Genomic DNA, 57,671 nt, shown 5'->3' on the forward strand with positions numbered 1-57,671 from the left:
TCAGTAATATTTTATGCCAAATGAAGGGTGGTCAATTTGGACTGGAATTTGGTGGTCAGTTTGATCCGAAATTAGTGGTCAATTTACTCCGAAAAACACTGGTCTATTTGACCGTTTTTTCCAGATATATCATGTTTTATTTGAAAAACGATATTCCTCACATTCTGAAAAAATTGTTCAGAAGCTATGATTATTGTAGATATGATTAACCTCTGAAAATCGGCAATAAAGTAAACTCAAGTTCTAATATTTACTAAAAAAAATTTAGTTAACAGTAAAGAGCTAAAAAATGAATTAATCTAATGATTTTACACTTTTTGTGACTAAATAAATCAATAAAATATGAATTCTTAAAAATTAAACCATTTATAATCAATCACAAATCTTTGAACCAGTAATAAGTCATATTAATTCAATATAGTAATATCAAAAAAAGTACTATTTTTGTGGGAAATAGTAAATGTTGTCTAGTAGAAGATTTATTACTAAATTAGACATACCAATTTATGAAATATTAAAATTCACTCAAATGAAAAAAATAATTCTACTCCTTACTTGTACTTTCGGTATTTCAGTTTTTTCCCAAATCAAGGTACTAAAAAACGAAACTTTAGTAGAGATTGGAAAAGATAACTCTGTAGGTTTATTTAAAAAAGACGATAAATTCACTATTAACTATCAGGATCTTAATACCAGTAATCTTAATACATTCAGATCATTTTCATTTTTAGATGTAAATGGTGATGTACAAGGCTTATATAAATTAATTACTGATGGCTTTATAGACCAACCAACAGGCAATATAACATTGGAGTTACCAAATGACATCATTGAGCTGCATTATGAAAAAAACTATGGCCAACCTACCGTTCAATTTATTCAGTTTATCAACAAGAATAGAAAATATGTAGGAAAATCCCAGTTTTTAAATAAAAAACAAATTGATAAGATTTTTGGGGTTGGAACCAACAGATCTGCTTTATACAAAGCTACTGCAAAAGCGAATCTCACTCCTGTTAATCCGATGCCTACTCCGGAAACAGCAAAACCAGCTGCTACAAAAGGTAAGAAATCAAGAAAATAATCAATAATACTTAACTCATTCTACTCGAATGAGTTTTTTATTTTTATTTTTGTAAAAAAGATTCTCATCAGATTATGTCTCTTCAAATAACTAATTTAACGAAAAAGTTTGCAGAACAAACTGCACTCAACAATATTAACATTTCAATTGATAAAAATGAAATCATCGGTCTTCTGGGTCCAAACGGAGCCGGAAAATCTACCCTGATGAAATCTATTGTCGGTGCACTTACCATTGATGAGGGTGAAATTATTTTCAACGGAAAAAATATCTCCGAAAACGAAATTGAAAGCAAGAAAAAAATTGGTTTTTTACCTGAAAACAATCCTTTATATCTGGAAATGTATGTAAAGGAATACTTACAATTTGTAGCCAATATTCATAAAATACCAACATCCAGAGTAGATGAAGTCATTGAACTGGTTGGAATCACTCCTGAAAAGTCTAAAAAAATCGGACAACTGTCTAAAGGCTACAAACAAAGAGTTGGTCTTGCTCAGGCAATCATTCACCAACCTGATTTATTGATTCTGGATGAGCCAACCAATGGTCTTGATCCTAACCAAATCATTGAAATCAGAAATGTCGTGAAAGAAATTGGTCAGCAAAAAACAGTTTTACTTTCTACTCATATCATGCAGGAAGTTGAAGCCCTTTGTTCACGTGTAATTCTTATTCATAAAGGAAATATTCTTCAGGATTGCCCTATTGAAGAATTTAAAGGCAAATTTGAAAGCTTAGAAGAAGCTTTTGCAAGTTATACCGCATAAAAAATAAAAAAATGCTCCAAGATTCTGGAGCATTTTTATTTTCACTACAAAAGTCACAAAAGATATATTTCAATATTTTTAGTATTCCAAAGTTCACAACATGAAAATCTTTGATTTTCAAAATTTATGTGCTCTTTTCATAATTTTAGTTTTAACTTAAAGAAACTAAAATGTTAAAGTCTTTTGTTCTGTTCCTTTTGTGGTTAAGATTTTAAATTAAGAATTATTCTCCGTTTTTTCTTCACTTTCATGTACAGCAACCGTTTCTGCATTCTTCTTCTGAACCTGTTCCAAAAGCTGAAGTCCTAAAAGTCCACTAATTCCCCCATTTGCTGAATCACCACTACCTCCGATCAAAACTTCAGGCATTATTCTTACATTCTGATTCGCAATATTTTCCATGATTTTCAATTGAGTAAAATTGTTTCCACCCATTGCTTCCACAGATAACTTATACGATTCGGCATTAGATTTACCAATTGCAAGAATTTTTTCTGCCTCTGCGTTACCCGTTAATGAAATTTGTTCAGCACTTGCTTTTGCCAGTAGTTCAATTTTTTCAGCTTCAGCCTTTGCAAGAAGTCTTGTTTTTTCGGCTTCACCGGTTGCTAAAAGTTTCAATCTATCCCCTTCTGCATTCGCCTGTAATCTCACGGAATTAGCATCTCCGGTTGCTTTTTTCACAGATGCATCAGCAATTCTTTCGGCAATCAAAACCCCTTGATCTGCTTTTACAATTTCCTTCTGCATATCAGCAACAGCGGTTTCTTTTTCCAAAGCCTGACGTGTTTCCTGAGCCAGCATTTCGGTTTCGTAGGTAATTTTTTGTTCTTCAGCCAATTTTCTGTCTGTTAAGGTTTTCATTAAACTTTCCGGAGGAACAATCGCTCCAATCAATGTATCAACCGCATTTACATTATATTGTTCTAAAACGCTGCTGATATGATCTTTTGCCGATTGCTGTCTCTCTTTACGGGTTCCTAAGAAAGCAATCACATCGCTATCTTGAGCTGAATTTCTGAAATAATTTCCAATAGTCGGCTCTAGAACCTGACTTACCAGATTGATCATATTTCCGAAACGGGCAATCACTTTTGGAGCTTCATACGTTGGAATGTGAATGATTTGTGAAACATCAAGATTGAAAGGGAAACCATCTTTACTTCTTACCGTGATCGTTGAAAGGTTTTTATCGAGTTGGTGAGATTCGCTTCTTTCATACGCCCAGTTCAAAACCAAATTGGTGGTAGGAACCAGCTCAACTTTCATAATATAAGGATTGATCGGGTATTTCCCAGGACCGATCGGTTCTGCCCAAACTCCTTTATGTCCTTTTTCAACAATATTTCCATGTTTAAAATCCACACCGCTCAGATCTTTTCCTTCTTCTCCTACATAACTGATAATCACACCGACATGCCCGATCGGAATTTCAGTCATTCTCACCATTTCAACTTTTGTAAACCAAGGATTTAAAAAATATGAACCTGCCAAAATCACCTGTTCCTGAAGACCTTTATATCCTCCACTATTTAAAAAAGTATCAACATCCTGAAATTTATTATGATCATTGATAATTTTACCAGCAATCTGCCCTTCTTCCAGAGGACTTCCTTCCATCGTTGTAATAATTCCCACCGCATTATCCGGAATTTGAGTCATATCCGTTAATTCAATTTCAAATAATAAAGTATTAATCCTGTAAGAACCAGGTGCAATAATCGCCGTTTGACGGCCTTTTCTTCCTCCATTTCTTAAGAAAGCTTCTGCATCCTGAAAAGAATCACAGTCAACTTTTCTCCCTAAAATCCTTCCGGTTTCCAGCTCAACACCATCTTTTGCCAGTAATAATCCTATTTTTCCTGTTGGAATTACGATGAAAGCCTGAAAATCAATAGAATATTGCCAGATCCATTTTCCGAAATACACACCGGGAGCCAAAGTTTGAGCCTGAAAACCGGCTTCTCCATTGGTCGCGATGATTCTTCCTTCCGGAAGTTCCTGTTTACCGACCAACACGAATTTTTTGGTCACCAAACCTATTTTGTCTTGGGGAACAATGATTAATCCAAAGAAAATTCTTAGAATAAATTTGTAAAAAATTGCGCACAACAGTGCAATTACAGCCGGAACCATCCAGCCATGAAAAGCTAATTCCATAGTTTTTGTTTTTTGTTTTTGATTAAATTTGAAAACAGGGATTGTGCTCTATTTTTTCGGAATATGAAAAAACAGAGTATGAATTATATGATAATTCTTTTAAAGAGGTTAAGAAATGACAGGAGGAGAAGTATTAAAAATCGTGAAGATGATTTCTGATACTTTTAATAGAAAAAACTTAAAGTTAATTAGTTTCATTTCAATGGTAAAGGAAAGAGATCCTTTGATGGTACAAATGTACACAAGAAAAATATTCAGTTGTTTCAAATCATTAAAATATTTTTCCACCGGAATGATAATCAACTGAAAATCAATTTAATTATTTTTCAAAGCAGATAATATACAATTACAGAATTCTCTTTAAATACTCCTTAAAATTGTAAAAAGTATCATTAATTGGCTTTAAATTTGCTGCAATTCAACATCACCAATAACATTAAAAAAATGATAAAAAAACTTTTATTCGGAGTATTCTGTATTGCTCAATTTTCATTAGTTTCAGCAAATGATGTAAAGCAAAATCCAGATCTTAAAAAAACTAACGGAACAGAATTTTTTCAGAGTGTTCCGAAAACCGTCATCATCAAGACTAAAAAATTTAAAGTAAGAATTGACAAGCAGCCCAATGGAAATTACCTCTATCAATCTTGGGGAGCCAATACTAAAATTACTGCTAAACCAAGCATGATTATTGGGGAAGGAAATTTAATTCCGGACGGATCAGGAGGAAATTACTACTTTGAATTCAACAATAACGGCACGATTTATCAAGTTTGGAGAAATTACCTTACCGCTTCTGCTAAAAAGGCTCCTTATACATTAGTTGTCATCAATAATCAAGGTGAAACCATTGTAAAACAAGACGGATATGTCGTAAAAAATTAAAAATAGAAAATTCCTGATTTATAGTCAGGAATTTTTGTTTTTAAATCTATTTTTGTTTCTATTATTTTGGTAAATTACCATTAAATAATCGAGAAACAATGGCGTTTACCATTAAATCAAATCTAATAGACATCGTTGGTAAAGAAATTTATCCCGCAGAAATTACCATTAAAGAAAATAAAATCAGTTCAATACAAAGGATTTCGGAGACGCTGAACACCTATATTTTACCCGGTTTTATAGATGCTCACGTTCATATTGAAAGCAGTATGCTTGTTCCTACAGAGTTTGCACGAATTGCAGTAAAACATGGAACAGTGGGGACAATTTCCGATCCGCATGAGATTGCTAATGTTTTGGGAATTTCCGGTGTTGAATATATGATTGATAATGCTAAACAGGTTCCTTTTCACTTCTATTTTGGAGCTCCCTCATGCGTTCCTGCGACCAGCTTTGAAACTTCAGGAGCAGTGATAGATTCCGATCATATTGATCAATTATTGAATAAAAAAGAAATTGTTTATTTAGCGGAAATGATGAATTTTCCGGGAGTAATTTACAATGATGAGGAAGTTCTGAAAAAACTGGAATCTGCCAAAAGGCATCACAAGCCAATTGACGGTCATGCTCCAGGTTTAATGGGTGAAGATATGAAAAGCTATTTCAATGCAGGGATATCAACAGATCATGAGTGTTTTGGCTACACAGAGGCCCTTGAAAAACTTCAACATGGGGTAAAAGTGATGATTCGCGAAGGAAGTGCTGCCAAAAATTTTGATACATTAATTCCTTTATTAAAAGATTTCCCGGATCAGATTATGTTTTGCTGTGATGATAAGCATCCTGATAATTTACTTGAATCTCATATTGATGATCATGTAAAACGTGCTTTAAAGCTGGATCATGATTTATACGATGTTTTGCGTGCTTCTTCTTATAATGTTATAAAACACTACAATTTACCTATCGGATTATTACAAATTGGTGACAATGCCGATTTCATTGAAATTGATAGTCTTGAAGATTTTACAATTTTAAAAACCTATATCGACGGGAATTTGGTTGCGGAAAAAGGAGAATCTTTTATTCCTTCTTTTACAGCTCCGATTGTAAATAATTTTCACTGCAGTTTAAAAAGCCCCTCTGATTTTAAAATTAAAAGCAAAGGTGAAAAAATTCGTGTGATTGAAACGCTGGACGGACAATTAATCACCAACGAAATTCATTCAGAATCATTAAATATAAACGGTTTTGCAGAATCAAATCCCGATCAGGACATTCTGAAAATAGCAATTATCAACCGTTATCATGACTCTCCTGTTGCCACAGCTTTTATTAAAAATATGGGTATCAAAACAGGAGCCATCGCCTCGTGTGTTGCTCACGACTGTCACAATATCGTCGTAGTAGGAACAAATGACAATGATATGTGCAAAGCCGTAAATGCTATTATTAAAGCTAAAGGCGGGATTTCCCTTGCCACAGAAACTGAAGAACTTGTTTTAGAACTACCCATTGCAGGCATTATGACTGGTCTTCCGGCTGAGAAAGTTGCTGAATTATATATTAAACTGGATCAACGTGCAAAAGAATTGGGAAGTCAGTTGAGAGCACCTTATATGAGCCTATCTTTTATGGCTCTTCTGGTAATTCCTGAATTAAAATTAAGTGATAAAGGACTATTTAATGGTAAAATTTTTGAGTTTACGGATGTGTTTATTATATAAGATTTACTTTTATTTTTAACTCACAATAGATAAAAGATATTCTGTGGCTAAGCTTTTATTCGTTTTAAATAATACGTTTCTCATTTTTTAATTCAGAATAAAACTGACTTTCATTAAAACTATCTTTTGCCGCATGATACCCAATATTGAAAATCTCTTCAAGACGGTCTTTTTTTCGTTCAAAAGTTCCAAAACTAGATAATTTTTGAGATAAAATCAGCCAGTCACAATAATCGAATTTCACTTTCTCGATTCTATAGGAAAGAAGATCGTAGGAACGTGAAACAATGTCTTTAATCGTCTTTAAATCATTGATATTAATATTATGAGGCGGAGAAACAAAAACTCCGATCAGTTTATCGCAATCGTCACGAATAATATCAGCAGGGAAATTATTGAGAACTCCCCCATCACAAAACATTTCATCATTCAAAATATAAGGGGTGGTAATTCCCGGAATAGAACAGGAGGCAATAATGGCATCGGTTACCAAAAAATCGTTGTCGAAAATCTTTTCGGTTCCGGAAACCAATTCTGTAGCGACAATACGAACTTCTTTATCCAAATCTCCGATTTTCATATCCTGAAAAATAGGTTTCAGATAATTGTTAAAAATAACCGAAGAAACCAATCCCGGTTGATTGAACGTGAAATGTTTCCAATTAAAAAAATAAACCGATTGAAAAAAATCAAGAATTTCTTCCGGTGTTTTTCCTACAGCATAAAGGCAACCCACAATAGAACCTGCACTACAGCAGGACAAAATATCTATATCAATATTTTTTTCGTGCAAAAATTTTAAAACTCCTGCATGAGCAATACCTTTAGTGCCTCCTCCCGATAAAACTAATCCTGTTTTTTCAAAGTTCATTAAATAAATGTAACAAAAGACTGTGAGATAACGAGATAAATTTTTCTAAATATGGAGATTTTAAAATTATTTTAACATAAATAAAGTTATTATTAAATTTCAAATCTTGATTTTAAAAACCGGAAGCCATTATGGTAGAAAAGATCTTCCATAAAAGTATCAATATTCAGTTCATCTGCCCATTGTTCGGAGTCTTTTAAATCTTTCAGGAAATACTTTATGTTCATACTGATATAACTTCGGATTTCAGACATGTTTTCAACAGTAGGCATGTTGATAAACGGATTGATTAATCCATCAAAATCGGTTCCGATTGTGATCTGTTTTTGAGCTTTGGAAATTGGAATTCCATAATCACGACAAACCTGAAAATAGTGTTTGATATGATTTAAAATATGGTCGTAAAAATATTCATTTCGTTGAGGGATACTACTTTCTGTGCTTTCTTCAAGCTCACTCATAAAAAGACAATCGTCGTCATCGATAGCTTTTCCGATTTCACTATCTTTAATTCCTAAAGAATTCCATTCGGCTTTTGAAAAAAACTCTTTGTCTACGATCCTATCCATTCCGGTGATTCCTGTCGGATTATCGTCGAATTTATCAACATAGCCTAAAATCCTTCTGTCCATCGAGATTCCAATGACTCCACCATTGCTCACGATCCATGCAATTTCTTCATCAAATAAATTAATTGTCGAAGCATTAAAAGCCGGAAACCCCGGTCTTCGTGGATTATTTTTTGAATGCAATGATTTTGTAATTTCAACATACAAAGCTCCGGAAAGTGGCTTTTTAAGCTGAATATAACCCGCCCAATCTTTGAAGGAAACACCTGTAAATCCGGCATGGGTACAAACCAAAGGCTGTACATTTTGAAATTTTCCTGAATCAATTTCTGACATTAAATCTTTTCTTGATTTGTAACTCATATGTTTTACATCAACACCAATTTTCCGATCAAAAATCCCTTGAATAACAGTTCTCCCATCATTTTCCAATCCATTTCCTGATGGAAAAAACGGCTTAGAATCTGCGACTTGCATTCCAAACGCCTGATTGCAGAGACTTGACTGTTGAAGATGCGTGATATTAATAGAAATAATCTGAACTTTTTTTAAAACTTTATCGAGATTGCTTAGAATATCAGCGGGATTATATTTGTTATTTGCATCGCAGAAATTCGGGCTATCAACTAAGGAATGACAACCTTCGATAGTGAAAAAGACATTCACTTTATTTTTAGGTAAAGGCTTTTTAAAACTGTCTTTCGTTAAAATATTAAAGGAAGAAGATTGAATATATTCGTTCAACGTTCTTTTCATTAAAAAGTCTGAAAACGGTTTGTTTTTATTTTGAACGATATCTGTTAAAAGTGTTTCTGAGAGTTTAAATTGAGACGATTTTTTCAAAAATTTTCTGAGAGGAATCACCGTATCGGCGACATTTCTTTCTACACTGTAGAGAACCGCTCCCAAAATCACTTCGTCACTAAATTCTGCAAGCTGAGCCTGGTGCGTTTGTGTTTCAATTATATTCGGTAAATCCGAGCATATTTTCGGCAAAGCAGCAACATCGTTTTTGTAAATGAAAGAATCGATGTTGGATTTGTCATTAAATAACTGTTTCAAAACAGGATGACAGTGGAAATCAAAGTATTTCATGACTTTAGTATTTGTTACATTAAAGTTAGTGAGTTAATTTCTAATATATTATTACCCTTTTGTATTATTTTTAGCATAAAAAAACCACAGATTATTCTGTGGTTTTCAATAGGTAAAGATTGTCTATTAATTATTAATGTACTTTTCAAAAATTCTTGAGAAATCTTTTTGAGTATACTTATCGAAACTATTGGTGTTCCAAGCAAAAATATATTCATTAATCGCTCTTAATTCCTGGCTTTTCGAAACATTTTCCTGTTTTCCCGAAGCTACACTTGTGATCGCTTTTTGAATGCTGTCATTAGAAAAATTCAACAAAGAATGATTGTGGTGAACTTCCTGCTGAATTGCTAAAAGAGCTTTATACAGATCTTTTAACTGATCAATCTGACCTTTTGCAACACTGATCATCATTGGAACATTCCCGATATTGAATGAAATTTCAACATCCAAATCAATCGTTCCCGCAGTTTGCAAAGCAATATTAGAGAAAGGAAACTGATAGTATTCGTATCTCTTCAACACTCTTTTTTTATCCAAAGCACTTGCTCCGTCAATATGGATCAAAGCTCTGTTGGTAAAACAATATTCGTCTCTTTTAGATTTAATTAAAAAAAATATTTTCTCCTGATCTTCGGCTAAAATATAATCGTCCGAATCTACTTTATCATAATCCTGAGATGGGATAATCTTACCAATATCTCCCAATCCTAAAGCTTCTGCAGCTAGTTTCTTAAACATAATTTATTTTTGATTTGTATTTTATTAACGGAATAAAATTAAGAAAATAAGCGAGATAAAAACCCTCTAAGAAAAGAAAAACCACAGATTTTGTCTGTGGTTTTTGATATTATAAACATTGTCAGAGATTTACACCTCTGTCAAAGTAAAAATTAAATGTGAATCACTTCTCCGTAAGCAGCAGCAGCAGCTTCCATGATAGCTTCAGAAACTGTTGGGTGCGGGTGAATTGACTTAATGATCTCGTGACCTGTAGTTTCTAATTTTCTAGCAACAACAGCTTCAGCAACCATATCAGTAACTCCTTCTCCGATCATGTGACATCCTAACCACTCACCATATTTAGCATCGAAAATAACTTTGATGAAACCATCTGTATTTCCGTTTGCAGTAGCTTTACCACTTGCAGAAAGAGGGAATTTACCCACTTTGATTTCGTACCCTTTCTCTTTAGCCTGTTTTTCTGTAAGACCTACAGAAGCAACTTCAGGGTGGCAATATGTACATCCAGGAATATTACCATAGTCAATTTTCTCAACATGCATTCCTTTGATTTTTTCAACGCAAGTAATTCCTTCCGCAGAAGCAACGTGAGCCAAAGCCTGAGTCGGGATGATATCTCCGATTGCGTAATATCCAGGAACTGAAGTTTCGTACCATTCGTTTACCAAAACTCTTCCTTTATCTGTCTGGATTCCCACTTCTTCAAGACCGATATTCTCGATGTTTGCAGCAATACCTACAGCAGATAATAAGATATCAGCTTCAAGAACGATGTTTCCTTTAGCAGTTTTTACAGTAGCTTTCACTCCTTCTCCGCTTGTGTCAACACTTTCTACAGAAGCATTCGTCATAATTTCGATACCTGTCTTTTTCAAAGATTTCTCTAAGTGTTTAGAGATTTCCTCATCTTCTACAGGAACGATATTTGGCATAAATTCAACAACAGTTACTTTAGTACCCATTGTGTTATAGAAGTCAGCAAATTCTACTCCGATAGCTCCAGAACCTACGACGATCATAGATTTTGGCTGCTCAGGAAGAGATAATGCCTGTCTGTATCCGATTACTTTTTTACCGTCTTGTGGCAAGTTTGGTAATTCTCTAGAACGAGCTCCTGTAGCGATAATGATATGAGTCCCTGTATATTCAGTTACTTTTCCGTCTTTATCAGTAACAGAAACTTTTTTACCTTTTTGTACTTTTGCAGTTCCTAAAATAACGTCGATTTTATTCTTTTTCATCAAGAATTCAATCCCTTTGCTCATTTTAGAGGCAACACCACGGCTTCTCTGAATTACGTTCGGAAACTCAAAGCTAGCTTCCACTTTATTCAAACCATAATCTTCAGCGTGATTAATATAATGAAAAACCTGAGCCGACTTCAATAAAGCTTTAGTTGGAATACATCCCCAGTTAAGGCAAATTCCTCCTAAATTTTCTTTCTCGATAATTGCAGTTTTGAAACCTAACTGTGCCGCTCTAATTGCAGTAACATATCCACCAGGACCACTTCCGATGACAATAATATCGTAATTCATTAGTTTAAAATTTTTATGCGAATTTAAGGAAAAATATTGGATGAAGCACGTTTCTGAAAATTCATAAAGCAATGCATAACAAATGCTATTTTCATTTAATTTTCAACAAAAAAGAGAACACAAAAAGCATTCTCTTTTCAATAAATTTTATTTTAATTTAAAAATTTCATAAAACAGAAACTATAGAATTACCCTATATCGATTTTAATATTTCTAAAAAATTGATTGTATTAGAGCTTTTTAAGCAATCTTTTCTGACTTTGGTATTTCTCATTCAATGCTTTCAGCTGATCTCTTTTCATCTGTTTCGTTGCTAACGGATGATTTAAAATCGCCTTTTTCTCAGCATTATATCTTCTATCCAGTTCCTGTCTTTTATGATCCATGAGCTCCTTTTTTGACGGATGCGGTGGCAACTCCTGAGCAGTAACATTCATTGATAAGCCAAATAACAACAATGTGGATATGAATAACTTTTTCATGACATTTACTTTTATTGAATGAATTTAATCGAATAATAATCAATCAGTTCATTCAGGTTTAAGGTAAATGTTGCACATATCATACCATATTTTTAACAGAATTTATTGAACCTCAATATTTTCTTTCAACGGCAGATTCTTCGAAGAATTCCCTACAAAAATCCTATAAGTACCTTTTTCCACGATCCAGTTCATTTTTTCATCTAAAAACTGTAATTCTTTCACAGGAACTTCAATTGAAATCTGTTTTGATTCTCCGGGTTTTAAATATACTTTCTTCAGTCCTTTCAGTTCAATTATTGGCCTTGAAACTGAAGCCAGCAAATCTTTTACATACAATTGAACGACTTCACTTCCCGCTTTTGAACCTGTATTTTTTACGCTTACTTTCGCAATAATCGTATCGTTTTCAGAATATGTTGTCTGATTTAATTGTAAATCCGAAATTTCAAAAGTCGTGTAGCTCAGTCCAAAACCAAACGGATACAACGGTTCCCCACTCAAATCATGATAATCATTTCCTCTTCCCGTCGGATGATGATTGTAAGTCAACGGCAATTGCCCTTCTTCAATCGGGAAAGTAATGGGTAATTTACCGGAAGGATTTTCGGCTCCGAAAAGAACTTTTGCAACAGCATTTCCTCCTTCTTCTCCGGGATACCAAACGTCTAAAATGGCTCCTACTTTATCTTTCCAATCAGTTGTTTTTATCGCAGAACCACCTACCAAAACAACCGTCGTTGGTTTATTTAATTTTGAAACTTCCTGAATGAATTTTTCCTGATTTCCGGGAAGACTCAGTGAAGAACGGTCCTGAAACTCCCCTTCATGAATTCCGGCTGTAACAATGATGTAATCTGCATTTTGAGCAAGTTGTAAAGCATCGTTAAAATCTTTTTGATAATCATTCAAACCATAATTCCAGATCAGTTCAAGATTCGCTTCGCCTCTGTTTTCATGGAATTCTACTACAATATCATACTTTTGACCTTTATTAAAATCTATATCAACTGTTTTTATGGAATAACTCAACTTTTCCCAATTGTCGATCAATAATTTTCCGTTTAAAAACAATCTGAAACCATCATTTCCACGCAATCCCAATTGATATTTTCCTGAATTTGGAGCTTCCAGTTTCCCTGCCCAGCGAACACTGTAATTGTCTGGCTGTAGTTTTTCAGGATTTGGAGAATACAACGTCCATTTGAAATTCAATTGCTCGTCTTGTTTTTCAAAGGCTGGATTTCCTTTTAAATCAGAATTGGAAAAATAATTTCCTTTTAGCCCTTTTTGATTTTCAGAAGATAAAAATTCCGTTGGAACCGTCACAAAATTTTTCAAATTCCAGTCAATTCCTTTTGAGTAGCTGATTTCAATATTTTTATTTTTAACGAAATTTTTAATTCCATCTAAAATACTCACTTTCTTATTTCCCGGTCCTGAATAACCACCCAATCTTGCATCAACAGCATCAGTTCCGATAACTAAAATCTTTTTATAATTTTCAGAAATCGGAAGTGTTTTTTTATCATTTTGAAGCAAAACAAAAGACTCAACAGCTGTTTTTTCTGCCAAAGGTTTATGATTGTTTTTTTTTAATTCTTCAATAGCTGCGTTGGAAACGTAAGGATTTTCAAACAAACCCAATTCAAATTTAGCTCTCAATACTCTCGCTACTGCATCATCAATTCTTTCCTTCGAAATTCTCCCATCCAAAAACGGAGGAATAAATAACTTATAATGTTGATATTCTGTCTGGAAAATCACATCAAGACCAGCATTAATTGCCTGTGCAGAAGCATCATCATAATCTTTTGCCGTAAAATGCAGAACATTTGCTCCACCAACCGCACTTGCATCACTGATGACGAATCCTTTGAAATTCCATTCATTTTTCAATTTTTCGGTCAATAGCCAATGATTTGCTGTTGAAGGTCTTCCGTCCAACAAATTATAAGAAGTCATCACTGAACGGCTTTTTCCCTGATGAAAAGCTTTTTGAAAAGGAATCAAATGCGTTTCCTCCAAGTATCTTTTGCTCCAATGAATCGGATATGAATCTCTACCACCTTCTCCAACATTTGCCAGAAAATGCTTCGGAGTCGTAATAATTCCCTGATTTTCAAAAGAACTAACGAAGTTTACACCCATTAAGGAAGTCAAAAACGGATCTTCGCCGTACGTTTCCTCTGTTCTTCCCCATCGAACATCGCTCGCCAAATTCACAACCGGAGTCAAAATCTGACGAATTCCTCTCAATTTAGATTCTTTAGCAATCGCTGTTGAAACTTCTTTCATCAACTCCGGATTGAAGGTTGCCGACAAACCAATTGCCTGAGGAAAAGCAGTCGCTCCTTCACGCATCAATCCGTGTAAAGCCTCATCAAAAGGGATAATGGGAATTCCCAATCGGGATTCTTCTACAAAATATTTCTGAATCGCATTAATCTTTTTTGCTAATCTTTCTGCATCTTCATTCGCATTGTATTTCAACAATTGTCCGGCAACTCCACCTCCCTGATTTCCTGCACTTACTTGTAAACCGAAAATTCCATGTGAATATTGACCTTTCGGAACATTGTCCAAATCTCCGGGAATCATGAAGCATTGCCAGAATTTTTCTTCTGGAGTCATGCGTTTCAGCAAATCCTGAACTCGAGCTTCAATGGGATGTTTTGGGTCTTTGTATAAAGGTTTTTGAGCGGTAATAAATGTTGTGCTCAATAATGAAATTACTGTAATTTTAAATCTGAGTTTAAAAAGCATTGTAAATAGTTTGGTTTAAAATCAGTTCTTTTGTCTTGAAACAAAAGAACCAAAAATTCAAGACTGGATTCTTCAGCTAAAATTTTGAAAAACTTCCTAAAATTTCCAAAACTCGGGCGGAAACATTGATTTTATATAAAAAGAATAATTTTTGCCGCCACTCAAACAGTGGAAATTTTTTAACGGAATTTTTTCAAAATTTCTTAACGCTTCAAAATCCTAAGTCATTTTAGTGACACATTCAAATTATTGTATAATTTGAATAACAGTTGAATATTTTAATTGAGTTCTTTCTTTTGGTAAATTGAGCTCAATTGAATTTCCTGTTTTTTTCCATTGAATTTTATTTTTTAAACCTAAAATTTTCAAAGATTTTGGTTTAAAATTTTCAGGAATGACAAAGCTTAATGTTGATGGAGCCTCATAATTTGTTTTGTCATTCAAATGAAAAACATTCACCGTTTTTCCATCTTTACTTTGGGTATAATAAAAATTTCCGTCATGATAAGGAGCAATACTTCTTGTCGCAAAAACCGCAGACTGGTTTTTATCCATCCAACCCGAAATCTCTTTTAATCTTTCATAGACGATAGCATCATAATCTCCGTTTGGACCCGGAGCAATATTCATCAGGTAATTTCCGCCTCTTGAAATGATTTTCACCAATGTTTCGATGATTTTCTGAGACGATTTATAATTATCGTTCGGAACATATGAGAACGAATCTCCCATTGTGATGCAGCTTTCCCAAGGAATCGACAATGCCTTTTCCGGAACCGCTTGTTCGGGAGTCACATAATTTTCCCATTTTCCAGGAACAGTGCGATCTACAATGATAATTCCCGGTTGGTTTTTTCGAGCCATTGTCCCGATTTTATCCATGTCGATATCCTGTTCGACCTTAATAGTTCTTTGCCATTCAACATTGGGATCTATGGTATGAAACGGACGAACCCAACCTCCATCTAACCAAAGAATATCTACTTTACCATAATTTGAAGTGATTTCATTTAATTGATTAAAGGTAAAATTCTTGAAATTGTTCCATTTTTCAGGGTATTTTTTCGGATCATAGTTCACATTTCGATCTTTTGGCGGAAAATATGACCACCAATAATCATCTGAATGCCAATCGGGTTTTGAAAAGTAAGCTCCGATTTTAAAACCGTCCTTTCTGAATGTATTAAAAACTTCCTTTACCACATCTGCTTTTGGATTCTTGGAAAAAGGTGTTTTGGCTGAAGTAATTTTATAATCAGATTGTTGTGTATCAAACATAGCAAAACCATCGTGATGCTTTGTAGTAAACACCACATATTTCATTCCTGCCTTTTTAGCTGCATCTGCCCATTTTTGTGGATTGAACTGAGTCGGATTGAAAGTTGTCTGAAGATTTTCGTAGTTTTTTACATATTCGTAGTACGATTTTCCATGTTCAGATTTTCTTTGTGTCCAGGATTCATCTTCCGGACAAAGACTCCAGCTTTCAACAATTCCCCATTGGCTGTAGGTTCCCCAATGCATAAAAAGTCCGAATTTTAAATCCTGCCAGTTTTCTAGATTTTTAATAACAAGTGGATCTGCAGGTTTTTGATAACCATCTGAAACATTATGAGCCTGTGAAAAAAAAGTGGATGATATGAGTAATGATGAGAAAAATAAGGTTTTAGTTTTTGGTGTAATTAACATCGAAGTTTTGTTTGCGCTAATTTAATCATCATTTATTAAAACCACAAAAATCAATAAATATTTACATACAGGCTAAGATTTAGTTTAAAATAAATTCTGAAATATTTAAAAATTCACAAAAATGGTTTATCATCATTTAAACTAAGTCTTTCAGTACATCATCTACTTTCGAATATGTAAATTCAAAACCACTCTTCATCAATTTTTCAGGATATACATTTCTGCTTTTTAGTAATAATTCTGTTTCAGTTTTTAAAAATAATGAAGCTATTTCCAATTGCCAAACAGGTGCATCGAACCCAAATGAAATCCTCATTTCTTTTCTTAGTTTTCTCATCAATTCTTCGTTGGATATTGGGTTTGGAGCCGTAATATTAATTTCTCCTGAAATATTTTCGTTATTGATGATAAATTCAACTGCTTTGCAAAAATCATCAATGTGAATCCAGCTTACGTTTTGATTTCCTCTTCCCTGTTTCCCTCCTAAACCGAATTTGGTAATCATTTTTAATTTTGGAAATGCTCCCCCATTATTTCCTAATACAATCGAAGTTCGCAGCGCTACTTTTCGTACATTTTCTGTTGTTATTTTAAAAAATTCCTTTTCCCAGCTTTTGCAAATATTCATTGAAAAGTCATCGCCAATAATTCCATTTTCTTCTGTATTTAAATGGGTTTCTGAATGAACATAAATTGTTGCAGAACTCGCATTCAACCAAACTTTAGGTTTATTATTACATTCATCAACAGCTTGTTGAAGCACTTTTGTACTTTGAATTCTTGAAAAATAAATTTCCTGTTTGTTTTTCTCCGTAAATCTACAATCCACAGATTTCCCAGCAAGATTGATTACAACATCGGTATCTTCCAATAAATTTTTCCAATCACATAACGTTTTTCCATCCCATCGAATTTCGTTTTTACGTTTCGGACTTCTGGTCAAAACATATACTTCATGTCCTTTTTCAGTAAAATAGTTTTCTAGATTTTTTCCGAGGAAGCCGGTTCCTGCTGCGATGATTATTTTCATGGTATTTTGGTTGATTGTTGTTTGTTGCTAGTTTTTCGTAAGATGCTTCGACAAGCTCAGCATGACATCTCTAATACTAATCGTTCTTAATTGCTTAACAAAAGTATTTTAGTTCAAAACTTTTTACTTGGCTCTTTTTACTTCTTACTTTTCATTCAAATACTTCTTCGTTTTTACTTCAATTTCAGAACCTTCTGCAAGCATTACAGAAAGTGGTTTCTGATGATTCAAACATTCAAAATCTTTTCCGTAGATATGTTTAAAATCAATTTCAAGCTGATGATTTTTAACCCAATAATATTCCCATTTTGGATGACATACTTTGTATTCTGAGGTTTCATTTTTCTTTTTTGTAAAACCATAATAATGTTCAGTGATGAATTCAAATTCAGAATTAGCTTCCATTTTTAAAGGTTTATTTTGAGCTCTAATCTCGATGGAATGCCACGTTTTATCTTTCCAAGAGTATTTTATTAACAATTCTTCGTTTTTTTGACAAATCGTATTTTTCATCGGCATTGTCTTGTAATTTTCTTTGTAAACAGAATTTGCTACAAAGCTCAATGCAGGTTTCGGAACGATTTCTTTGATGAAAACCACTCCTCTCTTCCATTCGTTCCCTTCTTTCTTCTTTACATAAAATCTCAAATTTACTTCTTCAAAATTTCGGTGAAAAGGAATAGGAAGTCCTAATAATTTGGTATTTAAAAACATAAATCCGACAAGACTTACATAGCATTTTCCTTGATAAAAATCGAGCTCAGTACCTTTTGGAAGATATTTTTCTAAGATTTCAGGATTGATTTCGTAGTTGATAATGGCTAATTTTCGGCATTCTGCTTTTAGGAAGTTCATAACTTTTGGTTGTTGGTTGATAGTCTTTGTGGTTGAAATGCTTCTTGAACATTCGTTCGTAAATTTTCAATTTATGCTCAGCATGACATTGCGAATATTAATTGTTTTATGATATACTTTTAATATTTTCTGCAGTCGTTTTGATTAATTCATTTCGTTCCATCAGGAAGTTTTTGAGATAATTGGTAAGGAATATTTTGTTGAAAACTTTCCCGATTATTCCAAATGGGGATTCGTACTCGAAAATATCCGTCATGATTGTGTTTTCACCTTCTTGTCTGAAAAAATGTTGGTGTTTTAATGATTTGAAAGTCCCTTTCAACATAATATCTGTGAATTGGTAAGGTTTTTCCATATTGATGATTTTTGAAGTATGGGTTTGATAAACACCTAAATGTTTAGCTCTCCAGGTCACCGTTTCATCATTTTCAATTAACCCTGAAATTCGTCCGGCGATGGCTTTTTCTTTGGTTTTGGAAGTTGACTTTTGGTGCAGATCAATATCTCTTGCTAAATCGAAAACGGTTTGAATATCAGCTTTAATGATGGTTTTTAAATAAATTTCAGGCATATAAATAATGTAATACAATTAAAATCAAAACTCTGTAAGTTACCCAGCTTAATGTTGGGATAAAATTGAGTTGCAGAATCCTGCATCTTCTCAAATGCTCCAAAAACATAATAAATACGACTATTCCAAAGTAAATGATTGAGAAAACAGGGCTTAAATTTAAAAATAATGCAGGAATTAAAAGTAAAGTTCCAATGAGAGAAACTGTCATCATATTTCCTAGATAATCCCAGATTTTGTCTTTTAAATAGTTTTTTAGAAATATCGTCTGCCAAACAATTTGTCCGACACAAATTATAAATTCTCTCCAAAAATTCTGAGTTAAGCCTAAACCTAATTTTGCTGAAAACAGACTTAGAATATATCCTGAAAAAATTACAACAAAAGCAATATAAGCAAGTCTGTATTTTAAGTTAAAATCAGGAACACAGGCCTCTTCTGTCTGACTTTTCATTGAAGGAATAATCTGTTTCCTGTTATAAGAAACGAAAGAATACAACTTTTTGAAAAACCAGTACAAAGGCTTTATTCTGGCTATTTTTTCCAATGCAGGAAATGAGTTTCCTATGATTAGCAACAAACTATCTAAGCCATAAATCACTTTATTTTTTTCATGATCAACTAAAGCAATTTCGTTTTTTGCACGATTAAAATCAATCAGGTTTTTATTCTTAACACTTAGTTCTGTAAAAGCTTCTCTTCCGCTTTCATCCAACATTCCGACTTTTATAAAACCTTTTGAATAGATGTTGCACATCGGGCATTCGTTGTCGTAGATGAGGGTGTGGTTTTTAAGAGTTTTCATTGTTTGTGCTGTTAAAAGATTTGTAAATTTTATAATTATCATAGATGTATACACCCGCCATAACAGGGCTGTAGAAAAATGCGGCCAAAATAATCACTCCAAAAACATCAGATATTGCTTTATTATGTTCAAAAACAAAAACCATTATCCATGAAAACCAAACAGGCAAAATAAAAATTCCATATACTACGTAACGATATGATTTCTCTGTTTTTTGAAATGCCTTTATTATAAAGCTTATCAATTGTGGAATTCCAACAATAAAATAGAAAAAAAGAAATCCACCAACTGTAAAAAAAAGAATTGATACAGCAATTCCTAGGATTAAAAAGTAAACTTGAACATTATAATCAATTTTTGCAAATTCTTTCATTGTTATCAATTTTTAAAGGTTTAAAAAATCCCCTCTTGTTCGTTTGTTCTGTATTTTGAATGTGAAATACATCCAGATTTTAAATAGTAATGTTTTCATTTTTAATGATTTTATCTTTGTTCATCGCATGTTTACGTCCTTTTAAGAAAAGTAACAGGTTCAGAAGCATCATTACTCCAAGATAAATTGAGAATCCTCCTATCTTTTTACTTAATGCGACAACCAATCTTTCCACGGTTTCAATCTGGAAAAATTCAATGATACAAAGTGCAAAACCAATATTCAGAAGATAAAAACCGATTTTGAACAGTGAATTTGTTGCCATGGCGATATCTTCTTTTTGATGAAAAATATCGATCATGAAAGTTTTAGAATTTTTAAACAAAAACTGAGAAACAAAAATCGTCAACATAATTACTATGGGTAAGTAGATCATATATGCAGAAAAATTGTAAGTTACTGTTGTTAAAACTGTTGCATTCATAGTATATTATTTTATAGTTAAATTTTTTCTTAAAAAATAAAGAGCGAAAATGTTCATAAAATGTAAACCACAAAGGATTAATGTGATATACCCTATTCTGATTGCTGTGACCGTCAGAACTTGTTCCAATGAGTTTACTTTATCCCAAGTTGCCAAATTGAGTGCGATATACCCTAAATTGATCAGATAATAACATCCCAAAAGTATTCTGTTGATTGTTAGACAAAGATTGGCATCATGAATAAGGTAATCCAAATAATACTTTCCGGCATTATAACATCTTCTTCCCACATCGATCGTGATGTATGAGCTTATCGTTAGAAAAAGTGTGTATGAAATTATATTGAACATTTTATAAATATTATATTTTCAATAATTTTTGAAAGTTTATTTGAAATAAAAAAGGATTTTAAGGTCCTTTCTATTTTAATAAATTAGTGATCTTTCCGACCAACCAGTGATCGTCACTTTTTATTGCCAGATCCATAATATTGTTAATTTTTCCTGTCACTGAACTGAAATCATTCATCAGCTTGATAAACTCCTGGGCTTCAGGAGAATCTTTATCTTCAATATTTTTAAGTTCTTCTAAAAAAGCAATTACAGGTTCGATTTCTCTTTTTCTGCGCTCTTTTGTGATTTGCTTAAACAAATACCAGACATCTTTTTCTGCTACAAAATATTCCTTTCTATCCCCTTTTATGAGTTCTTTTTTTACAATTCCCCAATCTATTAATCCACGAAGATTCATATTTGCATTGCCTCTTGAAATTTCAAGCTGCTCCATCACCTCATCCGTAGAGAGTGCTCTGTCACTCGCCAAAAGCAACGCATGAACCTGTGCCATCGTACGATTGATTCCCCAATTGGTTGCAAACGTACCCCAAGTCTGAATGTATTTTTCTTTAGCTTCTGAAAGTTGCATCTTGTTTTGTTTGATTTTCTTATTACAAATCTAATTAAATATTTTGAATTTTCAATAATTTTTGAAAATTATTTTTTTTAAAAAACAGACATCCTTTCGAATGCCTGTTAAATCATCTATTTTTGTTGTGTTTTATAACTTTCAACCAATCTTACAAACTCAGCTCTGTAGCCATCATCATCTTTACCTTTTCCTTTTTTGGCAAGATTTTCAATTTCCTTTACATTTTTATTTTTGATTAAACTTGAATTTCTTAACACCAACCCAAACCAGGCAACTGATGAGGTAAACTTGAAATCATCGCTTGAAGATGAGAAAGAATCGTTGGTATTTTTTATAACCTGAACTATTTCAGAACTCTTGTCACCATCCGGTTTTTTATATCTGAATTTTACGGTTGCCAATTCATCTCCAAAATTTTCAGAGCTTGTATTAACAGAATACTTCAGTTCAGTTTCCTTAGGAAGAAAATCAGAGTTTACATCCACCGGAATTACTTCATATAATGCAGTAACCGTATGGCCGCTTCCCAATTCTCCGGCATCAATTTTATCATTGGTAAAATCTTCGTTTTTTAGTTTTCGATTTTCGTAGCCTATCAAACGGTAAGATTTCACATATTTCGGATTAAATTCAATCTGAATTTTCACATCTTTGGCTATGGCATACATACTTCCTGCAAATTCTTTTCCGAGAAATTTATTCGCTTCCTGCATCGTGTCAATGTAAGCATAATTTCCATTGCCCTTGTTCGCTAAGGTTTCCATTCGGTTATCCTTAAAATTCCCCATTCCGAAACCTAAACAGGTAAGAAAAACACCCGATTTTCTTTTCTCTTCCACCAAAGTCTGTAAATCTCCCGTAGAAGAAGCTCCTACGTTAAAATCTCCGTCTGTAGCAATGATCACGCGATTATTCCCTCCTTTAATAAAGTTTTCCTGAGCAAGTTTATAAGCCAGTTCAATTCCCTCCCCTCCTGCCGTACTTCCGCCTGCCTGAAGTTGATCCAAAGCTCCGATAATTTTATTTTTTTCACCTGCTGAAGTTGGAGGAAGAACCATTCCTGCGCTTCCTGCATAGACTACAATCCCGACTTTATCTTCGGGTCTTAGCTGATCCAACAAAACTTTAAATGAAGATTTCAACAATGGCAATTTATTGGGTGCATCCATTGAACCCGAAACATCAATCAGAAAAACAAAATTGGATGCCGGAAGCTGATTCGCCGGAATATTTTTCCCTTGAAGACCAATTTTTAAAAGTTTATGTTTGGAATTCCAAGGAGAATCATTGTATTCTGTATTAATTGAAAATGGCTGATTATTTTTCGGCTGTGGATAATCATATTTAAAATAATTGATCATCTCCTCAATTCGCACTGCATTTTTATCTACATATTCCCCATTATTAATCATTCTTCGGATGTTGGAATACGCTGCATTATCAACATCTATGGAAAATGTAGAAACTGACTGATTTTTGGTCAATTCAAAAGGGTTTTCTACGAAAGCATCATATTCTTCATTATTTTGTTTTTCAATGAATTTTGCTTTTTTAATACTATCCTGAACTTTCTGAAGTTTTTTGAATGCTTTTTTTTCTTTTCTTGAGATCTTTTTTGTTGTGACAACAATTGCTCCATTAGATCCCTGACTTCCATAAAGTGCACTTGCCTGCAATCCCAATAGTGTAGTTAAAGATTCAATCTTATTGGGAGGAATGCTACTTAAAGCTTTCTGATCTGAAATTACGCCATTTATAACAATAATAGGAGTAGTTTGCCCCGTTAAAGTTCGTGAGCCTCTTATTTTAATATCATACTGATTATTATTTGAGTATCCTATAGAATTAATTGTCAATCCAGGTGCTTTCGCTGCCAAAGCTGCTGCAATATTGTTATATGGCTGACTTTCAAAATACCCTTTTTCATTCCCTGTAACATATATTTGTGCTGGACCTTTTACAACAATATTTTTGGAATTGTTCTTTTTAAGTTTTATTTCTGACGGAGAGACATGATAATTGTTTTTTTGATTAAAATCATAAGAATCAGTTGTATAAACACCATTATTTATTGCGACAACATTAGACGATGCTACTTCATCTCCTTTCTTTTTGATACCCAAAGCACCAGTTACTACAACTTCATTTATATCTTCTACTTTCAAAGTATCTGCTGATTGAACTTTTAAAGCAGGATAAGGAATTGGCTGATTATAATTTTGAAATTTGTGACCAGGCATCACACCCATTGAGGGAGGAGCACTTACTGTTACAATTTCTTGTTTATTCTGTCCCTTCAATTGATTTCCATCAATTTCCTTTTTAATATTCGATTGTATAGTGCTGTCAATAATTTGGATATTAGAATTTATTTTAGGGGAAGCCGTATTGTGAGCAATTGCAGGTTTTTTAATTTCTAAAACATCATTTTTATTAATAAAGTAAAACGCACCTAAACCAATAATCAAACTCGCTGCAATTCCGTAAGGAAACCAGATCGGAATGATTCTTTTTCTATTTTCTTTTTTATCTAATTTTTCTTCAACTTGAGCCCAAACTTTATCAAAACCCGGAAAAGTCGCAGGTTCTTCCACTTTAGAAGCCTCATTGAATTTTTTATCTATATCGTGATTATTTTCCATTGTTGTAAAGTTTTAAATGTTATGATTCACCAAAAGTTCCTGAAGTTTTTTCCTCGCAAAATTCAGCTGGGATTTTGAGGTTCCTTCACTGATTGAAAGCATTGCTGCAATTTCCTTGTGTGGATAACCTTCAATGGCAAAGAGGTTAAAAATTGCCCGGCAACCTTCCGGAAGAAAGTTGAGCAATTTGAGAATATCCTTTTCGAAGGAAAGGTTTTCTGCCTGTGCATCTGAAGACTCAATCAGATTTTCATCCAGAGAGATATGAAGAGCTTTCATACTTCTAAGTTTCTGCAAGCATTCATTCACCGTAATTTTTTTTGCCCAAGCCTCAAAAATATCAGGATTCTGCAACTGATCAAGTTTCGTAAAAATCTTGTAAAAAGTATCTGCCAGTACTTCTTCAATATCTTCATCATTTTTCAGGTAACGTCTGCAAACTGAATAAAGTTTGCCCGCCATATTTTCGTAGACTTTCCGCTGTGCATTGCGGTCACTCCGTTGACATGCTATTAGTAATTTGTGTTCCATAGGTTGGCTTTATACTCTAATAGATGCAGAATTTTTAAATAGGGTTGGAAACATGTAAAACTTTTTTTAAAAATATGAAATTTCTTTCCTAAGTAATTAATTTATAAATTCTTAAAATATAAAGATATTTATTGCTTATTTCTATAATTATTTCACTTAATTATGATTTTATATTTTTTTATTTATTATTTTCGAAAAAAAATAATAACATCAAACAATCATGAAAAGTATTCATTCTAACAAAATGCTGCAGAAGAATTTTACTAAACCTCTTCTTCAACCTCCCATTTTAGAGAAAATACTATTTTTCATGAAGTATTATACCGAAATAAATGCTTTCCTCACCACTCAGAATAGAAAAGGATGGATGTTTTTTTTACTATTACCAGTCTTATATTGTAGTCAGACTTATCAATGGCAATGGGGAAAACAGGCAGGTGGAATAACGGGTTCTGCTGATCCGGGCTTTCATTATGTATTTGATGAATCCATAAGAGATATTGTAGTGGACAACAATAATAACACCTATTATCTTGCAACAATGGGCCAACAAGGACAAAACCTGAATGGTACATCTGTAACCAATTACGGTCTGAGTGATCTTTTTCTATTCTCTACTGATTGTGCAGGAAATTTAAGATGGACAAGACCAATCGGAGGTTCAGGAGATGGAGAAAATGCATGGCATATTAAATTAGATAATAACGGTGGATTATATATTCTGGCTACAATTTATAACAATTCGTACATCGGAGACCCCAATGCAGTTCCAGTCCATTTTGATGATACCCATACTCTGCCTCTGTATACCTATTATGATCAAACCATAGATCCTGCCCACAAAGCAGCTTTTCTATTGAAATATAATACTTCGAACGGTACATTAGCATGGAGCAAGTCTTTACAAGGAGACGTTAATTATTTCTCCCGTATGTGCGATGTTCAGACAATGTATATGGATTCTTCCAAAAACATCCATGCTGTCATGGGCTTCAGAGCAGGAACCCATTTAAATGGTATGATTACAGTACCTTCAACCTACACATCAACCTATCAGTATTATGCTGTGAAGTTTAATTATGATAATGGTAATATGACACCAGCAACACCTTTGCTCCTTCCTATTACAGGAGATGCAATAAATATTGTAGGAAGAGAAGGAAAAGTTAATCTAGTCTACGATGAAAGTTTGAATCGTTATTATTTAGCGGGTAAAAGAATGGATCCGGGATTCAGTAATTTAGTTGATCTTTCCTACAATAATGTTCCATTTACGAAAGCAGCTTATGTACTGGCTTTTGACGGAAGTACCGGAGCAGAGGTATGGAGAAGGGAAATTAACAATGGTACAACAGCCACTGATGATGAAATTCATTCTATTATAAAAGATCCGGCTACTTCAGATATTTATATTTCAGGACGATATTTTAATGGAATAACCGTGCCTGCAACCTTTGGAAGTTATACTTTTCCGTTGAGAAGTTATGTTGAAGCGGTTCCGTTCGTCATGAAGATCAATGCTTCAGGTACCGTACAGTGGGCAAGAACTCCGGATGGAATGTCTGGTCTTCAGTTTGGCTATCGTTTTACTAAAGGGACAATCGCTATTAATGGAAGCGAAATAGCATTTGCCAAAGGAAGTTGGTCTGATATCTGGGGAAGCTATACAATGACTCGGTCTAACGGGGATCGTTCTGATCCTTTATTGGTTCGTCTTAATAAAGATACCGGAGCTGTAATAGGCGCCGGCGAAATACTTAGTCCTTATGGATTTATAGATGAATTTACGGCAATTGCTGCAGATCAGGATGGAAATTACATCGTAGGAGGTTTTTTTCATGATCAATTATTTATAGACGCCAATGATAATGTCAATACAATGGCTGTGAATGTAGTAGGAGGTAAATCTCAGTCTTTTTTCACAAAATATGCTAAATCAGCATGCAGTCAAATGTCGGTAGAGGAAACTGCAGCTCAGGCAGGAATTCAATTATATCCGAATCCTGTAAAAGATGTTCTTTATATCAAAAGTAAAGAACCATTAGTTTCTTACGAAATCTATGCAGCAACCGGGCAACTCATAAAACAAGATCATTTGAGTTCAACACAAGAACAAATACATCTCTCTTCTTTGCAGACAGGAATATATTATATAAAACTTAAAACCCAATCTGCTACTGTTACTGAGAAAATTGTAAAAAAATAATCTCTCATACCTTACCCTACTACAAAAGTGTTTTCTCCGGAAAGCACTTTTTTATAATAAGACACAACCAGTTTTGTTAGATCATGAATAAAATTTATAAATAAACAGCAATAAAATTCAGTATTAATTTAACTTTTCCCTTTGTAACAAATCTGTAATATGAACGACTATTCATAAATAGTAAAACCTTTTATTTAGTAATGAAAAATAAAAAATTTGTATCATTACTTTTTGTTTTGTCTGCAGGAAGTATGATGTTTGCTCAAGATGACTTAATCAATAAGTTAAAAAACAATCAATCTCAAAATGCTAATTTCCAGTTTACAACGTTGAAAGACGTAGGAGCGACTTCGGTAAAAAACCAGGGTTCTTCAGGAACTTGCTGGAGCTATTCAGGAAACTCTTTCCTTGAATCTGAGATGCAGAGAATGGGTAAAAAACCTGTGGATTTGGCAGAAATCTTCACTGCAAGAAACTCTTATCATGATAAAGCAAAACTATACGTTTTGAATAACGGAGCGATCAGTTGGGGTGACGGAGGAGAATTACACGACGTTGTTAACATGTACAAAAAATACGGAGCGGTTCCTCAAGATGTTTATACTGGTTTAAAATCCGGACAAGCATTGAACAATTTCTCTGAAATGCAAGGAAAATTGAAACCGGTTCTGGATAGTTTAGTTCAGGCGGCATCAAAAGGAAAATTGACAGATAACTGGATGTCTTCTGTTGATGCTATTTTAGATGAATATTTAGGAAAAGTTCCAACCAATTTTACATATGAAGGAAAAAACTACACTCCGCAAACATTTGCTAAAGAAATTGTAGGAATTAATCCTGAAGATTATGTAGAAATTTCTTCTTACAAAGATTATCCGTATTACCAGAAATTTGTAGTTCCAATTCCTGATAACTGGAGCCACGACTCTGACTGGAATGTTCCAATGAAAGATTTGACAGCAATTATTGATAACGCTGTAAGCAAAGGATATTCTGTAGGTTGGGCGACGGACGTTTCTGAACCGTATTTCTCTTATAAAAATGGGGTGGCTTATGTTCCGGATATGGATTTAGATCAAATCAATAAGGATAACAAAGGAACTTTATTTACAGAGCCGAAAAAAGATAAAGCAATCACAGAAGATATGCGTCAGAAAGCTTTAAATAATCTTTCTACAACGGATGATCACGGGATGCACATCGTAGGATTGGCAAAAGATCAGTCCGGAAAAGAATATTATATGGTGAAGAATTCATGGGGAGTTACCAATGATTTCTCAGGCTATCTTTATGTAACAAGACAGTATGTTGAATACAAATCTACTGCAATTCTTGTTCACAAAAATGCGCTTCCAAAGTCTATTAAAAAGCAATTGAAGCCCACAAAAAACATTGGTTTATAAGAATCACTTTTTGCCTTTTATTGGCATTTAGATATTTAAATCTGTTAAAGAAACCGTTTTCAAATTTTGAGAACGGTTTTATTTTTTACCATTAAGCATAAAAACCTTCAAATTAAATCAATTTTATATTTTTCATTAAATAGAGAAATATTATATTTGATGTTCACCAAAATTATTTAATATGAAAAATCTAAAAAAATTAACAAAAACAGATTTAAAAAAAATCAACGGAGGAAATGCTCCTGAATGCCCTCTTGACACAGTTGAATGCTATTATCCACCTAAAAACGGAATTCCAGGATATTGGAAATGTATTTCTATCACTTTTGGCTGTCCGAACTAAAATTTAAAACCGCTTCAAGATATTTCCTGAAGCGGTTTCGTTTAAAATAATTGATAGGTAAAATAATATATGAATAGGAATGTCAGTTCGCCACGTTCGTCAATTTCAAAATTTCAAAATTTCAAAATTCACTTATGAAGCAAAACTCACCATTGACTTTAAAATAAAACGGCCATACTTTCAGCCTTGAAATCCAGCAGATCCTCTGTCTTTCCTTCTTTTACTTTTTTCACCCATTCCGGGTCTTGTAAAATAGCACGACCAACTGCAACCAAATCGAAATCTCCTCTTTCTAATCTTCTTGTCAGTTCTGATAAATCGGCTTTTTCAGTTCCCTGTCCTGCAAATGCTCCCATAAAATCTCCTTCAAGACCAACAGAACCTACCGTAATGGTTGGCTGACCTGTGATTTTCTTCGCCCAGCCTGCAAAATTTAGATCAGAACCTTCAAATTCCGCTTCCCAGAAACGTCTTTGTGAACAATGGAAAATATCAACTCCGGCTTCTTTTAATGGCAATAGCCACTCTTCCATTTCTTCAGGAGTGTTCGCTAATTTCGTTGAATAATCCTGCTGTTTCCACTGAGAAAGACGAATAATAATTGTAAAATCCTCTCCTACTGCAGCTCTGATTGCTTTCACTACATCAACTGCAAATTTGCTTCTTTCTTTCAATGTTTTTCCACCGTATTCATCAGTTCTTGTATTGGTCACTTCCCAGAAAAACTGATCGATCAGATAGCCATGAGCTCCATGAATTTCAACAACATCAAATCCAAGATCTTTCGCAGATTTGGCAGAAGCTGCAAACTGAGCAATGGTATCCTGAATATCTTCCAGCGTCATTGCAGAAGCTTTTTCCATATCAACCAAAGGATAATCTTCAGACATTCTTGTATCTCCGACATGCCAAATCTGAGGTCCCATTTTCCCACCATTTTCGTGAACGGCATCAATTACATTTTTCCATCCGTTTAATGCCTCTGTTCCGTAGAAATCAGGAATATTTTGCATATTTTTTGACCCCGGTCTGTTGATCACAGTTCCTTCCGAAAGAATCAATCCAACTTCTGAAGCTGCTCTTCTTGCATAATAATCTGCAATTTGCTGAGTCGGAACGCCGTTATCAGATTGAGCTCTGGTCATCGGAGCCATTACAATTCTATTTTTTAGTTCTAAATTCTTGTATTGAAAAGGTTTAAATAATGATTCTGTACTCATTTTTAAATGTATATTTTATAATTGTTACACAAAGTAACTAATAATAGTTCAAATTTGTTCCTTTTGAATTTAAAAAAGTGGTAACTTTGTAGTAACTTACATTAGTAACGTAAAAGTAACGTATGAAGAAAAATGAATTAATGGCTTATAGCTGCCCTTTAGGAAAAGCAATGTCTGCCTTGGGAAGCAAATGGAAACCGATCATTGTATTGGTGATTAAAGACCGAAAATTACGTTTTGGAGAGCTTGCGGTGCGAATTAATGTAATTTCAAGAAAGGTACTAACCGACCAATTGCGTGAAATGGAAGCCGATGGATTGGTGATTCGTGAAGAGTTTAAAGAAATTCCTCCAAGAGTAGAATATTCGTTGACAGAAAAAGGATTGGCGCTGTTGCCGATTTTATACCAATTGGAAGAATGGGAAACAAAATATCATGTGTATGATCCAGAGAAGGAGAAAGATTGTAAGACTCTTTTGGAAGGGAAGAAAATAAAAAAGGCTGTCGTTTGATAATCTTTTACTTAAAATCTTCCAATTTTTCTTTTTCCAAAGACTCCATAAAGTAAATAAAGCTATCTTCCCAGTTTTTAATTTCTGGTGATAAAAAATTTTTATCTTTAACTGTTCTTAATGATAAAAAATAGACAAAGCCTTTAAAAAAATTTTCAATTTTCTCAGATTGCCTTCCAAAATCATAACAAAAATCAACCGCTTCTTTTCCATTTGTTGAAATATGTAGATAAGGAAGAAAGTTATGTACTAGCATATTTCGCTTTATTAAATAATCATCAAGTTCATCTTCTATTATAAAGTTGGGGTTTAGCTTTAATAAATGAAAAATTGCTCCCAAAGTTCTTTTGCCATTCTTTGATTTTGCTGTTTTTTCTAAAAATTCTAATGTCGTTACAGTTGAATAAAAATTATTAAATTCAATTAAATATTCTAATAATTTGCCTGTAATAAGTTCAACTCTTTGAGCAGAAATTAGAGCCATCCCAATTCTAGAAAAAACGAAATATTTCTCTGTCATTCTTGAAGAATCTTCTTTAAAATAATATTTCATATAAAACTATAAGGTTATTAGAAGAAATTAAATATACTAATAAAAAACCGCCTCCCAAAAGAAAGCGGTTTCAAAATTTATCTCAAATCTCAATTAAAATATCGCAGGATATTTCTGAGGATTTGTTTCATTAAACATGGCATAGATCTTTTCAACCATATCATCTGCAGATGGTTTAGAGAAATAATCTCCGTCACTTGCATACGCTGGTCTGTGATCATTTGCAGCGATTGTTAACGGATCAGAATCTAAGAATCTGAATGCCTTTTGCTTTTCTAAAATCTGTTGCAAAATAAATGCTGAAGTTCCACCTTCTACATCTTCATCAATTACAACCAATCTGTTTGTTTTCTTTACAGATTCAGCAATCTCGTTTGTTAAATCGAAAGGAATTAAAGACTGAACATCAATAACTTCCGCAGAAATTCCTAATCTCTCTAATTCTTCAGCAGCTTCCATTACAATTCTCCATGTAGAACCGTAAGTTACCAACGTAACATCCGCTCCTTCTTTTGTAACTTCGATTTTTCCGACAGGAACAGTGAATTCACCTAAATTATCAGGTTGTTTTTCTTTTAATCTGTATCCGTTCAGACATTCAACAATCACAGCTGGATCGTCGCTCTGAAGCATTGTATTGTAGAATCCAGCAGCTTTTGTCAAGTTTCTTGGTACTAATACCAAAATCCCTTTTGAAAGGTTCAAAATTCCCGCCATTGGAGAACCTGAATGCCAAACTCCTTCTAATCTGTGACCTCTTGTTCTGATGATTACAGGCGATTTCTGACCTCCTTTTGTTCTGTATTGAACGGTAGCCAAATCATCGCTCATTCCTTGTAAACAATATAAAATATAGTCTAAATACTGGATTTCAGCAATCGGTCTCAACCCTCTCATTGCCATTCCAATACCTTGTCCTAGAATCGTAGCTTCACGGATTCCCGTATCGGCAACACGAACTTCACCATATTTTTCCTGCATTCCTTCAAGACCTTGATTTACGTCACCGATATTTCCGGCATCTTCACCAAATACTAAAGTTTCAGGATATTTTTCGAAAATTTTATCGAAGTTATTTCTTACCACTACTCTTCCGTCTACATCTTCAGAAGCATCGGAATAGATAGGCTTGATTTCTTGTACGTTTTCAGCTTTCCATTGAGACTGAGAATATAAATGAGAAGAATAATTATCTTTCTCAACCTCAAAAATCTCGTTGTATTTCTGCATCAATTGGTTTCTTTCCGCAGAATTCGTTCCTCTAGTTGCCAATAAAGATCTTCTTACCAAATGGAAAACATCTTTCTTAGCTTTTGAAACTAATTTATTGAATTGATTGATATAATTTTCAATTTCAGCATTTTGTCCTTTTAGATTTTCAACTAAAGGCAACACTGAATTGATTAAACCTGTAATTACTTTCTGGTAGCTTTCCCAAGCTTGCTTTTGTCCTGCTTTTACAGTTTTTTTAGCTTCTTCATCAATTAAATCCAAGTCTTCTGCAGTTGCTAATACCTCTTCTTTACCTTCAATTTCGATTGAATAATTTAAAATCCATTCTCTGAATTTTACCAATCCGTCAAACTGAGATTCCCAAGCCAAACGCTCTTCATTTTTGTATCTTTCGTGAGATCCTGAAGTCGAGTGACCTTGAGGCTGCGTAACTTCAATTACGTGAACCACAACAGGCACAGATTCCATTCTTGCAAATTGTTCTGCTCTTGCATAAGCATCCAACAATGCTGCATAATCCCAAGCTTTTACCTGAATAATTTCGCAACCCTGAGCTTCTCCTTCTTTTCTTTGGAAACCGCTCAACATTTCTGCGATATCTGCTTTTGCTCTCTGATTTTTTGTAGGAACTGAAATTCCGTAACCATCATCCCAGATTGAAACAACCATAGGAACCTGAAGTGCACAAGCTGCATTCAAAGTTTCCCAGAAATGACCTTCTGCTGTAGAAGCATCCCCAATTGTTCCAAAAGCGATTTCGTTACCTTCTTTTGAGAACTTTTCAGAACCGTCGAATTTTACTGATTTATATATTTTTGAAGCCTGAGCCAATCCTAATAATCTTGGCATTTGTCCTGCTGTAGGAGAAATATCCGAAGAAATATTTTTCTGAGCTGTCAAATCTTTCCAGCTTCCGTCTTCATTTAAACTTCTTGTTGCAAAGTGCCCGTTCATTTGTCTTCCAGCCGATGCAGGTTCTCTTTCAACACTTGTATCTGCATACAATTGCGCAAAGAAACTTTCCACTGTCAATGCATCTACAGCCAATGCAAAAGTCTGATCTCTATAATATCCTGAACGGAAGTCTCCATTTTTGAAAACTTTCGCCATTGCAAGCTGAGGAAGCTCCTTACCATCCCCAAAAATACCAAATTTAGCTTTTCCTGTAAGAACTTCTCTTCTTCCCAAATAGGACATTTCACGAGAAACTCTCCCTAACTTGTAATCTTCAAGTATCTGATTTTTAAAATCTTGAAAGGAAATTTGCTGTGTTTCAATATAGGTTGTCTGCATAGCCAAAATATAAAATTTTTAATTCTGAAGTATTTTGCTAATATACACTTTTTAAATTAATTTTAATTTTTATTAATCTTTTTTAAAAATTTGATAATAAAAAAAATTGTGTTTATTTTAGAATAAATTTGTAAAGATGGAAAAAAAGTCAAGTCATATATTGAATGCATCGAGCAATCTTTTAGGGTTTTCATTACTGATTATAACCTCATTAAAAATCACTAAAATAAGTCACAGTACGTATTTAGACGAATTTGCCGGGGTAGCATGCTTATGTTTTGCATTCAGTTGCTTCTTTTCTTTTCTCTCGATTAGATCAACGAATAAAAAGCGGGGAAACAAGTTTGAAACTATTGCGGATTATTTATTTTTAACCGCTTTATTTTGCATTGTTTTAGCCGTTATTATTGTAACAATGAGAATTATTTAATTAAAATTTTCTCTCAATTACATAGTCTAGCATAAGGTGTAGTGCTTTTTTAGGCTCAGAATCAGGGAATTCGTTAAGAATGTCTTTTGCTTTCTGCTGAAAATCTTTCATCACAGAAATAGCATAATCAAGTCCTCCTGAGGTTTTTACGAAATTTATCAACTCTTTAACACGTTTTTGATCGTTATTATAACGTTTTATGGTATTAAAATAGTATTTTTTATCTTTTTCGTTAGCAATTTTTAAGGTATGAATTAAAGGAAGCGTCATTTTTTGCTCTTTAATATCAATGCCGACAGGTTTTCCGATAACATTTGAACTTAAATAATCAAAAAGATCATCTTTAATCTGGAAAGCCATTCCGGTATATGTTCCGAAGTCCATCATTTTTTTTGCCAACGCTTCATCAGCATTATTAGACAGTACTCCGATTTCGCAGCAGGCAGCAATTAAAGTAGCTGTTTTCTGACGAATAATTTCATAATAAACATCCTCCGTAATATCTAATTTTCTTGCTTTTTCCAGTTGAAGAAGCTCTCCTTCAGACATTTCACGGATCGTTCTGGAAATCACGGCAAGTAAATCGTAATCTTTATGGTCTGTAGAAAGTAATACGGCCTTTGATAACAAAAAATCTCCCACCAGAACCGCAATTTTATTCTTCCACAACGCATTGATCGAAAAGAAATTACGACGTTTAAAACTTTCATCCACCACATCATCATGAACCAAAGTCGCCGTATGGATCAGCTCAATCATAGAAGCACCACGATAGGTTTTCTCGTTGACATTTCCGATAAGTTTTGCACAAAGAAATACAAACATAGGACGCATTTGCTTCCCTTTTGTCGTAACGATAAAACGAGTGACTTTATCTAATAAAGGTACTTTGCTCTGCATCGATTCATAAAACTTCTGTTCGAAAAGTTTCATTTCCTCATTGATCGGTTGCTTGATTTCTTCTACGATGTTTGCCACAATCTGCGAATGATGGGTAAATAATTATTAATTCCTCACAAAGATAATTTTTTTCAGTTAATTTTAAGAGAAATTAATCTTTGAGTTTATCTTTCGGGATAAAATATAAGCTTTGTTTTGCCCCTCCCAACGGAGAATGAAACTTTTCCCCTGAAATATAAATACCGGAATCATCTACTGCAACTCCTTCAATCTGTCCTATGGAAAGAGCACTTCCCAAATAATAACGCTTTGGATCTTCTTTAAAAAATATCCCTGGTTCTGTTTCTTTGAAAATATTTAAAAAGACTTCTGTTTTCTTTGTATAGCCTACTAAATAAAGCTTTTTATCAAAATAAGCCGCATCTGTCACTACAAAATTGGTTTTGAAAGATTCTACTTTTTTAGCTTCTTGTTTTTCAGAAATTGTGGGATCTATAGTATAATGTGTTGTTGATTTTGATGCCCATTCCTTAGTAAAAAGATGAATTTTCCCTTCTAAATAAATCATTGCTTCAGCATCAAAATCGGTTTTTAGGTTTTTCGGGGTAAAATCAGTTTGCTCTGGATAGAAAAACGGAATCGAAGTCCCTTCTAAAGTTCTTTCTGAACTCTTATTTAGCTCGCTAACGTTTTCATAAGGAACTTTATAAATGGAAAGGTCTTTCCTTGCTCCCGTATTATTACCGAAATCACCCACGTAAAAATTCTCACCATCATTCGTCAAAGCTTCCCAATCTGTATTGGTTATATTGGTTTTGAGTATTCGGACAATTTCACCATTATCTTTATTGATTTCAAAAAGATCAGGAGTATTTCCGCTGTCATTAAACGTATAAAGTTTTCCGTTAAAAAAATTCAAACCAGATGTTTCCTGAATTCTTGAATCCAGATAGCTCACTCTATATTTTTTGATTTTCAGCAGATTGGATTGCTGAGAAAACACCAATGTGGAAATCGAGAGAGAGGTAATCAGGAAAAACTTTTTCATGGAGCAAAATTAACTTTTTTAAACAAACACAAAACTTCATTCTATAAAGCAAAAGACGAGCAAAAGCCCGTCCGTTTATTTTTTTGATTATGCCGATTTATCGTGAACCTTTTCTTTTTTTCTATTTTTTTTCTCCCAATATTCCCGTTGGTAATCCTTCACGGTTTTTCCTTTCCCATCATGTCGCCATCCCGGAGAATTAAATATATAATTAAATCGGTCTTTAATGGTAAGATTAGGTTGTTTCAGATCTTTTGCTATTTTTTGCCATTCGTACAATAAAGTCGTTATCGGATCATCGTCCGGCATTTTAGGGTAAATTCCAAACTTCACAGGAACTTTAGGATCTTCAGGCTCAAAAGTCCCGAAAATTTTATCCCAAAATATAAAAACCATCCCCATATTTCTATCAAGATATTTGATATTGCAACCATGATGAACTCTATGATGCGAAGGTGTCACCAAAATATATTCTAAAAATCCCATCTTTTTTACCGTTTGTGTATGCACCCAGGTTCCATAGACCTGTCCAACGGCATAACACACCATAATTGCCCAGGGATTAAATCCTAAAAACGCCAAAGGTGAGAAAAACAGATAGCGATACAAAGGCTGAAAAACCGGACTTCGGAAGCCTGTTGTTAAATTAAAATATTCAGAATTATGATGGGTGATATGTACTGCCCAAAAAGCTCTGGATTTGTGATCGACCAAATGATGGAAATAATAGGCCAAATCTGTTACCATAAAGCATAACAGCCAGTAATACCAAGTACTCATATCAAAATCGAACAGTCTGAAACTATAGAAAAAGAACATGACGCCCATCGCAAAAGCCTTCATCACAAGATCCAAACCGAAGTTCATCAATGCAAGATAGATGTTGGTCAATAAATCTTTCCGGCTGTATAAATGCGCCTGTGCAACACTGCTATAAATCATTTCTGCCAAAATAACAGCGGCATGAACAGGAACCGCCCAAGCATACACACTTTCCAGCCCATTTTCACTCATAAAATAATCCATCATTTGCTACTAGTTTAGTACAAATTTAGAATTTTAAGAGATCGTAAAGAATAATTTTGTTTTTTTTAATGAAATTTTAATCCGTCGTTTTATTGGCAAGCTGTCCGCAAGCCGCGTCAATATCTCCTCCACGACTTTTACGAATCATAACAGTAATTCCGGCATTTTCTAACTGACGAACATAATTTTCTTCCGCCTGTTTGTTACACTGGTCATATTTACCGTCACCAATCGGATTGTATTGAATAAGGTTAACCTTAGAAGGAACCTGTTTACAGTATTTAATTAAAGCTTTGATATCTTCGTCACCATCATTAATTCCTTTCCAAACACAGTATTCAAAAGTGATAACAGAACCTGTTTTTTTATACCAATATTGAAGCGCTTCCATAATATCCGTTAAAGGGAATTTATCTGAAAACGGCATGATTTCATTACGTTTGGATTCTATGGCGGAGTGAAGTGACAATGCTAATTTCACACGCAATTCATCATCAGCCAACATTTTGATCATCTTTGGAATTCCCGAAGTTGAAACGGTAATTCTTTTAGGAGACATTCCCAAACCTTCCGGCTGAGTAATTTTTCTGATGGCTTCAACCACATTTTTGTAATTCATCATCGGCTCACCCATTCCCATAAAAACAATGTTGGTAAGCGGTCTGTCGAAATACATTTTACTTTGGCTGTCAATAAGAGCAACCTGATCTACGATCTCGGCAACCTCAAGATTTCTCATTCTTTTCAGTCGCGCAGTCGCGCAAAATTCGCAGTTTAATGAACATCCAACTTGTGATGAAACGCAAGCTGTTGTTCTGGTTTCCGTAGGAATTAAAACGGATTCCACCATTAAACCGTCATGAAGTTTTACTCCATTTTTAATCGTTCCGTCAGAACTTTTTTGAAGCAAATCCACTGAAACCGGATTGATGGTATATTCTTCAGAGATTCTATCCCGAAGCTGTTTCGAAAGATTCGTCATCTCATCAATCGAATGGAGGTTTTTACTCCACAACCAATCATAAACCTGCTTCGCACGAAACGGCTTTTCTCCTAAAGACAGAAAGTAGTCTTTAAGCTGGTCTAATGATAAAGTTCTGATATCTTTCATGTAGGTAATAGGTTACAGATAGTAGGTAACAGGTGCTCACTGCGACCTGCTACCTTATACCTGATATCTTTATTAAAGAATTAACATTGCATCACCGTAAGAGTAGAATTTGTATTTCTCTTTTACAGCTTCTTCGTATGCGTGCATTATAAAATCTCTTCCTGCAAACGCTGCAATCATCATAATTAATGTAGATTTTGGCGTGTGGAAGTTCGTTATCATACAGTTAGCTACTCCGAAATCGTGTGGCGGATAAATGAATTTATTCGTCCAACCGTGGAATGCAGAAATTTTCTTGTTTGAAGAAACTGAAGTTTCAAGTGTTCTCATCGTTGTAGTTCCAACCGCACAAACTCTTCTGTGAGACTCAACAGCATTGTTAATGATCTGAGCATTTTTCTCATCGATGAAGATTTCTTCAGACTCCATTTTGTGCTTAGAAAGGTCTTCCACTTCAATCGGGTTGAATGTTCCTAAACCAACGTGAAGGGTAACTTCAGCAAAGTCGATTCCTTTGATCTCCAATCTCTTCATCAAATGTTTTGAGAAGTGAAGACCTGCAGTAGGTGCAGCAACTGCTCCTTCTATTTTTGCATAAATCGTTTGGTATCTTTCAGCATCTTCCGGTTCAACGTCTCTTTTGATATATTTTGGAAGCGGAGTTTCTCCTAATTCCTTCAATTTAGTTCTGAATTCTTCGTAAGAACCATCAAATAAGAATCTTAATGTTCTTCCTCTTGAAGTTGTATTATCAATAACTTCAGCTACCAAAGATTCATCTTCAGTGAAGAATAACTTGTTCCCGATTCTGATTTTTCTTGCCGGATCTACCAAAACATCCCAAACACGAGTTTCTTTATCTAGCTCTCTCAACAAGAAAACTTCAATTTTAGCTCCTGTTTTTTCTTTGTTTCCATACAAACGAGCAGGGAAAACTTTAGTATTATTAAAGATAAAAAGATCTCCTTCATCAAAATAATCCACAACATCTTTGAACAATTTATGCTGAATTGTTTCAGTTTTTCTGTCCAAAACCATTAATCTAGCTTCGTCTCTGTGTTCCGATGGATGTTCTGCCAATAATTCTGCAGGAAGATCAAAATTAAAATCTGATGTTTTCATTTTTTAAATTACGGTTTAAAAATTATGTGAAATTACAAGGTGTAATTTTCGAGGTGCAAATATACAACATTAAACACCCCTTTGTCAAGTGTTATTTTTTTCAAGATTCATTTATGCTTAATTAATCTTGGAATTCCCTAAAGAAATCAAATTCTTTCATTATTAATTTTTCTGGAATTTTTAACGAAAAATCAACACTATGGATTTTTAAAGAGGTATCAGAAGAATATCCCATCGAATAATCCAATCTTATATTCTTCACAATGTAATTAGAATTCGGATCCAAAAATCCCTTTATTTTCTCCACTATTTCATTGCTTCTATAATACTCCATTCCTATTTCAATATAATTAAACTTTGATTTTTCTAAGGTTACCCATCCTTCAGCTCTTTTTTTCTTTCTCTTATTATTTTTAAAAACATTAATTTGATATTTCAAGGAATCTATTTTATTTACCTCCAAAATATCATTCTTAGCATAATTTTGATGCCTACTTTTGCTAAAATCGTTAGTATGGGTATACTCAAAAGTCACGGATTCTTTTGATTCTGTTACTTTAAAAGAATGTCTGAAATGTTTATCTTCCTCGTATATTGTTGCTCTTAACTTATCATTATATTTAACTAAACGTAAATAAACTTTATTTTTAGAATCATAAAAAGAAGTGGATATTGTTTTTTCTTTACTAGGTTTAATCCTATCGGTATGAGTTTCTATTGAATAGTCAAAATGATATTCCTGAGAAAAAAGATTAACAAAAGGAAAGAATAAAAATAATAGAGTTAGTTTTTTCATAAATGTGTTTTAATAATCTTCCATTCCTCCAACTTCTTTTCAAAAGAAATCGTATGCAGCGGACTTGTAGAAGGCAGTAAAAATACAGGAATTTTAAAATTCTTTCCTAAAACTTTTTGTAAGTTTTTAAATGATTTTCCTCCATTACAGAAAATAGCTTTAATGTTCGGATATTCTTCCAAAAGTTCTTCAATCTGATTAGCTTCTTCATTTTTGATTTCAGAATCCAGGCTTCCTTTTCTTTCACAAGAGTCGATGACATCCCAGATCGCAATGTGATTTTTCTTTAGAATATTAATTCTTTCCTTATAATCATCTGTAAAATTCTCACTAAATAATTCAAAAATAATTTTCCAGAATTTATTTTGTGGATGGGCATAATATTGTTGCTTTTCCAACGACTTCACCCCCGGAATTGATCCCAGAATTAATATTTTAGAAGTATCGTCAATAAAAGGCGGAAAAGAAAAAATTCTATTTTGCATAGATCAAATGTAATATTTTCCTAAGTTATTTTAAAAACAAAAAAACGGACATATTTTGTCCGTTTTTTATATATTTTCCTGATAGATTCAAATTATTAGCTATTTTGAACCACCCCGTCAAAAATTCTAACGAATTTTTGCCACCCCTCCTCTGGAGGGGAATTTGGGATTACAAAGTTTCTTTCAACCAGTCGAAGAATTCTCTTTGCCAAACCAATCCGTTTTGAGGGTGAAGAACCCAGTGATTTTCGTTCGGGAAATAGACTAGTTTTGATTTCAACCCTCTCAATTTCGCAGCCTGGAAAGCTTCCTGACCTTGTTCATAAGGAACTCTGAAATCAATTCCTCCCTGAACGATCATAATCGGCTTATTCCACTTATCTACATAGTTGCTTGGGTTAAATTCCGTATACGCTTTTGGTTGTGGTTTTTCCCATGGTGAACCTAAATCCCAGTTGGCAAACCAAAGTTCTTCAGTGGTTAAATACCAAGATTTCATATCAAATAGTCCATCATGAGCGATAAATGTTTTGAATCTGTTTTCATGAATTCCCGCCAACATGAATACACTGTATCCTCCGTAACTTGCTCCAACTGCTGCCACTCTGTCTCCGTCTACATAAGGTAACATTTTTGCATAATCGGTAGCTGCCAAATAATCTCTCATTGGCTGTCCTCCCCAATCTCTTGAGATCTCTTCATTCCATTTCGTTCCCCAACCCGGCATTCCTCTTCTGTTTGGAGCTACTACAATATATCCGTTTGCTGCCATTAATGCAAAGTTCCATCTTGTACTAAAAAACTGTGTTAATGCAGATTGAGGACCTCCCTGACAATATACCAACGTCGGATATTTTTTATTCGGATCGAAGTTTGGCGGATAATGGAACCACACTCCCATTTCTTTTCCGTCGGAAGTTTTCACCATTTTCAGTTCAGATTTTCCCTGAGCTAATTTCGAATACATGTCTTTATTCGCTTCAGTAATCTGGTTCATTTCTCCGTTTTTAATATTCACAGAGAAAATATCGGTTGCATGATTGATATCTGTTCTTCCTACTAAAAGTGAGCTTTTCTGATCTGCAAAGATTTCATTCACATCAAAATCACCTCTTGTGATCTGCTGAACTTTAGCAGTTTTCGGATCTAATGAAAATAATTGTTTTGTTCCTCTGAAAGCTGCCGTGAAATAAATCGTTTTAGAATCTCCACTCCAGAAAACATCTCCGGAAACACTTTCATCCCAACCACTCGTTAAGTTTGAAATCTTTCCTGATTTCCAGTCCATGATTTTCACATCATTCTTGTCTGCTTCATAGCCGTCTCTGGCCATACTCTGCCAGATTAAAGATTTTCCATCCGGACTGAATTTTGGATTTACATCATACCCTTTATTAGCTTCCGTCAGGTTTTTTGTAGTTCCTGATGCGAAATCATAAGCAAAAATATCTGTATTGGTACTTGTAGAATACTCTTTCCCGCTTTTCGGTTTTGTAACGTATAAAAGTTGTGAAGAATCCGGACTAAAGATGAAATCTTCCGCCCCACCAAAAGGTCTTTGAGGAGAATCCCACATTTTTCCTTCCAATAAATCTTTTGCACCTTCCTCTTTATCTGAAGTGTTGACTACAAAAACATGATTATATTTCCCTTCGTTAAAGTAATCCCAGTGTCTGTGGTTCAGATCTGTATATACTTGTGCTGTAGTTTTTGGAGTATCGGAATATTTGTCTTTTCCCATTACTTTTTCCACCAAAACCTGCTTGCTGAAAGCGATTTTCTTACCATCAGGAGAGATTACCACATTATCAACTTCCCCAATTGTGTAGAATTCTAACCATGTTTTACCATTGTCTTTTGAAAGAAAGATCTTTTCTCCTTCCTGAGCATAAATTCCGTTTTTGTCCCACTGAATAAGAGCTTTCTTACCAAAATCAATTTTCGTAGACTGATTATTAAGAACGTTTAAGAAATAGTTCTCACTTTTCGTTTTTTCAGTTTTAAGATCAACCTGTCCTATTTTATAAATAAGGGAAGACTGATCCGGTGAAACTGCCTGTACTCCTACTTTTTTCAAAGTCCATAGGATTTCAGGCGTCATTACTTGTTGTGCATTCATTAAAAGCGGAGCTGCCAAAGCCAGCAGACTGTACTTAAGTTTCATATTCTGATTCATTTTTAACGGATCTATAAAATCTTGCTCGATTTCATACTCCTACATTCAAAGATTGCCAAAGTTAATATTTAAAATAAAAATGAACGAAAGAATTAACATTTAAGTTATTTCTTTCTTCAAAAGAAAATCCGTCAATTAACAACTGACGGATTTTATTGATATCGTTAAAGAGATTTTTTATTAATCTCCATCTGAAAAGATTGAATTGGCTAAAGAAGTGATAATTGACAGTAAAATACTGAAAATAAATGCCCACCAGAAACCATCAATTACCATACTATCAATAAAGTAATCTGCTAATAAAATAATTAAGGCATTGATTACTAAAGCAAAGAAACCCAGCGTAATAATCGTAAGCGGTAATCCGAATAAGCTTAAAATCGGTTTTACAATTACATTCAAGACTCCTAGAACAATGGCAAAAATAATGGCTGTGCTAAATCCTTCAAAATGTACTCCCGGTAAAATTTTAGTTAAAAGATAGGCTACAATGGCAGTGACCAGTAATCGGATAATTAAGTTCATGTTATTTATTTTTTGTTATTTGTAGTAATTAGCGAACAAAACTCATTCCATTTTCATGTGAAAAGGGTTTATTGCTGCTTATTTTATCTTCATCATCGTTACCAATGATGTCGCTACATGACTTTCATTTTCTCCATTTTCATCGACAACATAAATTTCCGTTCTTACCACGATTATCTTTCCACCTCCTTTGATGACATAAGATTTTGAAACCAATGCCTCTCCTATTGCCGGTCTTAAATAATTGACTTTCAATTCAACCGTTACCACATAGCAATCTTCTTCATAATGACTTACAGCAGCATATCCTGAAGAAACATCCACCAAAGAAGCTATCATTGCTCCATTAAACATTCCTGCTTTTCTGGTCATCATTTCCATTTTGGGAATTTTAATAGAAATATAATCGGTTTCCACAGCCAGTAATTCTGCTTTGTAGAATTTCAGGGTTTCGGAGCGGCCAAAACTGTCTAAGATGAGCTGTTTTTTTTCTGAAGTCATTATTCTTAATTTAAAGCAAATGTAGCACAACCCTAAAAAACGTGAAAATTTTCATTCAATATTCATATATAAAACCAGGAAGCTGTAAATTCGTTCAACTGAAACAGGTTATAAACATACTATGGGCAACGATTTAATATACCGATTCATCAAACCTGAAAAATCACTGACCGACTTTGTGTATGGTTATTCTTCGTTGCAAAATCTGTCGACCTTTAAAGAAGGGGTGATCATTCCCAACGGAAAAATTGATTTACTTTTCTGCAAAACTACCGATAACCGGTTTCAAATTGTTTTGATGGGGCTGGAAACCCAACCTAAACCGATGCCTGAAACTGAGTTTTCTATTTTTTTCGCCATCAGTTTTAATCCGCTTGCATTGGAATATATTCTGCATCAATCTATTGCAGAATTTGTAGACAGTGGGAAAGAATTACCTGATAACTTTTGGGACTTCAGTATGGATGATCTTGACGATTTTGAACAATTCTGTGAAAAAGCTTCTCAAAAAATTAAATCATTGCTTCCTAAAGAAATTGATGAACGAAAGCGCAAATTGTTCGAACTTATTTTTTCGACTCACGGAGAAATCACCGTTAAAGACCTTTCAGAACAAATCTTCTGGAACGAACGTCAAATCAACCGTTATTTCAACAAGCAGTTGGGAATCTCGTTAAAATATTATTGTAAAATTTTACGTTTCCAGGCTTCTCTTCATCATATCAAAGACGGAAATCTTTTTCCACAGCTTAATTTTACCGATCAGTCCCATTTCATCAAAGAGATCAAAAAGCTTTCCGGAGTTTCTCCCAAAGAACTTTTTAAAAATCAAAACGACCGATTTTTACAATTTTTGGTGTACCATACCTCCTAATTTTGCAGCATAAAATTTAAAATTATGCTTATCAATAATCAATCAATTGCCATTGTTGGTGGTGGTCCGGGTGGATTAACATTAGCAAGACTGCTACAATTAAAAGGTGCTGATGTAAAAGTATTTGAAAGAGATCTTAATAAAAATGCCCGCGTTCAGGGCGCTCCTCTTGATCTTCATGATGATTCGGGACTGGCTGCAATCCGTACAGCAAATCTGTTGGAAGAATTCAAACAAAATTACCTTGTGGGAGCCGACAGAGAACTTATCGTTAACGAAAATGCAGAAGTATTTTTCAGCGATCATGATTCCAAACCTGAAGAAGATTTCGGGCATCAGCATTTCCGTCCGGAAATCGATCGTGGAACCTTAAGAAAAATCTTACTGGAATCGTTGCAACCGGAAACGGTAGTTTGGGACAGCCATTTTGTTTCGATGGAAAAGCAGAATGAAGGATGGCTTTTGCATTTCAAAAACAATACAACAGCCTATGCAGACATTGTGATTGCCTGTGACGGAGCGAACTCAAAAATCCGTCCTTATATCACTGACAGTAAAGCTTTCTATACCGGTATTACTATGCTTGAAGGAAATATTCTGCAAGCAAAAGAGAATGCTCCAAAAGTTTACACCTTATTGAAAGGAGGAAAAATAATGGCTTTTGGAAACAAGAAAAATCTCCTGATGGGGCAAAAAGGAAACGGTGACATTGGTTTTTATGCAAGCTTAAAAACGGATGAAAACTGGGCAGCAAACAGTGGCTTAGACTATACCGACAAAGTTCAAATACTGAACTGGTTCAAATCTACATATCCGGAATGGAATCCTATTTGGCTGGAATTGTTCGAAAATGCAGAAACACCCTTTATTCCACGTCCTATTTATTGTATTCCTTTTGATCAGAGTTGGGAAGCTCAATCTAATGTAACGATGATCGGAGACGCCGCTCATGTAATGCCTCCGTTTGCCGGAGAAGGCGTTAATATGGCCATGCTGGATGCACTAGAATTGAGTGAATGCCTAATTTCAGCTCAATACAAAACCTTACAGGAAGCTATTTCCGGATATGAAATCCAAATGCGGAAAAGAGCTGCTATAGCTGCAAAAGAGTCTCTTGACAACGGAGAATTGATGCATGCTGAAAATGCGCTTGAAAATATGCTGAACTTTTTCAACGAACCTCATGAATAATAAAAAAAGAAACGGCTGAAGCCGTTTCTTTTTTATATTGTATATATTTTGATTTTAAGGAATAATGACGCTAAACTGATCATTAAAGGACAGAACTCCTTCTGTCACACTTTCAGGATGTGTACTGAACCCTTTCAATTTTGAGGTTTTGCCTTTGAGTACTAAATCCATCAATTGTTTATCCGACAGTTTTTTACCGAAGATTTCAAAATTCACCTTAAAGCCACAATTTTTAAAATCAGAACAACCGACAGCGGTTTTTCCTTTCATTAAATGGTGTTCTTTACATTTCGGGCATTTCGTTTCTTCCCAGGATTGAAGCTCTTTTTTAACAGCAGGTTCGCGTTTTTTCTTTTCTTTAACCTCAACTTTTTCTTCTTCCAGGCTAATCACTTTTCCTTTTCCGTCCACTACTTTCTTAGTGAGTTCGGTTACCATCTGGATCAGTTCTTCTTTAAATTGATTGGCTTCATATTCGCCTTTTTCAATTTTACGAAGTTTTAATTCCCATTCTCCTGTCAATTCGGGACTTTTCAACAGTTCATCTTCGATGGTGTCGATCAGCTGGATTCCGGTTTGGGTGGCAATTAAGTTTTTCCTTTTCTTTTCGATATATTTTCTCTTGAAAAGAGTTTCGATAATGTTGGCACGGGTTGATGGTCTACCAATTCCGTTATTTTTCATCATTTCACGAAGTTCTTCATCATCCACCTGCTTTCCGGCCGTTTCCATGGCTCTAAGAAGCGTTGCTTCCGTATAAGGTTTTGGTGGTGAAGTTTTTCCCTGATGAATCATCGGATCATGTGGTCCTGTTTCTCCAACCGTGAATTCAGGAATGGTTTGTTCTTCTTCCTTTTCTTTTTCTTTATCGTTGGATTCTTCTTTAGGTTCTTTAGCATAAACAGCTCTCCAACCCGGTTCAAGAATCTGTCTTCCACTGGTTTTGAAAGGAATTGTTCCCACTTTCCCTTCTACTAAAGTATTTGAGATTTTACATTCGGGATAAAAAACAGCAATGAACCTTTTGGCAATCAAGTCATAAATCAGCTTTTCTTCCCTGCTCAGGTTTTGAGACGGCGGAACTTCAGTTGGAATGATCGCATGGTGATCAGTAACTTTCGTATCATCGAAAACTGCTTTCGACTTTGGAATCGGTGCTTCCAAGAGAGGTGAAATTAAGTCCTGATAGAAATACATTTTTCGTAAAATCCCTTCTATTTTAGGATATAAACTTTCGGATAGATAAGTGGTATCAACACGCGGATAGGTAACGTGTTTTTTCTCGTATAAACTCTGGATGTAATTCAATGTATTCTCTGCAGAATACCCATATTTTTTATTGGCTTCTACCTGAAGTCCCGTTAAATCGAAAAGTCTCGGATTTTTTTCTTTCCCTTCTTTAATTTCAAAAGAAACGATCTCAAAAGGATTTACTTTAAGGTATTCCAATCCTTTTTCAGCACGGTCTAAGGTTTTTAAACGGTCGATTGCCGCATTGAAAATTACGTCACGGTATTTGGTTTTAAGTTCCCAATATTCTTCAGTGGTAAAGGCATCAATCTCTTTTTGACGCTGAACCAGCATTGCCAATGTAGGCGTCTGCACTCTACCGATGGAAAGAACCGCTTTATTTCCTCCGAATTTTTTTGTAAAAAGTCGGGTTGCATTGATTCCCAACAGCCAATCTCCAATCGCTCTTGCATTTCCTGCGAGATACAGATTTTTGTAATCTTCAGCTGGTTTTAAACTTGCAAAGCCTTCTTTAATCGCCTCTTCGGTAAGGGATGAAATCCACAAACGCTGAATCGGTTTATTACATTTTGCTTTCTGCAATACCCATCTTTGAATCAGTTCTCCCTCCTGACCGGCATCCCCACAGTTAATGACCTCATCGCATTCTTCGACTAATCTTTCAATGACTTTAAACTGATTTTCAACGCCTTTATTAGGGATTAATTTGATCCCAAAGTTGTTAGGAATGATGGGTAACAAAAACAAATTCCAGGCTTTGTATTGCGGACCGTAATCGTGAGGTTCTTTAAGGGTACAAAGATGTCCGAATGTCCATGTTACACAATAGCCGTTTCCTTCCATATAGCCCTGCTTCGGAGTGGTCGCGCCCAATACTTTGGCGATATCTCTGGCAACACTGGGTTTTTCGGCAATACAAAGTTTCATGAATTTTCGGAATTATAGAGGAGGGCAAAATTCGGGATTTTTTTTGGATTTTACTAATTTGTTCGTTCTATTCCCCACTGATCAGACTTCCACAAACGATTTTAAAATAGCTAAATTTCTATAATCAACTCCTTTTCATAGCCGTTATATTTTTCATCAATATATCCATGAGGATTACAAATAATTTTTGTATTCCCGATTTCATAGTCTGAAGGGGTGTGAATATGACCATGAATCCAGTATAAAGGTTGATATTCCTGAATTAAATCTTCAAGATTAGAAGCATAAGCTGATGTAACGGGATCATTTTTGTACTGTTCCGGAACAGAATGAATACTTGGAGCATGATGAGTCACCACAATATTTTTCATTTCTTTTGATTCCTCTAAGCTTTCCTGCAACCATAATTTTGATAACTGGTGAATCTTAAATACATCTACCGTTCGCATTTTAGAATAAGAAGGATCACGTTTTATTTTCTTATAATCATTCATAACCGACTGACAAATCATTCCATATTCTATCGGATTTCCAAAAATTGAGAAATCCGTCCACAAAGTCGTTCCATGAAAACGAATTCCTTCAATATCTACAAACGAATTTTCCAACACAAAAACATTCGAGTCCTGCCCTGCGTCTTTTATCTTATGTAATGTTTTTGGATAGGAACCTTTGTAATATTCATGGTTTCCCAAAACATAAATTACAGGTTTATCAGGAATATTAGTTTTAATCCATTCAATTCCTTTTGTTCCTAAATTTACATCTCCTGCTAAAACAACCACATCGGCGTTATCAAATGATAAATCGGTATATCCAAATTCCTGATGTAAATCACTTATGATCTGTATTTTCATTTTTACAAATTACACTAAAAAAACTACATAAAAAAGCTCCCTAAAAAGAGAGCCTACTAACAATATGTATAAAACAAAATTAATTAATCTTCATCGGAACTTCCATTAAAAGAATCTCTGTGTTTTCTGATGTTGCTTTAATATTCAAACCTGAAATATCCCAAACTCCGAATCCGTCTCTTTCTTCTAATTTCTGACCGTCAATTTCTGCACTTCCTTTAATGATAAAAGCATACACCCCATTTCCTTTTTTCTTAATCTGATAATGGGTTTCGATATTATTTTCAAAATTCCCTAAATGAAACCAGACATCCTGATGAATCCAGACTCCTTCGTCATCTGCATTGGGAGAAAGGATTTGCAGGAACTTGTTTTTACTTTTTGTTTTGTCTAATGTAATCTGATCATATCTCGGGGTAACATTTCTTTTGTTGGGATAGATCCAGATTTGAAGAAACTTTACCAAACCTTCTTCATTTTTACTGAATTCACTGTGCATGACTCCGGTTCCGGCGCTCATCACCTGAATTTCACCGCTTTTTATTACCACTTTATTACCCAAACTATCTTCATGCTCCAGACTTCCTTCAAGAGGAATGCTTATAATCTCCATATTATCATGAGGGTGAACTCCAAATCCTTTTCCGGCTTCCATAGTATCGTCGTTCAATACTCTCAAAGCTCCAAACTGAATTCTTTCAGGATCATAATAATCCACAAAACCAAAAGTTTTTTGACTTACCAACCACTCACTCTCTGTTTTTCCTCTGGAATCAGCTTTATGCAATACATTTTTAGTTTCGGCAGGTTTAGAAAAAGCAATATTCACTTCACTTTTCAATAATCCGCTTCCGCCTCCGTAATGATCGATCACCTTAATTTCCTGATCTAAATTTTTACAAAAAGCTTTAATGTCCTGTTCAAACTGATCTTCCAATCCGGAACTCAACAATACAATATCAACTTTATTATTGCTGATATAATCATAAGCCGCCTCTTCACTACTGAGGATTGTAGCTTTCCAGCCATCATTGTTTTCTATAATTCTTTTTAAAACGTCAAGAATTTCCTGATTTTTTCCGAGGACTAAGAAATTAAGCATTTTCATTTCAGATAAATTAAGATTTAAAACTAAAGCTTACAATGTTTCTTTGAACCAAACATCATTATATTCTTCCGGATGACGCTTGAACTGTGCATGAACATACGGACACAACGGCACGATTTTCAAGTCATTTTCTCTGGCATAAGAAACCAGTTTTTCCAATAATAATTTTGCAAAACCTCTTCCTTCGTACTCAGGATTAACTTCCGTATGGTAAACCGTTAGTTTGTTTCCAATCACTGAAATATCCATTTTTCCGGCCTTGTTATCGTCTGAGAAAAGCTGAATTTCTCCTCTTACGTTTCCTAAAACTACCTCTGTTCTTTCCATTATTTTATTTTTTAATTTTGATAGTTTAAAGGTAAGACCTTTCTCAAAACTGAATCATGATCTATGATAATAAATGAGTTAAACAAAAAAATTCAGCATTAAGCTGAATTTTTACTAACAGAAACCCTAGAGGTCCCTTCATTTTATATAGTTACCTGATTACCTTTATTTTATCACTTTGTGATCTTTGTTAAAAGGCGAATAAGTGTTTCTACTTCATCATCCGTCAGATTGCTATACACGGAATCCACTTCTGAAAGTGCATCGGAAACTTTAGTATATAAAGCTTCCCCTTTATCTGTCAGATTCACATCTATCAGACGTTTATCATTCGGGTTTACATTTTTTTCCACAAGATCTTTCACAATCAGACGATCTACCAACCGGGAAACTCCTGCATTTTTTTCCAACATTTTCTTTAGTATATCTGAAGTAGATAAAGGAATTCCTGCATCATGCAGAATAGACAGAACGTTATACTGTTGTGAAGTAAGTCCATATCCCGCAAAAAATTCCTGAGACTGGTCATAAACATTGTTATATGTTTCCACCATACTAATCCCGAGTTTCCTGCGAAGAGGTATTTCGTGAAGATCTTTTTCCATTTTTCCTATTTTAAATTACTGTATCAGATATCCTCCGTCTACAGGAAGATAAGCTCCCGTACAGAAGCTTGCGTCATCTGAAGCCAAAAATAAGACTGTTTTTGCAATTTCTTCAGGTTTTCCTAATCTTTTCATGGCATGTTTAGATTCCATATAAGATCTGTATTCCGTACTTTGTGCCGCATTGTCCATTAATAAAGGAGTTTCTATATATCCGGGGCCAATCGCATTGACACGAATATTACTGGTTCCGTTTTCCAAAGCAGCGACTTTTGTAAGTCCAATCAAACCATGTTTTGAAGAAGCATAAGAACCGATTCCAAATTCAGCAACCTGGCTCATAATAGAACCCATATTCACCACTGCTCCTCCGGTTTCCTGTGTTCTCATCTGAGCAATCTGATATTTCATTCCATAAAATACACCATTCAGATTGATATTGATTACTCGCTGCCACTCTTCTATTGATTTTTCATGAATCGGAGAAGCGTCTACAATACCGGCATTATTTACGGCCACATCCAGACTTCCGAATATTTTCACTGTCTCAGCAATCGCTTTTTCTACTTCTTCCGGTTTAGATACATCACAGGCAATGAATCTGGCATCTGTTCCTTCTTTCAGAACTTCTTCCAACGTTTCTTTATTTTCTTTAAGATCTGCAATGACCACCTTTGCACCTTCTCTTGCGATTAATATAGCAACAGCTTTGCCTATCCCAGAGTTTCCTCCTGTAATAAATGCTACTTTGTTTTCAAAACGTTTCATAATGTTTGTTTTAGATTAATAATTATTCTTATTTCAAATTTAATGACTAATCATTAATGTCTAATCACAAAATAAGTTAAATTTCAAGTACTAAATAAAACAGCCTCATATTCAATAACTTAAAATAAAAATTCATTACAATACAAAACAACAGCATTACCCTATTTATCTAATTCTCAAAAATTTTAGTTTATTTTAACTTTTTCATAACATAAATTTTACAAAATAAAATCAGACTAATGAATACTTTAATAAATTTAAAATTAATAGCCTATAAAAAATTAAAAATACAAACATTTGATTTATAGTAAATTAAATTATAAAAACTAAATTAAATAATAAAAAGTCTACTTTTATAGTAGACTAATTAAAATTATATTATATATTTGCAACCATATTTAGGATAATAAATAAAATGAAGGCAAAATTTAAAAATAACTCACAGAGAAAACATATCATCAATACCATGATGATGTATTGCTGGATGCCTAAAATCCAATATTCCTGTGGTTAACCTTACTTTTATATATATATTTTTTAAAGGCCCTACCACGTTGTAGGGCCTTTTTTATTGAACAAGAACAATATCAAAAATGATAGAGATAAAAAATATTTCCAAAACTTTTCACCAGAAAAAACAATCTTTCAAGGCGCTGGATAATATAAGCCTGAATGTTGAGCAAGGTGATATTGTCGGAATCATCGGATTTTCAGGAGCAGGAAAAAGTACGCTGATCCGAACGGTGAATCTTCTTGAAAAACCTGATAATGGTGAGATTATTATTAACGGAAAAGATTTCACAAAATTAAATTCCAGACAATTAGCCAACGAAAGAAAAAAAATCGGGATGATTTTCCAGCATTTTAATCTTCTTTCTTCAAGAACAGTTTTTGAAAATATTGCGCTTCCGTTAGAATTAGATCGTGTCAGCAAACTAGAAATCCATCAAAAAGTTAATGAACTTTTGAAAATAGTTGGCCTGGAAGATAAAGCCAATGATTATCCTAAAAATCTCTCGGGCGGGCAAAAACAAAGGGTGGCCATTGCAAGAGCTTTAGCAAATAATCCCTATCTCCTACTCTGTGATGAAGCGACAAGCGCACTCGATCCGGCAACCACTCAATCGATTTTACAATTATTGAGGGATATCAATCAAAGATTAGGGATTACCATTTTGTTGATCACCCACGAAATGGAAGTCATTAAAACGGTCTGTAACCACGTTGCAGTGATAGACAAAGGAAAACTATTAACCAAAGGAACTTTAAGCGAGATCGTCTCCAATAATGAGAATCCTATCATCAAACAATTTTTAAAATCTGGTGCTATGACTATACCACAAGAACTGAATAAAAAACTACAAAAAGAACCGCAAGACGGATTATTTCCTCTTGTTGAAGTTGAACTTAACGAACAAATATCTGTTGAAGAATTGCTTTCAATAGTATATGATAAATATAAAATACCTTACAAACTTCTGAAGGCAGACGTCGAATATTTGGGTGATTCCAACTTCGGAAAACTATTGTTGCAGCTTCAGGGGGAAGAAGAGGAAAACCAGCAGGCAATCTATTATTTTAATCAGAATAAAATTCAAAATACGGTAAGAGGATATGCTTAATGATACGGTGATTTCTCTTTTATCAAAGGGAATTTGGGAAACAGTTTTTATGACATTCGTGTCAGGATTTTTCGGATTTGCATTGGGATTACCGGTTGGAATTCTTCTGTTTTTAACCCGAAAAGGGCAGCTTTTGGACAATGTAATGTATAACAGGGTTTTATCTGTTTTGGTTAATATTTTCCGTTCTATTCCTTTCATTATTTTGATTGTATGGATGATTCCGTTTACAAGAAGTTTGGTTGGAACCTCAATTGGGGTGAATGCAGCTTTAGTTCCTCTAAGTATCGGTGCTGCACCTTTTATAGCAAGATTAGTAGAAAACAGTCTGTTGGAAGTTCCTCATGGATTGATAGAAACTGCTAGAGCTTTAGGAGCAACTCCACTTCAGATTATCCGAAAGGTTTTGTTACCTGAAGCTCTTCCGTCTTTGGTTAATAATGCTACAATCACACTCATCACTTTGGTTGGGTATTCCGCAATGGGTGGAGCTGTCGGAGCAGGAGGATTAGGACAAATCGGTTATCAGTACGGCTATATTGGCTATGATGTGGTGATTATGAATTTGGTGTTGGCATTACTGGTGACCATCGTATTTATGATCCAGTTTTCGGGTGACCGATTGGCAAAAAGATTTGATCATCGTTAAAAAGCTCAGAGAAAATTATAGCGTGTAAACGCTTTGAAAATACAGTGTGAATGTGAAATAGTGTGGTGGTTTGATGATTTCAGCCATCGATCCGGCGAAAAAGGAAAATTTTATGATGAAGGAATGTCAAGGTTGTCATTTTTCTTTTTCGCCATTTTTTAGAAAAATAGTTACAATGAAAAAAATAAAGATTTTAGGAGTAATCGCAGCAGGGTTATTATTGTTTACAGCCTGCAATTCGCCGAAGAAAGATGATCCGAACGTGATTAAAGTCGGCATTACTTCCGGTCCGGAACAGGAAATTGCAGAAGTGGCTAAAAAAGTAGCCAAAGAAAAGTATAATCTTGAGGTAGAACTGATTTCTTTCAATGATTATGTGGTTCCCAATGAAGCTTTAAATAATGGAGATATTGATGCCAATGCTTTCCAGCACGTTCCTTATTTGAATGAACAATCCAAACAGAGAGGCTATAAGCTTGCTGTTGTCGGAAATACTTTCGTGTACCCGATTGTTGCGTATTCAAAAAAAATTAAAAACATTCAGGAACTTCAAAACGGAAGCACTATTGTGATTCCCAACGATCCTACAAACGGGGGTCGCGCCTTACTTTTATTACAGAAAAACGGATTGCTAAAATTAAAAGACAGGATCGGTTTATTACCAAAAGTAACTGATATTGTTGAAAATACGAAACAATTGAAAATCCTTGAAATTGAAGCTCCTCAATTACCAAGAGTATTGGATGACAAAGAAGTTGTAATCGCCATTATTAATAACAATTTTGCAGCTCAGGCTGGATTAGATGCAGAAAAACAAGGCATTTTTAAAGAAGATAAAGATTCTCCTTATGTGAATGTAATTGTTTCAAGAGAAGACAACAAAACTTCCGAGAAAGTTAAGAACTTTGTAAAAGCCTATGAATCGGATGAAGTGGTAAAAAAAGCGGAAGAGATTTTTAAAGGAGGCGCGATCAAAGGTTGGAATTAGGTTAGTAAGTGGTGAATTGCCAATATTAAAAATTGAAATTCTACGAAACCCCGAGTACAAATATTACAAAAAATAATGCCTGACTGAACAACATCAATCAGGCATTACCATATAAAATGAAAAATTATTTTGCCATAATTTGATCCATATATGTTTTATTATCCCAAAATAAATATTCTTCACTCATCGTACCGTCTTCTTTCCAAATACCGATGGTAGCCATAGGAAGTCTGAATTTTTTACCCGTCGGTTCAATGAATTTACCATCTCCTGTTGGCATTGGTTTAGTGAAAGTACCTTCCATATATCCTATTACTGCAGTCATGTTTCCTGAACCTATTTTAATGGGATGTTCCTTTATTCTTGTATCAGGAGCATAAACAAACATAGCATCTAACGTTTTAATATGTTGCTCCAAGCCTATTTCAGTATGTCCATCCGGAAAATGAACTTTTATATCCTTAGCGTGGCTTTCATGCAAACGTTTCCAGTCTCTGTTACTAAACACCGTATAATCAAGTGTATCAAAAGTTGCGAGATTCTTTGAAATAATCTCATTAGTGGCAGTCAATTCCTTAACTTGCTTTAAAACTTCATCGCTTTCTGCAGTCTTTTTGTCGTTCTGGCGACAAGATGTGAATGCAAATGCTATGGTAACCATTCCTAAAAAACTTACTGTTTTTGTAATTGAATTTTTCATTTTGTTATTATTAATAATTTTTGATAACAAATTTCTTCATTAATCAATCCAACCGGGTAATAAAATTCGGAAGTTTTGTTGTGTTTTTTTAACATCAACAATTAAATTTTATAATGGTACTTAGAATAGAGTGCTACTTTGAGATCAAGTCTTTTTTAAAATACTATCTAATAACGATATTATAACAGGAAAATCTGTAGAATTATCATGAGACCAATGAAAGGCTGCAGTTTATTTTAGAATGATTAAATTGCATTTACACATTTTTATAATAGTTCTTATGGATGAATTTTTTACTATAATCAGATTAGGTCCCGAAGATGCGGAGATAATTAAAAATTCACCCAACGATCCTCACAGGCATGATTATGAAGAGCTGATTATTGGAAAAGAGGGAAAATTAGAACACTTTATTGATTTTAATTCCAAGCTGTTTGAATCTCCTTTTATAAGCTTTGTTACAAAAGGAAAGATGCATCGCGCTCGCCCGCTTTCAAAAGACGGAAAATGTGACATATGGGCATTACGGTTTAAAACTGAATTTATTCCAGAAACAACATTTCAACTATATGCTTCCTTTCATGAAAATGCAAGTTTAAGCATGAAAGATGATGCATGCTTTGATCGATTAAATTTAATCTGTAATATGATCTATGCTGAGTATAAACAAACTCAACCCGATCTATGTATCATTAGACAATTGCTTAGTACAATATTGACAATGGTTGAATCGGAAAGGCGAAAAATAAAATCAGATGTTCAAGAATACAGAACGGTACAAAGTACCACTTTTAGAAATTTTCTTACTCTATTAGAAGAACACTATAAAGAACCTGAAGGTGTAAATTTTTATGCCGAAAAGCTGTTTATGACTGTGCGTAATTTAAATCTTATTTGCCAGAATATCCTGTATAAGAGTGTTTCGGAAATCATAGAAACACGAAAACTTGTGGAAGCAAAAAATCTATTAATTACGACCGATTTAACGGTATCTGAAATAGGGTATGAATTGGGCTTTAAAGAGAAAACTTACTTCACCCATGTTTTTAAAAAGAAGGCAGGTATTACCCCTACCGAATTCCGACAAGAAATGTCAAAAATTATTTCTTAATCAGTTATCACAACCCTAGTTTCTAAGTTTAAGCAATCATAAAAACTAAATAATAAAGTATTTCTTATTATTCTACAATTAAGCTTTTATGAAATCCCTCTGCGTTTTTCAGGGGAATCTTTTAAAATTTATTTCTTTCATAAGAAGAAGAATAATTTATCATGTATTCAAAAAAAATACATTTTCTCAATTTGAGATAATAAATATTTTTTGCTAATTTTGTTACCGATCAATAAAAAGGCTTTTATGTTAAAGAAAACCGCCATTGTAAGTTTATTTACATTTATTTCAGCTTCTTATATGGCTCAAAATACGACTCTACCTGTTTATTTAGACGAATCAAAACCCGTTGAACAACGAGTTCAGGATGCCCTTTCCAGAATGACGCTGGAAGAAAAAGTGGCCATGCTTCATGCACAATCGAAATTCAGTTCTCCAGGAGTTCCAAGATTGGGAATTCCTGAATTCTGGACTACAGACGGTCCTCATGGGGTACGTCCTGAAGTAATGTGGGACGAATGGAATCAGGCTGGTTGGACCAACGACTCCATTATCGCTTATCCTGCATTAACAGCACTTTCCGCAACATGGAACAAAAAAATGTCATGGAACTACGGGAAAGCACTTGGTGAAGAAGCCCGTTACAGAAAAAAAGACATTCTTCTGGGACCCGGAGTGAATATTTACAGAACTCCATTGAACGGAAGAAACTTCGAATATATGGGGGAAGATCCTTATCTGACCTCTAAAATGGTGGTTCCTTACATCAAAGGAGTACAATCCAACGGTGTAGCAACTTCCGTGAAACATTTTGCTTTAAATAATCAGGAAATGTTCCGTCATACCAGTAATGTAAAAGTGGATGACAGAACATTATATGAGATTTATCTTCCGGCTTTCAAAGCGGCAGTAACAGAAGGAGATTCATGGACGATTATGGGAGCTTATGATATGTATAAAGGGCAGTATGCGAGCCAAAATCAATATCTTTTGAATGATATTTTGAAAGGAGAATGGAACTACAAAGGAGTTGTGGTTTCCGACTGGGGAGCTGTAAACAATACCGAACAAGCCATCCACAACGGATTGGATCTTGAATTCGGAAGCTGGACCAACGGACTTTCGGCAGGAACAAAAAATGCTTACGACAATTATTATTTAGCAAAACCTTATCTGGATTTAATTAAGTCCGGAAAAGCAGGTACGAAAGA

General features: G+C 34.3%; 54 protein-coding genes (1 of these 54 running past the window's edge). 16 read left to right on the forward strand and 38 right to left on the reverse strand.

Annotation, left to right across the window (positions count from 1 at the left end; all coding sequences use genetic code 11):
• The 3 genes from LV842_RS10650 to LV842_RS10660 all read left to right on the forward strand — a co-directional run.
• Positions 1–209, forward strand: a 209-nt coding sequence (locus LV842_RS10650) for a hypothetical protein (protein WP_233111438.1), incomplete at its 5' end; no start/stop codon positions are given.
• Between the two features lie 320 nt (positions 210–529).
• On the forward strand, positions 530–1,084 hold the full coding sequence (locus LV842_RS10655; protein ID WP_233111439.1) for a hypothetical protein: 555 nt from the start codon (positions 530–532) through the stop codon (positions 1,082–1,084).
• Between the two features lie 74 nt (positions 1,085–1,158).
• Positions 1,159–1,854: an ABC transporter ATP-binding protein gene (locus LV842_RS10660; protein WP_233111440.1), complete on the forward strand. Its 696-nt coding sequence runs from the start codon at positions 1,159–1,161 to the stop codon at positions 1,852–1,854.
• A 216-nt stretch (positions 1,855–2,070) separates the two neighbouring features.
• Here the strand turns inward: LV842_RS10660 and LV842_RS10665 are convergent, their stop codons facing one another.
• The gene (locus tag LV842_RS10665) at positions 2,071–4,014 is read right to left on the reverse strand and encodes an SPFH domain-containing protein (RefSeq protein WP_233111441.1); all 1,944 of its coding nucleotides are present in this window, start codon (positions 4,012–4,014) and stop codon (positions 2,071–2,073) included.
• Between the two features lie 444 nt (positions 4,015–4,458).
• On the opposite strand from LV842_RS10665, the gene LV842_RS10670 reads away from it, so the two are divergent.
• On the forward strand, positions 4,459–4,899 hold the full coding sequence (locus LV842_RS10670; protein WP_233111442.1) for a hypothetical protein: 441 nt from the start codon (positions 4,459–4,461) through the stop codon (positions 4,897–4,899).
• 98 nt (positions 4,900–4,997) lie between these two features.
• A complete protein-coding gene (ade, locus tag LV842_RS10675) occupies positions 4,998–6,626 on the forward strand; it encodes an adenine deaminase (RefSeq protein ID WP_233111443.1) in 1,629 nt (542 codons plus the stop codon).
• A gap of 64 nt (positions 6,627–6,690) precedes the next feature.
• Here the strand turns inward: ade and LV842_RS10680 are convergent, their stop codons facing one another.
• The 17 genes from LV842_RS10680 to LV842_RS10760 all read right to left on the reverse strand — a co-directional run bounded on the left by LV842_RS10680 (position 6,691) and on the right by LV842_RS10760 (position 24,599).
• Positions 6,691–7,497 carry a patatin-like phospholipase family protein gene (locus LV842_RS10680; protein ID WP_233111444.1) on the reverse strand — a complete coding sequence of 269 codons (807 nt, stop codon included), beginning with the start codon at positions 7,495–7,497 and terminating at the stop codon, positions 6,691–6,693.
• Between the two features lie 92 nt (positions 7,498–7,589).
• A complete protein-coding gene (locus LV842_RS10685; protein WP_233111445.1) occupies positions 7,590–9,161 on the reverse strand; it encodes an amidohydrolase family protein in 1,572 nt (523 codons plus the stop codon).
• A gap of 126 nt (positions 9,162–9,287) precedes the next feature.
• Complete coding sequence (locus tag LV842_RS10690) at positions 9,288–9,902, reverse strand: PH domain-containing protein (RefSeq protein WP_233111446.1); 615 nt, start codon at positions 9,900–9,902, stop codon at positions 9,288–9,290.
• A gap of 152 nt (positions 9,903–10,054) precedes the next feature.
• Positions 10,055–11,443 (reverse strand): dihydrolipoyl dehydrogenase, encoded by a 1,389-nt coding sequence (lpdA, locus tag LV842_RS10695; RefSeq protein ID WP_233111447.1) that lies wholly within the window; start codon positions 11,441–11,443, stop codon positions 10,055–10,057.
• Between the two features lie 230 nt (positions 11,444–11,673).
• Positions 11,674–11,925, reverse strand: a complete 252-nt coding sequence (locus LV842_RS10700) for a hypothetical protein (RefSeq protein ID WP_233111448.1) — start codon at positions 11,923–11,925, stop codon at positions 11,674–11,676.
• A 102-nt stretch (positions 11,926–12,027) separates the two neighbouring features.
• Positions 12,028–14,691 carry a glycoside hydrolase family 3 N-terminal domain-containing protein gene (locus LV842_RS10705; RefSeq protein ID WP_233111449.1) on the reverse strand — a complete coding sequence of 888 codons (2,664 nt, stop codon included), beginning with the start codon at positions 14,689–14,691 and terminating at the stop codon, positions 12,028–12,030.
• A gap of 246 nt (positions 14,692–14,937) precedes the next feature.
• Positions 14,938–16,380, reverse strand: a complete 1,443-nt coding sequence (locus tag LV842_RS10710; protein ID WP_233111450.1) for an alpha-L-fucosidase — start codon at positions 16,378–16,380, stop codon at positions 14,938–14,940.
• A gap of 136 nt (positions 16,381–16,516) precedes the next feature.
• On the reverse strand, positions 16,517–17,410 hold the full coding sequence (locus LV842_RS10715) for a TIGR01777 family oxidoreductase (RefSeq protein WP_233111451.1): 894 nt from the start codon (positions 17,408–17,410) through the stop codon (positions 16,517–16,519).
• A gap of 144 nt (positions 17,411–17,554) precedes the next feature.
• Positions 17,555–18,265 carry a YqjF family protein gene (locus tag LV842_RS10720; RefSeq protein ID WP_233111452.1) on the reverse strand — a complete coding sequence of 237 codons (711 nt, stop codon included), beginning with the start codon at positions 18,263–18,265 and terminating at the stop codon, positions 17,555–17,557.
• Between the two features lie 106 nt (positions 18,266–18,371).
• Positions 18,372–18,836 (reverse strand): SRPBCC family protein, encoded by a 465-nt coding sequence (locus LV842_RS10725; protein ID WP_233111453.1) that lies wholly within the window; start codon positions 18,834–18,836, stop codon positions 18,372–18,374.
• Entirely contained in the window at positions 18,829–19,641 is an 813-nt protein-coding gene (locus LV842_RS10730; RefSeq protein ID WP_233111454.1) for a DCC1-like thiol-disulfide oxidoreductase family protein, read from the reverse strand. The genes LV842_RS10725 and LV842_RS10730 overlap by 8 nt, the downstream gene beginning before the upstream one ends.
• On the reverse strand, positions 19,628–20,014 hold the full coding sequence (locus LV842_RS10735; RefSeq protein WP_233111455.1) for a hypothetical protein: 387 nt from the start codon (positions 20,012–20,014) through the stop codon (positions 19,628–19,630). The genes LV842_RS10730 and LV842_RS10735 overlap by 14 nt, the downstream gene beginning before the upstream one ends.
• 79 nt (positions 20,015–20,093) lie before the next feature.
• Positions 20,094–20,498, reverse strand: coding sequence for a hypothetical protein (locus LV842_RS10740; protein WP_233111456.1), 405 nt, complete (start codon positions 20,496–20,498; stop codon positions 20,094–20,096).
• A 6-nt stretch (positions 20,499–20,504) separates the two neighbouring features.
• Positions 20,505–20,849 carry a hypothetical protein gene (locus LV842_RS10745; RefSeq protein WP_233111457.1) on the reverse strand — a complete coding sequence of 115 codons (345 nt, stop codon included), beginning with the start codon at positions 20,847–20,849 and terminating at the stop codon, positions 20,505–20,507.
• 70 nt (positions 20,850–20,919) lie between these two features.
• The gene (locus tag LV842_RS10750; RefSeq protein ID WP_233111458.1) at positions 20,920–21,423 is read right to left on the reverse strand and encodes a GbsR/MarR family transcriptional regulator; all 504 of its coding nucleotides are present in this window, start codon (positions 21,421–21,423) and stop codon (positions 20,920–20,922) included.
• A gap of 116 nt (positions 21,424–21,539) precedes the next feature.
• Positions 21,540–24,068, reverse strand: a complete 2,529-nt coding sequence (locus LV842_RS10755; RefSeq protein WP_233111459.1) for a vWA domain-containing protein — start codon at positions 24,066–24,068, stop codon at positions 21,540–21,542.
• 12 nt (positions 24,069–24,080) lie between these two features.
• The gene (locus LV842_RS10760; protein WP_233111460.1) at positions 24,081–24,599 is read right to left on the reverse strand and encodes an RNA polymerase sigma factor; all 519 of its coding nucleotides are present in this window, start codon (positions 24,597–24,599) and stop codon (positions 24,081–24,083) included.
• Between the two features lie 220 nt (positions 24,600–24,819).
• On the opposite strand from LV842_RS10760, the gene LV842_RS10765 reads away from it, so the two are divergent.
• From LV842_RS10765 to LV842_RS10775, 3 genes are all read left to right on the forward strand, one after another.
• Positions 24,820–26,805, forward strand: coding sequence for a T9SS type A sorting domain-containing protein (locus LV842_RS10765; protein ID WP_233111461.1), 1,986 nt, complete (start codon positions 24,820–24,822; stop codon positions 26,803–26,805).
• 200 nt (positions 26,806–27,005) lie between these two features.
• Positions 27,006–28,208 (forward strand): C1 family peptidase, encoded by a 1,203-nt coding sequence (locus tag LV842_RS10770; RefSeq protein WP_233111462.1) that lies wholly within the window; start codon positions 27,006–27,008, stop codon positions 28,206–28,208.
• Positions 28,209–28,389: 181 nt separating this feature from the next.
• Positions 28,390–28,551, forward strand: coding sequence for a bacteriocin-like protein (locus tag LV842_RS10775; protein ID WP_233111463.1), 162 nt, complete (start codon positions 28,390–28,392; stop codon positions 28,549–28,551).
• A gap of 158 nt (positions 28,552–28,709) precedes the next feature.
• Here LV842_RS10775 and LV842_RS10780 read toward each other — a convergent pair whose 3' ends face one another.
• Entirely contained in the window at positions 28,710–29,771 is a 1,062-nt protein-coding gene (locus LV842_RS10780) for an NADH:flavin oxidoreductase (protein ID WP_233111464.1), read from the reverse strand.
• 122 nt (positions 29,772–29,893) lie between these two features.
• Here LV842_RS10780 and LV842_RS10785 point away from each other — a divergent pair, with 122 nt between their 5' ends.
• The gene (locus LV842_RS10785; RefSeq protein ID WP_233111465.1) at positions 29,894–30,283 is read left to right on the forward strand and encodes a winged helix-turn-helix transcriptional regulator; all 390 of its coding nucleotides are present in this window, start codon (positions 29,894–29,896) and stop codon (positions 30,281–30,283) included.
• Positions 30,284–30,290: 7 nt separating this feature from the next.
• On the opposite strand, the gene LV842_RS10790 is transcribed toward LV842_RS10785, so the two are convergent.
• The 12 genes from LV842_RS10790 to LV842_RS10845 form a co-directional block, all read right to left on the reverse strand.
• Positions 30,291–30,836: a hypothetical protein gene (locus tag LV842_RS10790; RefSeq protein ID WP_233111466.1), complete on the reverse strand. Its 546-nt coding sequence runs from the start codon at positions 30,834–30,836 to the stop codon at positions 30,291–30,293.
• Positions 30,837–30,929: 93 nt separating this feature from the next.
• A complete protein-coding gene (locus LV842_RS10795; RefSeq protein ID WP_233111467.1) occupies positions 30,930–33,362 on the reverse strand; it encodes an alpha-ketoacid dehydrogenase subunit alpha/beta in 2,433 nt (810 codons plus the stop codon).
• Between the two features lie 430 nt (positions 33,363–33,792).
• Positions 33,793–34,770 carry a polyprenyl synthetase family protein gene (locus LV842_RS10800; RefSeq protein ID WP_233111468.1) on the reverse strand — a complete coding sequence of 326 codons (978 nt, stop codon included), beginning with the start codon at positions 34,768–34,770 and terminating at the stop codon, positions 33,793–33,795.
• Positions 34,771–34,843: 73 nt separating this feature from the next.
• Positions 34,844–35,740 (reverse strand): hypothetical protein, encoded by an 897-nt coding sequence (locus LV842_RS10805; protein ID WP_233111469.1) that lies wholly within the window; start codon positions 35,738–35,740, stop codon positions 34,844–34,846.
• An 87-nt stretch (positions 35,741–35,827) separates the two neighbouring features.
• Complete coding sequence (locus LV842_RS10810) at positions 35,828–36,769, reverse strand: sterol desaturase family protein (protein WP_233111470.1); 942 nt, start codon at positions 36,767–36,769, stop codon at positions 35,828–35,830.
• 73 nt (positions 36,770–36,842) lie between these two features.
• Positions 36,843–37,877 (reverse strand): 23S rRNA (adenine(2503)-C(2))-methyltransferase RlmN, encoded by a 1,035-nt coding sequence (gene rlmN / locus LV842_RS10815; RefSeq protein ID WP_233111471.1) that lies wholly within the window; start codon positions 37,875–37,877, stop codon positions 36,843–36,845.
• 72 nt (positions 37,878–37,949) lie between these two features.
• Positions 37,950–38,999, reverse strand: coding sequence for a tRNA preQ1(34) S-adenosylmethionine ribosyltransferase-isomerase QueA (gene queA, locus LV842_RS10820; RefSeq protein WP_233111472.1), 1,050 nt, complete (start codon positions 38,997–38,999; stop codon positions 37,950–37,952).
• A 121-nt stretch (positions 39,000–39,120) separates the two neighbouring features.
• Positions 39,121–39,795 (reverse strand): hypothetical protein, encoded by a 675-nt coding sequence (locus LV842_RS10825; protein WP_233111473.1) that lies wholly within the window; start codon positions 39,793–39,795, stop codon positions 39,121–39,123.
• Positions 39,792–40,280 (reverse strand): DNA-deoxyinosine glycosylase, encoded by a 489-nt coding sequence (locus LV842_RS10830; RefSeq protein ID WP_233111474.1) that lies wholly within the window; start codon positions 40,278–40,280, stop codon positions 39,792–39,794. Before LV842_RS10830 ends, LV842_RS10825 begins: the two co-directional genes overlap by 4 nt.
• Positions 40,281–40,449: 169 nt before the next feature.
• Positions 40,450–42,444 carry a S9 family peptidase gene (locus tag LV842_RS10835; RefSeq protein ID WP_233111475.1) on the reverse strand — a complete coding sequence of 665 codons (1,995 nt, stop codon included), beginning with the start codon at positions 42,442–42,444 and terminating at the stop codon, positions 40,450–40,452.
• Positions 42,445–42,636: 192 nt separating this feature from the next.
• Positions 42,637–42,981, reverse strand: coding sequence for a phage holin family protein (locus LV842_RS10840; protein ID WP_233111476.1), 345 nt, complete (start codon positions 42,979–42,981; stop codon positions 42,637–42,639).
• Positions 42,982–43,059: 78 nt separating this feature from the next.
• Positions 43,060–43,482: a PaaI family thioesterase gene (locus tag LV842_RS10845; protein ID WP_233111477.1), complete on the reverse strand. Its 423-nt coding sequence runs from the start codon at positions 43,480–43,482 to the stop codon at positions 43,060–43,062.
• Between the two features lie 121 nt (positions 43,483–43,603).
• Between LV842_RS10845 and LV842_RS10850 the strand changes: the two genes are divergently transcribed.
• Positions 43,604–44,356 carry a helix-turn-helix domain-containing protein gene (locus tag LV842_RS10850; RefSeq protein WP_233111478.1) on the forward strand — a complete coding sequence of 251 codons (753 nt, stop codon included), beginning with the start codon at positions 43,604–43,606 and terminating at the stop codon, positions 44,354–44,356.
• 24 nt (positions 44,357–44,380) lie between these two features.
• Positions 44,381–45,547, forward strand: a complete 1,167-nt coding sequence (locus tag LV842_RS10855; protein WP_233111479.1) for an FAD-dependent oxidoreductase — start codon at positions 44,381–44,383, stop codon at positions 45,545–45,547.
• 54 nt (positions 45,548–45,601) lie between these two features.
• Here LV842_RS10855 and LV842_RS10860 read toward each other — a convergent pair whose 3' ends face one another.
• The 6 genes from LV842_RS10860 to LV842_RS10885 all read right to left on the reverse strand — a co-directional run bounded on the left by LV842_RS10860 (position 45,602) and on the right by LV842_RS10885 (position 51,390).
• Positions 45,602–47,725: a type IA DNA topoisomerase gene (locus LV842_RS10860; protein WP_233111480.1), complete on the reverse strand. Its 2,124-nt coding sequence runs from the start codon at positions 47,723–47,725 to the stop codon at positions 45,602–45,604.
• Between the two features lie 110 nt (positions 47,726–47,835).
• Entirely contained in the window at positions 47,836–48,582 is a 747-nt protein-coding gene (locus LV842_RS10865; protein ID WP_233111481.1) for a metallophosphoesterase, read from the reverse strand.
• A gap of 79 nt (positions 48,583–48,661) precedes the next feature.
• Positions 48,662–49,405, reverse strand: a complete 744-nt coding sequence (locus LV842_RS10870; protein ID WP_233111761.1) for a pirin family protein — start codon at positions 49,403–49,405, stop codon at positions 48,662–48,664.
• Positions 49,406–49,720: 315 nt separating this feature from the next.
• On the reverse strand, positions 49,721–50,017 hold the full coding sequence (locus tag LV842_RS10875) for a GNAT family N-acetyltransferase (protein WP_233111482.1): 297 nt from the start codon (positions 50,015–50,017) through the stop codon (positions 49,721–49,723).
• A 173-nt stretch (positions 50,018–50,190) separates the two neighbouring features.
• The gene (locus tag LV842_RS10880; RefSeq protein WP_233111483.1) at positions 50,191–50,622 is read right to left on the reverse strand and encodes a MarR family winged helix-turn-helix transcriptional regulator; all 432 of its coding nucleotides are present in this window, start codon (positions 50,620–50,622) and stop codon (positions 50,191–50,193) included.
• A 15-nt stretch (positions 50,623–50,637) separates the two neighbouring features.
• Complete coding sequence (locus LV842_RS10885) at positions 50,638–51,390, reverse strand: SDR family NAD(P)-dependent oxidoreductase (protein ID WP_233111484.1); 753 nt, start codon at positions 51,388–51,390, stop codon at positions 50,638–50,640.
• A gap of 593 nt (positions 51,391–51,983) precedes the next feature.
• On the opposite strand from LV842_RS10885, the gene LV842_RS10890 reads away from it, so the two are divergent.
• The 3 genes from LV842_RS10890 to metQ all read left to right on the forward strand — a co-directional run bounded on the left by LV842_RS10890 (position 51,984) and on the right by metQ (position 54,649).
• Positions 51,984–53,012, forward strand: a complete 1,029-nt coding sequence (locus tag LV842_RS10890) for a methionine ABC transporter ATP-binding protein (protein ID WP_233111485.1) — start codon at positions 51,984–51,986, stop codon at positions 53,010–53,012.
• On the forward strand, positions 53,005–53,661 hold the full coding sequence (gene metI / locus LV842_RS10895) for a methionine ABC transporter permease MetI (RefSeq protein WP_233111486.1): 657 nt from the start codon (positions 53,005–53,007) through the stop codon (positions 53,659–53,661). Before LV842_RS10890 ends, metI begins: the two co-directional genes overlap by 8 nt.
• Before the next feature lie 175 nt (positions 53,662–53,836).
• Positions 53,837–54,649: a methionine ABC transporter substrate-binding lipoprotein MetQ gene (metQ, locus tag LV842_RS10900; RefSeq protein WP_233111487.1), complete on the forward strand. Its 813-nt coding sequence runs from the start codon at positions 53,837–53,839 to the stop codon at positions 54,647–54,649.
• A 124-nt stretch (positions 54,650–54,773) separates the two neighbouring features.
• Here the strand turns inward: metQ and LV842_RS10905 are convergent, their stop codons facing one another.
• Entirely contained in the window at positions 54,774–55,349 is a 576-nt protein-coding gene (locus LV842_RS10905; RefSeq protein WP_233111488.1) for an ester cyclase, read from the reverse strand.
• Between the two features lie 280 nt (positions 55,350–55,629).
• Here LV842_RS10905 and LV842_RS10910 point away from each other — a divergent pair, with 280 nt between their 5' ends.
• On the forward strand, positions 55,630–56,460 hold the full coding sequence (locus LV842_RS10910) for a helix-turn-helix transcriptional regulator (protein ID WP_233111489.1): 831 nt from the start codon (positions 55,630–55,632) through the stop codon (positions 56,458–56,460).
• A 246-nt stretch (positions 56,461–56,706) separates the two neighbouring features.
• Positions 56,707–57,671, forward strand: the start of a protein-coding gene (locus tag LV842_RS10915) for a glycoside hydrolase family 3 C-terminal domain-containing protein (protein WP_233111490.1). The gene runs 1,297 nt beyond the window's last position; only the first 965 of its 2,262 coding nucleotides appear in the window; it begins with the start codon at positions 56,707–56,709; its stop codon lies off the right edge, out of view.

The organism is Chryseobacterium gwangjuense, assembly GCF_021311115.1.
GTDB classification, from domain to species: domain Bacteria; phylum Bacteroidota; class Bacteroidia; order Flavobacteriales; family Weeksellaceae; genus Chryseobacterium; species Chryseobacterium gwangjuense.

Coding starts and splice junctions, on each gene's coding strand:
- LV842_RS10855 (WP_233111479.1), top strand. CDS start 44,381: ATGCTTATCAATAATCAATCAATTGCCATTGTTGGTGGTGGTCCGGGT.
- LV842_RS10725 (WP_233111453.1), bottom strand. CDS start 18,836: ATGCCTGAAATTTATTTAAAAACCATCATTAAAGCTGATATTCAAACC.
- LV842_RS10780 (WP_233111464.1), bottom strand. CDS start 29,771: ATGAGTACAGAATCATTATTTAAACCTTTTCAATACAAGAATTTAGAA.
- LV842_RS10750 (WP_233111458.1), bottom strand. CDS start 21,423: ATGCAACTTTCAGAAGCTAAAGAAAAATACATTCAGACTTGGGGTACG.
- LV842_RS10770 (WP_233111462.1), top strand. CDS start 27,006: ATGAAAAATAAAAAATTTGTATCATTACTTTTTGTTTTGTCTGCAGGA.
- LV842_RS10710 (WP_233111450.1), bottom strand. CDS start 16,380: ATGTTAATTACACCAAAAACTAAAACCTTATTTTTCTCATCATTACTC.
- metQ (WP_233111487.1), top strand. CDS start 53,837: ATGAAAAAAATAAAGATTTTAGGAGTAATCGCAGCAGGGTTATTATTG.
- LV842_RS10835 (WP_233111475.1), bottom strand. CDS start 42,444: ATGAAACTTAAGTACAGTCTGCTGGCTTTGGCAGCTCCGCTTTTAATG.
- LV842_RS10830 (WP_233111474.1), bottom strand. CDS start 40,280: ATGCAAAATAGAATTTTTTCTTTTCCGCCTTTTATTGACGATACTTCT.
- LV842_RS10655 (WP_233111439.1), top strand. CDS start 530: ATGAAAAAAATAATTCTACTCCTTACTTGTACTTTCGGTATTTCAGTT.
- LV842_RS10795 (WP_233111467.1), bottom strand. CDS start 33,362: ATGCAGACAACCTATATTGAAACACAGCAAATTTCCTTTCAAGATTTT.
- ade (WP_233111443.1), top strand. CDS start 4,998: ATGGCGTTTACCATTAAATCAAATCTAATAGACATCGTTGGTAAAGAA.
- LV842_RS10765 (WP_233111461.1), top strand. CDS start 24,820: ATGAAAAGTATTCATTCTAACAAAATGCTGCAGAAGAATTTTACTAAA.
- LV842_RS10905 (WP_233111488.1), bottom strand. CDS start 55,349: ATGAAAAATTCAATTACAAAAACAGTAAGTTTTTTAGGAATGGTTACC.
- queA (WP_233111472.1), bottom strand. CDS start 38,999: ATGAAAACATCAGATTTTAATTTTGATCTTCCTGCAGAATTATTGGCA.
- rlmN (WP_233111471.1), bottom strand. CDS start 37,877: ATGAAAGATATCAGAACTTTATCATTAGACCAGCTTAAAGACTACTTT.
- LV842_RS10785 (WP_233111465.1), top strand. CDS start 29,894: ATGAAGAAAAATGAATTAATGGCTTATAGCTGCCCTTTAGGAAAAGCA.
- LV842_RS10890 (WP_233111485.1), top strand. CDS start 51,984: ATGATAGAGATAAAAAATATTTCCAAAACTTTTCACCAGAAAAAACAA.
- LV842_RS10715 (WP_233111451.1), bottom strand. CDS start 17,410: ATGAAAATAATCATCGCAGCAGGAACCGGCTTCCTCGGAAAAAATCTA.
- LV842_RS10840 (WP_233111476.1), bottom strand. CDS start 42,981: ATGAACTTAATTATCCGATTACTGGTCACTGCCATTGTAGCCTATCTT.
- LV842_RS10665 (WP_233111441.1), bottom strand. CDS start 4,014: ATGGAATTAGCTTTTCATGGCTGGATGGTTCCGGCTGTAATTGCACTG.
- LV842_RS10860 (WP_233111480.1), bottom strand. CDS start 47,725: ATGAAACTTTGTATTGCCGAAAAACCCAGTGTTGCCAGAGATATCGCC.
- LV842_RS10825 (WP_233111473.1), bottom strand. CDS start 39,795: ATGAAAAAACTAACTCTATTATTTTTATTCTTTCCTTTTGTTAATCTT.
- LV842_RS10880 (WP_233111483.1), bottom strand. CDS start 50,622: ATGGAAAAAGATCTTCACGAAATACCTCTTCGCAGGAAACTCGGGATT.
- LV842_RS10685 (WP_233111445.1), bottom strand. CDS start 9,161: ATGAAATACTTTGATTTCCACTGTCATCCTGTTTTGAAACAGTTATTT.
- LV842_RS10845 (WP_233111477.1), bottom strand. CDS start 43,482: ATGACTTCAGAAAAAAAACAGCTCATCTTAGACAGTTTTGGCCGCTCC.
- LV842_RS10660 (WP_233111440.1), top strand. CDS start 1,159: ATGTCTCTTCAAATAACTAATTTAACGAAAAAGTTTGCAGAACAAACT.
- LV842_RS10700 (WP_233111448.1), bottom strand. CDS start 11,925: ATGAAAAAGTTATTCATATCCACATTGTTGTTATTTGGCTTATCAATG.
- LV842_RS10705 (WP_233111449.1), bottom strand. CDS start 14,691: ATGCTTTTTAAACTCAGATTTAAAATTACAGTAATTTCATTATTGAGC.
- LV842_RS10790 (WP_233111466.1), bottom strand. CDS start 30,836: ATGAAATATTATTTTAAAGAAGATTCTTCAAGAATGACAGAGAAATAT.
- LV842_RS10850 (WP_233111478.1), top strand. CDS start 43,604: ATGGGCAACGATTTAATATACCGATTCATCAAACCTGAAAAATCACTG.
- LV842_RS10740 (WP_233111456.1), bottom strand. CDS start 20,498: ATGAATGCAACAGTTTTAACAACAGTAACTTACAATTTTTCTGCATAT.
- LV842_RS10885 (WP_233111484.1), bottom strand. CDS start 51,390: ATGAAACGTTTTGAAAACAAAGTAGCATTTATTACAGGAGGAAACTCT.
- LV842_RS10760 (WP_233111460.1), bottom strand. CDS start 24,599: ATGGAACACAAATTACTAATAGCATGTCAACGGAGTGACCGCAATGCA.
- LV842_RS10775 (WP_233111463.1), top strand. CDS start 28,390: ATGAAAAATCTAAAAAAATTAACAAAAACAGATTTAAAAAAAATCAAC.
- metI (WP_233111486.1), top strand. CDS start 53,005: ATGCTTAATGATACGGTGATTTCTCTTTTATCAAAGGGAATTTGGGAA.
- lpdA (WP_233111447.1), bottom strand. CDS start 11,443: ATGAATTACGATATTATTGTCATCGGAAGTGGTCCTGGTGGATATGTT.
- LV842_RS10690 (WP_233111446.1), bottom strand. CDS start 9,902: ATGTTTAAGAAACTAGCTGCAGAAGCTTTAGGATTGGGAGATATTGGT.
- LV842_RS10730 (WP_233111454.1), bottom strand. CDS start 19,641: ATGAAAACTCTTAAAAACCACACCCTCATCTACGACAACGAATGCCCG.
- LV842_RS10670 (WP_233111442.1), top strand. CDS start 4,459: ATGATAAAAAAACTTTTATTCGGAGTATTCTGTATTGCTCAATTTTCA.
- LV842_RS10735 (WP_233111455.1), bottom strand. CDS start 20,014: ATGAAAGAATTTGCAAAAATTGATTATAATGTTCAAGTTTACTTTTTA.
- LV842_RS10720 (WP_233111452.1), bottom strand. CDS start 18,265: ATGAACTTCCTAAAAGCAGAATGCCGAAAATTAGCCATTATCAACTAC.
- LV842_RS10865 (WP_233111481.1), bottom strand. CDS start 48,582: ATGAAAATACAGATCATAAGTGATTTACATCAGGAATTTGGATATACC.
- LV842_RS10745 (WP_233111457.1), bottom strand. CDS start 20,849: ATGTTCAATATAATTTCATACACACTTTTTCTAACGATAAGCTCATAC.
- LV842_RS10875 (WP_233111482.1), bottom strand. CDS start 50,017: ATGGAAAGAACAGAGGTAGTTTTAGGAAACGTAAGAGGAGAAATTCAG.
- LV842_RS10680 (WP_233111444.1), bottom strand. CDS start 7,497: ATGAACTTTGAAAAAACAGGATTAGTTTTATCGGGAGGAGGCACTAAA.
- LV842_RS10755 (WP_233111459.1), bottom strand. CDS start 24,068: ATGGAAAATAATCACGATATAGATAAAAAATTCAATGAGGCTTCTAAA.
- LV842_RS10810 (WP_233111470.1), bottom strand. CDS start 36,769: ATGATGGATTATTTTATGAGTGAAAATGGGCTGGAAAGTGTGTATGCT.
- LV842_RS10805 (WP_233111469.1), bottom strand. CDS start 35,740: ATGAAAAAGTTTTTCCTGATTACCTCTCTCTCGATTTCCACATTGGTG.
- LV842_RS10910 (WP_233111489.1), top strand. CDS start 55,630: ATGGATGAATTTTTTACTATAATCAGATTAGGTCCCGAAGATGCGGAG.